The 55,690-nt window shown below is 72.8% G+C and carries 55 protein-coding genes and 4 pseudogenes (2 of these 59 cut by a window edge); 36 read left to right on the plus strand and 23 right to left on the minus strand.

What is annotated here, in order from left to right; genetic code table 11:
* Window positions 1-103, plus strand: the 3' end of a protein-coding gene (locus tag ACFY32_RS24715) for a DUF2786 domain-containing protein (protein WP_390675280.1). It extends 1,043 nt beyond the left edge of the window; only the last 103 of its 1,146 coding nucleotides appear in the window; its start codon lies off the left edge, out of view; it ends in the stop codon at window positions 101-103.
* A gap of 47 nt (window positions 104-150) precedes the next feature.
* On the opposite strand, the gene ACFY32_RS24720 is transcribed toward ACFY32_RS24715, so the two are convergent.
* Together ACFY32_RS24720 and ACFY32_RS24725 are read right to left on the minus strand one after the other, a co-directional pair.
* Window positions 151-654, minus strand: coding sequence for a DUF4232 domain-containing protein (locus ACFY32_RS24720; RefSeq protein WP_359200420.1), 504 nt, complete (start codon window positions 652-654; stop codon window positions 151-153).
* Window positions 655-852: 198 nt separating this feature from the next.
* A complete protein-coding gene (locus ACFY32_RS24725; RefSeq protein WP_390675281.1) occupies window positions 853-1,104 on the minus strand; it encodes a hypothetical protein in 252 nt (83 codons plus the stop codon).
* Between ACFY32_RS24725 and ACFY32_RS24730 the strand changes: the two genes are divergently transcribed.
* Entirely contained in the window at window positions 1,097-1,552 is a 456-nt protein-coding gene (locus tag ACFY32_RS24730) for a hypothetical protein (protein WP_390675282.1), read from the plus strand. The genes ACFY32_RS24725 and ACFY32_RS24730 overlap by 8 nt on opposite strands.
* A 34-nt stretch (window positions 1,553-1,586) precedes the next feature.
* Here the strand turns inward: ACFY32_RS24730 and ACFY32_RS24735 are convergent.
* Window positions 1,587-1,670 (minus strand): annotated as a pseudogene (locus ACFY32_RS24735) (30S ribosomal protein S14); the annotation flags it as partial.
* A gap of 254 nt (window positions 1,671-1,924) precedes the next feature.
* Between ACFY32_RS24735 and ACFY32_RS24740 the strand changes: the two are divergent.
* Window positions 1,925-2,194: a DUF397 domain-containing protein gene (locus ACFY32_RS24740; RefSeq protein ID WP_359200414.1), complete on the plus strand. Its 270-nt coding sequence runs from the start codon at window positions 1,925-1,927 to the stop codon at window positions 2,192-2,194.
* 97 nt (window positions 2,195-2,291) lie between these two features.
* Here ACFY32_RS24740 and ACFY32_RS24745 read toward each other — a convergent pair whose 3' ends face one another.
* Window positions 2,292-2,795, minus strand: coding sequence for an ATP-binding protein (locus tag ACFY32_RS24745; protein WP_359200412.1), 504 nt, complete (start codon window positions 2,793-2,795; stop codon window positions 2,292-2,294).
* Window positions 2,796-3,139: 344 nt separating this feature from the next.
* On the opposite strand from ACFY32_RS24745, the gene ACFY32_RS24750 reads away from it, so the two are divergent.
* From ACFY32_RS24750 to ACFY32_RS24785, 8 genes are all read left to right on the plus strand, one after another.
* Window positions 3,140-3,964, plus strand: coding sequence for a helix-turn-helix transcriptional regulator (locus ACFY32_RS24750; protein ID WP_359200487.1), 825 nt, complete (start codon window positions 3,140-3,142; stop codon window positions 3,962-3,964).
* A 90-nt stretch (window positions 3,965-4,054) separates the two neighbouring features.
* Window positions 4,055-5,515, plus strand: coding sequence for an aldehyde dehydrogenase family protein (locus ACFY32_RS24755; RefSeq protein ID WP_390675283.1), 1,461 nt, complete (start codon window positions 4,055-4,057; stop codon window positions 5,513-5,515).
* Window positions 5,516-5,621: 106 nt separating this feature from the next.
* Window positions 5,622-6,167 (plus strand): DinB family protein, encoded by a 546-nt coding sequence (locus ACFY32_RS24760; RefSeq protein ID WP_359200408.1) that lies wholly within the window; start codon window positions 5,622-5,624, stop codon window positions 6,165-6,167.
* Between the two features lie 31 nt (window positions 6,168-6,198).
* The gene (locus ACFY32_RS24765) at window positions 6,199-6,840 is read left to right on the plus strand and encodes a PadR family transcriptional regulator (protein WP_359200406.1); all 642 of its coding nucleotides are present in this window, start codon (window positions 6,199-6,201) and stop codon (window positions 6,838-6,840) included.
* Between the two features lie 73 nt (window positions 6,841-6,913).
* On the plus strand, window positions 6,914-7,915 hold the full coding sequence (locus ACFY32_RS24770; protein ID WP_390675284.1) for an ATP-binding cassette domain-containing protein: 1,002 nt from the start codon (window positions 6,914-6,916) through the stop codon (window positions 7,913-7,915).
* Window positions 7,912-8,676, plus strand: coding sequence for an ABC transporter permease (locus tag ACFY32_RS24775; RefSeq protein ID WP_390675285.1), 765 nt, complete (start codon window positions 7,912-7,914; stop codon window positions 8,674-8,676). The genes ACFY32_RS24770 and ACFY32_RS24775 overlap by 4 nt, the downstream gene beginning before the upstream one ends.
* 61 nt (window positions 8,677-8,737) lie before the next feature.
* On the plus strand, window positions 8,738-9,517 hold the full coding sequence (locus ACFY32_RS24780; protein ID WP_359200400.1) for a MerR family transcriptional regulator: 780 nt from the start codon (window positions 8,738-8,740) through the stop codon (window positions 9,515-9,517).
* 300 nt (window positions 9,518-9,817) lie between these two features.
* Window positions 9,818-10,696 carry a DedA family protein gene (locus ACFY32_RS24785; protein WP_390675286.1) on the plus strand — a complete coding sequence of 293 codons (879 nt, stop codon included), beginning with the start codon at window positions 9,818-9,820 and terminating at the stop codon, window positions 10,694-10,696.
* Between the two features lie 54 nt (window positions 10,697-10,750).
* On the opposite strand, the gene ACFY32_RS24790 is transcribed toward ACFY32_RS24785, so the two are convergent.
* Complete coding sequence (locus tag ACFY32_RS24790; protein ID WP_359200396.1) at window positions 10,751-12,448, minus strand: threonine/serine exporter family protein; 1,698 nt, start codon at window positions 12,446-12,448, stop codon at window positions 10,751-10,753.
* Between the two features lie 113 nt (window positions 12,449-12,561).
* A complete protein-coding gene (locus ACFY32_RS24795; protein ID WP_030734045.1) occupies window positions 12,562-13,053 on the minus strand; it encodes an inorganic diphosphatase in 492 nt (163 codons plus the stop codon).
* A gap of 79 nt (window positions 13,054-13,132) precedes the next feature.
* On the opposite strand from ACFY32_RS24795, the gene dacB reads away from it, so the two are divergent.
* From dacB to folE, 6 genes are all read left to right on the plus strand, one after another.
* Window positions 13,133-14,707 (plus strand): D-alanyl-D-alanine carboxypeptidase/D-alanyl-D-alanine-endopeptidase, encoded by a 1,575-nt coding sequence (dacB, locus tag ACFY32_RS24800; RefSeq protein WP_390675287.1) that lies wholly within the window; start codon window positions 13,133-13,135, stop codon window positions 14,705-14,707.
* Between the two features lie 65 nt (window positions 14,708-14,772).
* Entirely contained in the window at window positions 14,773-15,906 is a 1,134-nt protein-coding gene (locus ACFY32_RS24805; RefSeq protein WP_359200392.1) for a zinc-dependent metalloprotease, read from the plus strand.
* A gap of 451 nt (window positions 15,907-16,357) precedes the next feature.
* Window positions 16,358-17,425 (plus strand): tRNA lysidine(34) synthetase TilS, encoded by a 1,068-nt coding sequence (tilS, locus tag ACFY32_RS24810; RefSeq protein ID WP_390675318.1) that lies wholly within the window; start codon window positions 16,358-16,360, stop codon window positions 17,423-17,425.
* 78 nt (window positions 17,426-17,503) lie between these two features.
* Window positions 17,504-18,064: a hypoxanthine phosphoribosyltransferase gene (hpt, locus tag ACFY32_RS24815; RefSeq protein WP_190203269.1), complete on the plus strand. Its 561-nt coding sequence runs from the start codon at window positions 17,504-17,506 to the stop codon at window positions 18,062-18,064.
* Between the two features lie 187 nt (window positions 18,065-18,251).
* Window positions 18,252-20,291 carry an ATP-dependent zinc metalloprotease FtsH gene (gene ftsH / locus ACFY32_RS24820; RefSeq protein WP_359200484.1) on the plus strand — a complete coding sequence of 680 codons (2,040 nt, stop codon included), beginning with the start codon at window positions 18,252-18,254 and terminating at the stop codon, window positions 20,289-20,291.
* A 124-nt stretch (window positions 20,292-20,415) separates the two neighbouring features.
* Window positions 20,416-21,021 carry a GTP cyclohydrolase I FolE gene (folE, locus tag ACFY32_RS24825; protein WP_359200388.1) on the plus strand — a complete coding sequence of 202 codons (606 nt, stop codon included), beginning with the start codon at window positions 20,416-20,418 and terminating at the stop codon, window positions 21,019-21,021.
* Between the two features lie 36 nt (window positions 21,022-21,057).
* On the opposite strand, the gene ACFY32_RS24830 is transcribed toward folE, so the two are convergent.
* The 6 genes and pseudogenes from ACFY32_RS24830 to ACFY32_RS24855 form a co-directional block, all read right to left on the minus strand.
* Complete coding sequence (locus ACFY32_RS24830; RefSeq protein ID WP_359200386.1) at window positions 21,058-21,543, minus strand: DUF3180 domain-containing protein; 486 nt, start codon at window positions 21,541-21,543, stop codon at window positions 21,058-21,060.
* A gap of 83 nt (window positions 21,544-21,626) precedes the next feature.
* Window positions 21,627-22,238 (minus strand): 2-amino-4-hydroxy-6-hydroxymethyldihydropteridine diphosphokinase, encoded by a 612-nt coding sequence (gene folK, locus ACFY32_RS24835; protein ID WP_390675288.1) that lies wholly within the window; start codon window positions 22,236-22,238, stop codon window positions 21,627-21,629.
* Window positions 22,235-22,594, minus strand: a complete 360-nt coding sequence (gene folB, locus ACFY32_RS24840; RefSeq protein WP_359200382.1) for a dihydroneopterin aldolase — start codon at window positions 22,592-22,594, stop codon at window positions 22,235-22,237. Before folB ends, folK begins: the two co-directional genes overlap by 4 nt.
* Window positions 22,595-22,737: 143 nt before the next feature.
* Complete coding sequence (locus tag ACFY32_RS24845) at window positions 22,738-23,241, minus strand: nuclear transport factor 2 family protein (protein ID WP_359200380.1); 504 nt, start codon at window positions 23,239-23,241, stop codon at window positions 22,738-22,740.
* A gap of 208 nt (window positions 23,242-23,449) precedes the next feature.
* A pseudogene (gene folP, locus ACFY32_RS24850) lies at window positions 23,450-24,308 on the minus strand (dihydropteroate synthase); the annotation flags it as partial.
* A 41-nt stretch (window positions 24,309-24,349) separates the two neighbouring features.
* Window positions 24,350-25,351: pseudogene (locus ACFY32_RS24855) on the minus strand (phosphatidylglycerol lysyltransferase domain-containing protein); the annotation flags it as partial.
* Between the two features lie 434 nt (window positions 25,352-25,785).
* Here ACFY32_RS24855 and ACFY32_RS24860 point away from each other — a divergent pair.
* Complete coding sequence (locus ACFY32_RS24860) at window positions 25,786-27,348, plus strand: hypothetical protein (protein ID WP_390675289.1); 1,563 nt, start codon at window positions 25,786-25,788, stop codon at window positions 27,346-27,348.
* Between the two features lie 25 nt (window positions 27,349-27,373).
* Here ACFY32_RS24860 and ACFY32_RS24865 read toward each other — a convergent pair whose 3' ends face one another.
* Together ACFY32_RS24865 and ACFY32_RS24870 are read right to left on the minus strand one after the other, a co-directional pair.
* Entirely contained in the window at window positions 27,374-28,828 is a 1,455-nt protein-coding gene (locus ACFY32_RS24865; RefSeq protein ID WP_390675290.1) for a PH domain-containing protein, read from the minus strand.
* A gap of 2 nt (window positions 28,829-28,830) precedes the next feature.
* A complete protein-coding gene (locus tag ACFY32_RS24870) occupies window positions 28,831-29,343 on the minus strand; it encodes a PH domain-containing protein (protein WP_359200373.1) in 513 nt (170 codons plus the stop codon).
* A 31-nt stretch (window positions 29,344-29,374) separates the two neighbouring features.
* Here ACFY32_RS24870 and ACFY32_RS24875 point away from each other — a divergent pair, with 31 nt between their 5' ends.
* Entirely contained in the window at window positions 29,375-30,526 is a 1,152-nt protein-coding gene (locus tag ACFY32_RS24875) for an NADH-quinone oxidoreductase subunit D (protein WP_390675291.1), read from the plus strand.
* Here ACFY32_RS24875 and ACFY32_RS24880 read toward each other — a convergent pair.
* Entirely contained in the window at window positions 30,491-31,672 is a 1,182-nt protein-coding gene (locus ACFY32_RS24880; RefSeq protein ID WP_390675292.1) for an SAM-dependent methyltransferase, read from the minus strand. The two genes, ACFY32_RS24875 and ACFY32_RS24880, sit on opposite strands and share 36 nt — an antisense overlap.
* Window positions 31,673-31,800: 128 nt before the next feature.
* Between ACFY32_RS24880 and ACFY32_RS24885 the strand changes: the two genes are divergently transcribed.
* The 3 genes and pseudogenes from ACFY32_RS24885 to ACFY32_RS24895 form a co-directional block, all read left to right on the plus strand.
* Window positions 31,801-33,003 carry a sensor histidine kinase gene (locus ACFY32_RS24885; protein ID WP_390675293.1) on the plus strand — a complete coding sequence of 401 codons (1,203 nt, stop codon included), beginning with the start codon at window positions 31,801-31,803 and terminating at the stop codon, window positions 33,001-33,003.
* A 110-nt stretch (window positions 33,004-33,113) separates the two neighbouring features.
* Entirely contained in the window at window positions 33,114-33,788 is a 675-nt protein-coding gene (locus tag ACFY32_RS24890) for a response regulator transcription factor (protein WP_359200365.1), read from the plus strand.
* A gap of 21 nt (window positions 33,789-33,809) precedes the next feature.
* Window positions 33,810-34,073: pseudogene (locus tag ACFY32_RS24895) on the plus strand (ATP-binding protein); the annotation flags it as partial.
* 93 nt (window positions 34,074-34,166) lie between these two features.
* On the opposite strand, the gene ACFY32_RS24900 reads toward ACFY32_RS24895, so the two are convergent.
* The gene (locus tag ACFY32_RS24900) at window positions 34,167-35,273 is read right to left on the minus strand and encodes a DUF5937 family protein (protein ID WP_359200361.1); all 1,107 of its coding nucleotides are present in this window, start codon (window positions 35,271-35,273) and stop codon (window positions 34,167-34,169) included.
* 184 nt (window positions 35,274-35,457) lie between these two features.
* Between ACFY32_RS24900 and ACFY32_RS24905 the strand changes: the two genes are divergently transcribed.
* Window positions 35,458-35,685, plus strand: a complete 228-nt coding sequence (locus tag ACFY32_RS24905) for a hypothetical protein (RefSeq protein WP_359200359.1) — start codon at window positions 35,458-35,460, stop codon at window positions 35,683-35,685.
* A 207-nt stretch (window positions 35,686-35,892) separates the two neighbouring features.
* Here ACFY32_RS24905 and ACFY32_RS24910 read toward each other — a convergent pair whose 3' ends face one another.
* The gene (locus ACFY32_RS24910; RefSeq protein ID WP_390675294.1) at window positions 35,893-37,089 is read right to left on the minus strand and encodes a threonine aldolase family protein; all 1,197 of its coding nucleotides are present in this window, start codon (window positions 37,087-37,089) and stop codon (window positions 35,893-35,895) included.
* Between the two features lie 218 nt (window positions 37,090-37,307).
* Here ACFY32_RS24910 and ACFY32_RS24915 point away from each other — a divergent pair, with 218 nt between their 5' ends.
* The 10 genes from ACFY32_RS24915 (at window position 37,308) to ACFY32_RS24960 (ending at window position 45,476) form a co-directional block, all read left to right on the plus strand.
* Window positions 37,308-38,228, plus strand: coding sequence for a DUF2520 domain-containing protein (locus ACFY32_RS24915; RefSeq protein WP_359200355.1), 921 nt, complete (start codon window positions 37,308-37,310; stop codon window positions 38,226-38,228).
* Window positions 38,225-39,214 (plus strand): pantoate--beta-alanine ligase, encoded by a 990-nt coding sequence (panC, locus tag ACFY32_RS24920; RefSeq protein ID WP_390675295.1) that lies wholly within the window; start codon window positions 38,225-38,227, stop codon window positions 39,212-39,214. The genes ACFY32_RS24915 and panC overlap by 4 nt, the downstream gene beginning before the upstream one ends.
* Entirely contained in the window at window positions 39,211-40,938 is a 1,728-nt protein-coding gene (locus ACFY32_RS24925) for an L-aspartate oxidase (RefSeq protein WP_359200351.1), read from the plus strand. Before panC ends, ACFY32_RS24925 begins: the two co-directional genes overlap by 4 nt.
* Window positions 40,939-40,943: 5 nt before the next feature.
* Window positions 40,944-41,915: a carboxylating nicotinate-nucleotide diphosphorylase gene (nadC, locus tag ACFY32_RS24930; protein WP_390675296.1), complete on the plus strand. Its 972-nt coding sequence runs from the start codon at window positions 40,944-40,946 to the stop codon at window positions 41,913-41,915.
* Between the two features lie 11 nt (window positions 41,916-41,926).
* A complete protein-coding gene (locus ACFY32_RS24935) occupies window positions 41,927-42,724 on the plus strand; it encodes a type III pantothenate kinase (RefSeq protein ID WP_359200347.1) in 798 nt (265 codons plus the stop codon).
* A 193-nt stretch (window positions 42,725-42,917) separates the two neighbouring features.
* Window positions 42,918-43,652, plus strand: a complete 735-nt coding sequence (locus ACFY32_RS24940) for a hypothetical protein (protein ID WP_390675297.1) — start codon at window positions 42,918-42,920, stop codon at window positions 43,650-43,652.
* 26 nt (window positions 43,653-43,678) lie between these two features.
* Window positions 43,679-43,861 carry a hypothetical protein gene (locus ACFY32_RS24945; protein ID WP_359200343.1) on the plus strand — a complete coding sequence of 61 codons (183 nt, stop codon included), beginning with the start codon at window positions 43,679-43,681 and terminating at the stop codon, window positions 43,859-43,861.
* A 130-nt stretch (window positions 43,862-43,991) separates the two neighbouring features.
* Window positions 43,992-44,393 carry a BlaI/MecI/CopY family transcriptional regulator gene (locus ACFY32_RS24950; RefSeq protein ID WP_359200341.1) on the plus strand — a complete coding sequence of 134 codons (402 nt, stop codon included), beginning with the start codon at window positions 43,992-43,994 and terminating at the stop codon, window positions 44,391-44,393.
* Between the two features lie 9 nt (window positions 44,394-44,402).
* Window positions 44,403-44,936, plus strand: coding sequence for an amino-acid N-acetyltransferase (locus ACFY32_RS24955; RefSeq protein ID WP_359200339.1), 534 nt, complete (start codon window positions 44,403-44,405; stop codon window positions 44,934-44,936).
* A gap of 198 nt (window positions 44,937-45,134) precedes the next feature.
* The gene (locus ACFY32_RS24960) at window positions 45,135-45,476 is read left to right on the plus strand and encodes an Lsr2 family protein (RefSeq protein WP_359200337.1); all 342 of its coding nucleotides are present in this window, start codon (window positions 45,135-45,137) and stop codon (window positions 45,474-45,476) included.
* A gap of 32 nt (window positions 45,477-45,508) precedes the next feature.
* Here the strand turns inward: ACFY32_RS24960 and ACFY32_RS24965 are convergent, their stop codons facing one another.
* The gene (locus tag ACFY32_RS24965) at window positions 45,509-46,117 is read right to left on the minus strand and encodes an SCO3374 family protein (RefSeq protein ID WP_390675298.1); all 609 of its coding nucleotides are present in this window, start codon (window positions 46,115-46,117) and stop codon (window positions 45,509-45,511) included.
* A 430-nt stretch (window positions 46,118-46,547) separates the two neighbouring features.
* On the opposite strand from ACFY32_RS24965, the gene ACFY32_RS24970 reads away from it, so the two are divergent.
* Window positions 46,548-49,073, plus strand: coding sequence for an ATP-dependent Clp protease ATP-binding subunit (locus ACFY32_RS24970; protein ID WP_359200333.1), 2,526 nt, complete (start codon window positions 46,548-46,550; stop codon window positions 49,071-49,073).
* Window positions 49,074-49,142: 69 nt separating this feature from the next.
* Here the strand turns inward: ACFY32_RS24970 and ACFY32_RS24975 are convergent, their stop codons facing one another.
* Complete coding sequence (locus ACFY32_RS24975; protein ID WP_390675299.1) at window positions 49,143-49,766, minus strand: HAD family acid phosphatase; 624 nt, start codon at window positions 49,764-49,766, stop codon at window positions 49,143-49,145.
* Window positions 49,767-50,208: 442 nt separating this feature from the next.
* Here ACFY32_RS24975 and ACFY32_RS24980 point away from each other — a divergent pair, with 442 nt between their 5' ends.
* Window positions 50,209-50,868, plus strand: a complete 660-nt coding sequence (locus ACFY32_RS24980) for a M23 family metallopeptidase (protein ID WP_390675300.1) — start codon at window positions 50,209-50,211, stop codon at window positions 50,866-50,868.
* Window positions 50,869-50,890: 22 nt separating this feature from the next.
* Here the strand turns inward: ACFY32_RS24980 and ACFY32_RS24985 are convergent, their stop codons facing one another.
* A complete protein-coding gene (locus ACFY32_RS24985; protein ID WP_359200327.1) occupies window positions 50,891-51,478 on the minus strand; it encodes a TetR/AcrR family transcriptional regulator in 588 nt (195 codons plus the stop codon).
* Between the two features lie 144 nt (window positions 51,479-51,622).
* Here ACFY32_RS24985 and ACFY32_RS24990 point away from each other — a divergent pair, with 144 nt between their 5' ends.
* Window positions 51,623-53,197: an MDR family MFS transporter gene (locus ACFY32_RS24990; RefSeq protein ID WP_359200325.1), complete on the plus strand. Its 1,575-nt coding sequence runs from the start codon at window positions 51,623-51,625 to the stop codon at window positions 53,195-53,197.
* A gap of 75 nt (window positions 53,198-53,272) precedes the next feature.
* Here the strand turns inward: ACFY32_RS24990 and cseC are convergent, their stop codons facing one another.
* The 3 genes from cseC to ACFY32_RS25005 form a co-directional block, all read right to left on the minus strand.
* A complete protein-coding gene (gene cseC / locus ACFY32_RS24995; RefSeq protein WP_390675301.1) occupies window positions 53,273-54,634 on the minus strand; it encodes a two-component system sensor histidine kinase CseC in 1,362 nt (453 codons plus the stop codon).
* Between the two features lie 8 nt (window positions 54,635-54,642).
* Window positions 54,643-55,338 (minus strand): two-component system response regulator CseB, encoded by a 696-nt coding sequence (cseB, locus tag ACFY32_RS25000; RefSeq protein ID WP_390675302.1) that lies wholly within the window; start codon window positions 55,336-55,338, stop codon window positions 54,643-54,645.
* A 173-nt stretch (window positions 55,339-55,511) separates the two neighbouring features.
* Window positions 55,512-55,690, minus strand: the final stretch of a protein-coding gene (locus tag ACFY32_RS25005; protein WP_359200482.1) for a hypothetical protein. 403 nt of this gene lie beyond the right edge of the window; only the last 179 of its 582 coding nucleotides appear in the window; its start codon lies beyond the right edge, outside the window; the stop codon is at window positions 55,512-55,514.

The raw sequence follows: 55,690 nt of genomic DNA on the forward strand, positions 1-55,690 counted from the left end.
GACCACGACCCGGCTGCGCGGCACCACCGACGCGGCGGGCTGGACCGAGGGCTCCCGCGCGGCCGACCGGGCCCAGGTCACCCCACGACCCCCGCTGCCGTAGCCGGCCCCACTCGGCCCTCCGCGGCCCTCCGGTCCCAGTACGCCTTCCTAGTCGCCCGCCGGTCCGAACGCGCTCACCGTCGCCTTCCCCTCCACCGGCCCGTACGTCCACTCCAGGTCGTGCGTCCCGTCGGCGCCCGGCAGGGCGAAGCGGGCCTTCTGCACGGCCGAGGCCCCGGCGTCGCCCCGGACGTAGGTGATGGTGAAGGCGGCGGGCGTGTCCTGGTCCAGGCGGAGTTCCTGGGCGGCGGCGCCCTCGTCCGGGCCGAGCTTCTCGGTGCCGTCGTCGGTGACGAGCGTGACCTCCGGGAAGCCGTCCAGTACGCAGGCGGAGTCCCGGTTGGTGACGGTCACGGTGACCGTGCCGGTGTCGCCCGCGGCCGGCGCGGGGCTCGCCGCGACGTCCACGTCGGCTCCGGTGAGCCGGCAGGCGGCCGTACCGCCGCGGTCGTCGCCGCTGCCGCCGCCGTCACCGCCCTCGTCGGAGCAGGCGGTCAGCAGGAGTGCCGCGAGGGCGCAGGCGGCGAGGCCGAACGGCCGGGTGGTGCGCATGGTTTCTGGGCTTCCTTCGATGCTTATAGGAGGTGGGAGGTGGGAGGTGAGAGATGAGGGAGCGGGGGATTCGAGGTGTGGGGGAGTGGAGGCCGTGGAGCCGGGCCACCGGGGGCCGGGTTCAGCGGAGGCCGCGGAGGCGGGCCACCGTGCGGCGGGCTTCTGAACCCTCCGGCAGACCTGCCCCGGACGGAGGGCTCAGGAGCCCGGTCCGGCCGTCGGCAGACCGCTCGGCAGCTTGCCGCCCTCCGCGCGGGTGTACGTCTCCGTGCCGATGCCGCCTTCCCAGTCGACCACGAGGGTCGAGGAGCCGACCGACTCCACCGTGCCGGCGGTCCGGTCGTCGCTGCCGTCGGTGCAGGTGAGGCGGATGGCACGGGAGCCGGCCGCGGTGCCGCTGCACACGGTGCCGCCCATGTCGAAGAGGCCGGCCCGTTCGCCGGTGACCACCAGGGCGACCGCCTTGCCGTCGGTGGTGGCGAGCCAACTGCCCTCCAGCCCCGCGGCCGAGGCGGACGGCGAACCCGAACCCGACCCCCCTGCGCCACCGGCCCCGGCCCCGCCCGACCCGGACCCCTCCGAAGAGGACCCGGACGACGATCCGGACGCGCTCGGGGTCGCCGACGCCGTGTCCTCCGGCCCGTCGCCGCCGTCGCCGCACGCGGTGAGCGTCACCGCGCCCACCAGCATCGCGGCCACCGCCGCACCCCGCAGACGCCGGGTCGGGAGAACGGCCGGCACACCGCCGCCCCCCGACCGCCGATACCCGGCCCGCAGAGCAGACCCCGCCGCACTCGCCCTGCCTGTCACCGCCACCGAGGTCACCACCGCCACCAAGGTCATCACCGCCACCAAAAACATCACCGTCACCACCGTCACCCCGGACTCCAAGCGGTAGCGGGCGGCCGGGTCGGCCCCACGACAGCCGCAAGCTACCAGGACGCCTCGCGCGCCCCCGCCAGATGCCCGGCGTGCGCCTGTTCCCGCAGGCCGACGCGGGAGGGCCCGAAGGTCCGGCACGGCGGTGCAGTAACCGCCTTCCCCAGTTCGGCGCGGCGGCGTCGGTTGTTGCATGATCAACGTAATTACGGGCAGGCGCGGGAACGGGTATCGCTGACACGGCGTCCAAGAGGTCGAGTCTGTAACCACGGGGCCACCCCCCGTGCACGTGCATCTGCCCGCGCATCTGCACATGAACAGAGTTATGATCCGGTTCAGTTGACCATGCATCAACGGCCTCACCAGGCCGGTGCACACCGGGGAGCGACCTGTGAACCACGACGTGTACGACGTTGACGACGCGTCCGGCGTGTACAACGGCATCGCCGCCACCGAGCTGCACGACGTGGCGTGGCAGAAGAGCCGGCACAGCAACTCGCAGGGTTCCTGCGTGGAGTTCGCCCGGCTCCCCGGCGGGGACGTGGCCGTGCGCAACTCCCGCTTCCCGGACGGCCCCGCGCTCGTCTACACCCGAGCGGAGATCGAGGCCATGCTGCTGGGCGTGAAGGACGGCGAGTTCGACCATCTCGTCGTGGGCTGAACCCCGAAGCCGACCGGATCGCCGTAACGGCGGGTGAGCGCCGCGGGACGATGCGTGACGCGCGTAGACCGTCGGCGGCGGAGAAGACCGCCGGGTGTCACTCGGCGGACGGGTGCGGGAGCCGGAACAGCGCCCAGACCACCTTGCCGTGCAGCGTCCCGGCCAGCGGGTGCCAGCCCCAGCCGTCGCTGAAGGACTCCACCAGGAACAGGCCGCGGCCCGACTCCGCGGCGAAGTCGTCCGCCCCGCCCGCCACCGGGCCGTCGTGGCTGGGATCGCGCACCGCGCACACCAGCCGCTCGGTCCAGCGCATCAGGTGCAGCCGCACCGGCCCGTAGGGGTCCCCCGGCAGGGCGCCGCCGGCCGGCAACGCGTGCCGCAGGGCGTTGGTGACGAGTTCGGAGACCACCAGGCACACGTCGTCGAAGCGGTCGCCCACGTCCCAGGCGTCGAGGGTGCCGCGGGTGAACCGGCGTGCCTCGCGCACGGCTTCGTAGCGGGGTGGCAGGGCGCAGGAGGCGGCGTTGGACACGGCCGCGAGGTCGAGCGGCGGAAGGCCCTGCCGTATCGGCTCGAGCATGGTCGATCCATTCGTCCCCATGCGAGGCACTCCCGGAATTCGCGGTCGTAGCGATGCGGCGCGGTGGTGCGGCTCCATGGTTTCGGATGCATAGGGCAGATGCAAGAGCGGATGCACGTGCACGTGACCGAATTGGACCTGCCCGTACCGCTTGTTGGTCAAATTTTCCGCCATCTTCACCTCCTCCACGGCCCGTCCGCTTGCCTGTTCGTTGCCCGTTCCTGTGCGTATTCGATGGCTGAACTCCGTTTCCGTAACCGGACGAGTACAGCTAGGAGTGTTTTAGTGGCAGACTGCGGCCCTTAAGACGGTTGGGGAGGCTGGCGAAGGTGAGCGCGGGAGAGCCCGGATCGGTGGTGCGGCGCATGCTGCTCGGATCACAACTCAGGCGACTGCGTGAGGCACGGGGCATCACGCGTGAGGCGGCGGGATACTCGATCCGCGCCTCGGAGTCGAAGATCAGCCGGATGGAGCTGGGCCGGGTGAGCTTCAAGACGAGGGACGTCGAAGACCTCCTCACGCTGTACGGCATCACCGACGAGCACGAGCGCGACTCCCTGCTGTCACTGGCCAAGGAGGCCAACGTCGCGGGCTGGTGGCACAGTTATTCGGACGTGCTGCCGAGCTGGTTCCCCACCTATGTGGGCCTGGAGGGCGCGGCCTCGCTGATCCGCGTCTACGAGGTGCAGTTCGTGCACGGGCTGCTGCAGACGCCGGAGTACGCCCGCGCGGTGGTGCGCCGGGGGGCGCGCGAGGCGAGCGAGGCGGACGTCGAGCGCCGGGTGGCGCTGCGCCTGGAGCGGCAGAAGTACCTCGTGGCCGAGAACGCTCCCGAGTTCCACATCGTCCTGGACGAGGCGGCGCTGCGCCGGCCCTACGGCGACCGCGAGGTGATGCGCGGCCAGCTCCAGCATCTGATCGAGATGTCGGAACGGCCCAACGTGCGCCTCCAGGTGATGCCGTTCGGCTTCGGCGGGCACTCCGGGGAGTCCGGCGCCTTCACGATCCTCAGCTTCCCCGAGTCCGACCTGTCGGACGTGGTGTACCTGGAGCAGCTCACCAGCGCGCTGTACCTGGACAAGCAGGAGGACGTCGCCCAGTACGAGAAGGCGCTCAAGGAACTCCAGCAGGACAGTCCGGGCCCCGGCGAGAGCCGGGACGTCCTGCGCGGACTGCTCCAACTCATCTGAAACCAGGAATGCTCCAACTCCTCCTTAACCTCAGTACGATGACGCCCAATCAGACGGCTCGCCACGGCAGCTAGGGGATTGAGGAATCACATGTCGTCGTACTTCACCGACCTCGCCCAGCAGTACATCGACGGCGAGTGGCGCCCGGGTACCGGGTCCTGGGACATCATCGACTTCAACCCGTACGACGACGAGAAGCTGGCGTCGATCACCATAGCCACCGTCGACGAGGTGGACGCCGCCTACCGGGCCGCCGCGCGGGCGCAGCGGGAGTGGGGGGCGACCAACCCCTACGCCCGGCGCGCGGTGTTCGAGAAGGCGCTGCGGCTGATCGAGGAGCGCGAGGGCGAGATCACCGAGGCGATCATCGCGGAGCTGGGCGGCACCCGCACCAAGGCCGCCTTCGAGCTGCACCTCGCCAAGGAGTTCCTGCGCGAGGCGGTCCACCTCGCGCTGCGTCCCGAGGGCCGGATCATCCCGTCCCCGGTCGACGGCAAGGAGAACCGGGTCTACCGCGTCCCGGTCGGTGTGGTGGGCGTCATCAGCCCCTTCAACTTCCCCTTCCTGCTCTCCCTGAAGTCGGTCGCCCCGGCGCTCGCCCTCGGCAACGGCGTCGTCCTCAAGCCGCACCAGAACACCCCGATCGTCGGCGGCACCCTGGTCGCCAAGCTCTTCGAGGACGCCGGTCTGCCCGCCGGCCTGCTCAACGTGGTCGTCACCGACATCGCGGAGATCGGCGACGCCTTCCTGGAGCACCCGGTCCCGAAGGTCATCTCCTTCACCGGCTCCGACAAGGTCGGCCGGCACGTCGCCACCGTGTGCGCCGCGCAGTTCAAGCGCACGGTGCTCGAACTGGGCGGCAACAGCGCCCTGGTGGTCCTGGACGACGCCGACATCGACTACGCGGTCGACGCGGCCGTCTTCAGCCGGTACGTCCACCAGGGCCAGGTCTGCATGGCCGCCAACCGCGTCCTGGTCGACCGGACCATCGCGGACGAGTTCACCGAGAAGTTCGTCGCCAAGGTCAGGACCCTCAAGGCCGGCGACCCCCGGGACCCGGAGACCGTCATCGGCCCGGTGATCAACTCCCAGCAGGCCGAGTCCCTCACCGGCGTCGTGGAGCAGGCCCTCGCCGAGGGCGCCACGGCCCTGGTGCACGGCGGCCGCACCGACAACCTGGTCGAGCCGTCCGTCCTGACCGGTCTGCCCGAGGGCTCGGACCTGCTCCAGCAGGAGGTCTTCGGCCCGGTCGCCTTCCTCGTCCCGTTCGACGGCGAGGAGGAGGCCGTACGCCTGGTCAACGACACCCCGTACGGGCTGAGCGGCGCCGTGCACACCGGTGACGTCGAGCGGGGCGTGAACTTCGCCAAGCGGATCGACACCGGCATGTTCCACGTGAACGACGGCACCGTGCACGACGAGCCGATCGTGCCGTTCGGCGGCGAGAAGCACTCCGGCGTGGGCCGCCTCAACGGCGACACCATGCTCGACGCCTTCACCGCCCTGAAGTGGATCTCGGTGCAGCACGGCCGCAGCGGCTTCCCGTTCTAGCGGGCCCCCGGGGCCTTCGCGGACGGAAGCTGACCGCGAGGGCCCGTAGCGTCGTCGGTGTCAGAAGGGGCCGAGCGCCCCCGATCCCGACGAAAGGCGGCCGGTCATGGTCACCCACGTGCGAGCCGAGGCCCACGGCGACGAGCGGGGGGCGCTGCTGTCCTTCCTGGCCGAGCAGCGCGGCGGCATCCGCCGCTCGGTGCTCGGGCTGACCGAGGAGCAGGCGGCCGCGCGTCCCAGCGCCAGTGAGCTGTCCCTGGGCGGGCTGCTCAAGCATGTCGCCGAGGTCGAGCAGTCCTGGATCGCCCGCGCCGGGGGCGAGCCGCCGGCCGTCCGCCGGGACGAGTCGAACTGGCACGAGTGCTTCACCCTGACCGGGGAGGAGACGGTCGCCTCGCAGCTCGCGTACTGGACGGAGGTGGCCGCGCGGACGGAGGCGTTCGTGCGCGCGGTGCCCAGCCTGGACGACACCTTCCCGCTGCCGGACGACCCCTGGTTCCCGCCGGACGAGCGGGTCTCGGTGCGCTGGCTCTGTCTGCACCTGATCCGCGAGACGGCCCGCCACGCGGGCCACGCCGACATCCTGCGCGAGTCCCTCGACGGCGCCTCGGCCTGGGACCTGGTGGCCAGGGAGCAGGCGTCCGCCACCTGAGACGGGTCGGGCAGGCCCTAGTGTGGACCGCATGTCAGTGATCCGTCTCCTGGTGCTCGGCGCGGTCCGCCAGCACGGGCGGGCCCACGGCTACCAGGTGCGCAACGACCTGGAGTACTGGGGCGCGCACGAGTGGTCCAACGCCAAGCCCGGCTCGATCTACCACGCGCTCAAGCAGATGGCGAAGCAGCAACTGCTGCGCGCCCACGAGACCGCCCCGTCCACCGCGGGCGGCCCGCCGCGCACCGAGTACGAGATCACCGAGAAGGGCACCGAGGAGTACTTCGCCCTGCTGCGGGAGGCGCTGACCGCCTACGACCAGAAGCCCGACGTCCTCTCCGCCGCGCTGGGCTTCATGGTCGACCTGCCCCGTGCGGAGGTGCTCGCGCTGCTCCAGGAGCGGGTGCGGGCCATCCGGGCGTGGCGCCGGGCGGTCACCGAGCACTACACCCCGGCGGAGGGCCCCGGTCAGCTCGGGCACATCGGCGAGATCATGGAGTTCTGGGTCCACTCGGCCGACACCGGCGCCGACTGGACCCTGGCCCTGATCGAGCGGGTCCGGGGCGGCGCGTACACCTTCGCCGGCGAGGGCGAGCCGTTCGTCGGCGTACTGGCGGAGGGCGCGGAGAACCCGTACGCGACGGGCACGCGGCACGCCGAGGACCTGAGGTAATCAAGTTTGACCAATCTCTGGCGAGGGGATACCGTCGCTCCGTAGTCAAGTTTGACTAATAGAGGGGGTTCCCGTGGCCGACGCGGCGATCACGGTCGAAGGAGTGCACAAGCGGTACGGCGGGAAACGCGCGCTGGACGGACTGGACCTGACGGTCGCGCGGGGCACGGTGCACGGGGTGCTCGGCCCCAACGGCGCCGGCAAGACCACCCTGGTCCGCGTCCTGGCCACCCTGGTGCGGCCCGACGCGGGCCGGGTCGAGGTCGCCGGGCACGACGTGGTCACCGAGGCGTACGCCGTACGGCTGCGCATCGGGCTGCTCGGCCAGCACGCGGCCCTGGACGAGGAACTGGGCGGCCGGCAGAACCTGGAACTTTTCGGCAGGCTGCATCATCTGGGCGCCGCACGGGCACGTGCGCGGGCCGGCGAACTCCTGGAGCGCTTCGCCCTCACCGACACCGGACGCAAACCGGTCAGCGCCTACAGCGGCGGGATGCGCCGCCGCCTGGACCTGGCCGCCTCCCTGCTCACCGAACCGGAGGTGCTCTTCCTGGACGAACCCACCACCGGCCTCGACCCCCGGGGCCGCGCCGAGGTCTGGGAGTCGGTCCGCTCCCTGGTCGGCGGCGGTACGACGGTCCTGCTCACCACCCAGTACCTGGAGGAGGCCGACCAGCTCGCCGACCGGGTCTCGGTGGTCGACGCCGGCCGGGTGGTCGCCGACGGCACCCCCGACGAGCTGAAGGCGGCCACCGGCGGCGACCGCGTCGACGTGGTGCTGCGCGACGCCGGGCAGCTCGGTGCCGCCGCCGCCCTGCTCGCGCTGCCCGGCCTGCGCGCCGACGCCGACCGGCGGCTGCTCAGCGTCCCGGCCGCCGACCGGACGGGGACGCTCTCCCGGGTCGTACGCACCCTTGAGGAGGCCGGCATCGAGGCGGCGGACATCGCGCTGCGCCGCCCGACGCTGGACGAGGCGTTCCTGCACCTCACGGGCGACCACCGCGCCGGCGGCGGCCCCGCCGACAGCGCCCCCGCCGGCGACCGCCGCACCGACGACGCGAAGGAGGCCGTATGACCACCGCGTACGCCCTGACCGATTCCTGGACCATGACCCGCCGCGAGCTGGCCCGCTGGGCCCGGCGGCCGGTGGCGGTCGTGGTCAACCTGGTCTTCCCGGTCATGATGCTGCTGATGTTCGGCTACCTGATCGGCGGCGGCCGGGGCGTGGCCGGCGACTACCTCGACTACCTGGTCCCCGGGATGCTCGCCCTCACCATGGCCTTCGGCCTGGAGGGCACGATGGTCGCGGTCACCCAGGACCTGAACAAGGGCGTCGTCGACCGGTTCCGCGCGATGCCCATGGCCGACGGCGCGGTGCTGGTCGGCCGCTCGGCCGCCGACATGCTCCAGTCGGTGCTCGGCCTCGCGGTGATGATCGCGGCGGCGTGCGCGCTGGGCTGGCGGGCCGAACGCGGCCCCGGTCCCTTCCTGGCCGCCGTCGGACTGCTGCTGCTGTTCCGGTTCGCCATGCTGTGGATCGGCATCCACCTGGCCCTGGTCGCCGGGAAGCCCGAGCTGGTGCAGGCGGTGCAGATCCTGGTCTGGCCGGTCGGCTTCCTGTCCAACGCCTTCGCCGCGCCCGGCAGCATGCCCGACTGGCTGGGCACCGTGGTCCAGTGGAACCCGATGTCCCAGACCGCCACGGCCGTACGCGACCTGTTCGGCGGCCCCGGCGGGGAGCCCGGCCACGTCTGGGCGGCCGTCGCCTGGCCGCTGGCCCTGCTGGCGGTCTTCTTCCCGCTGGCGGTACGCCGCTTCGCCCGCCTCAGCCGATAAGGACTTGCACCTCACGTCGCGTGAGGCGGCAGCGTGGCGGGTGACAGGGAAAGGAGCGGAAGTGAGTTACTCCGTGGGACAGGTCGCCGGTTTCGCCGGGGTGACGGTGCGCACCCTGCACCACTACGACGCCATCGGCCTGCTCGTGCCGAGCGAGCGCAGCCGTGCCGGGCACCGGCGCTACGGCGACGCCGACCTCGACCGGCTCCAGCAGGTCCTGTTCTACCGGGAGCTGGGCTTCCCCCTCGACGAGGTCGCCGTCCTGCTCGACGACCCGGCCGCGGACCCGCACGCGCACCTGCGCCGCCGGCACGAGCTGCTGACCGCCCGGATCGAGAGGCTGCGGACGATGGCGGCGGCCGTGGAACACGCCATGGAGGCACGCAGGATGGGCATCGATCTCACCCCCGAGGAACGGTTCGAGGTCTTCGGGGACCAGGACCCCGAGCAGTACGCCGAGGAGGCCGAGGCGCGCTGGGGCGGCACCGAGGCGTACGCGGAGTCGCAGCGCCGGGCCGCCTCCTACACCAAGGAGGACTGGCGGCGCATGCAGGCCGAGGCGGCCGACTGGGGCGAGCGCTACGGCGCGCTGATGGCCGAGGGGGAGCCCGCGACCGGGGAGCGCGCCATGGCCCTGGCCGAGGAGCACCGCCGGCACATCGGCACCTGGTTCTACGCGTGCTCGTACGAGATGCACAAGAACCTCGCCGACATGTACGTCGCCGACGAGCGCTTCACGGCGTACTACGACGCCCTGCGCCCCGGCCTCGCGGAACACCTGCGCGAGGCGGTCCACGCCAACGCGGACCGCCGGCGGGACGGATCGGACACCGGAAGCTGACTGGTTTCCGGGCGCCGGCGGACGGCCTGCTTCACCGGCGTCATCCAGCCGTCCGCCGGCCGGATCACCCGCCGTCGTCGTGGGGCCGGGAGGTCCTGGGTGGCCCGCGGCGGGACGGACAGGGCCGATCTGCCCGTGTTCGGGGGCGTAGCGGCGGTCGGGCGCGGGTGCTCCAGGTTTCCCGTGGGCACCGCACGGTGCATCCTGGGTACCCCCATGGAACCAGGGCCCGTGCGGCTGCGTTGATACGTTTGGTCAGCCAGCCCCCGCCCACCCCCCCAGTGCAGGAGCCACAATCCCGTGACCACGCTTGCGCTCGGCCCCGAGTGGCTGAGCCCGGACTACCTGATCGAGACCTTCAGCCTCGCCGGCATCCTGCTGATCGTCTTCGCCGAGTCCGGACTCTTCGCGTTCCTGCCCGGCGACTCGCTGCTGTTCACCGCGGGCCTGTTCGTCGCCCAGGGCCAGTACATCAGCCAGCCGCTGTGGCTGGTGTGCGCCCTGATCGTGCTGGCCGCCGTCCTCGGCGACCAGGTGGGTTACATGATCGGCAAGTTCTTCGGCCCCAAGCTCTTCAGCCGGCCCAACTCCAGACTCTTCAAGCAGGAGAACCTGGAGAAGGCGCACGAGTTCATGGAGAAGTACGGCCCCAAGGCGATCGTGCTGGCCCGCTTCGTGCCGATCGTGCGCACCTTCGCCCCCATCGTGGCGGGCGCCGGCCGGATGAAGTACCGCACCTTCCTCACGTACAACGTGATCGGCGGTGTCGCCTGGGGCACCGGCGTGACGCTCGCGGGCTACTGGCTCGGCCAGATCGAGCTGATCCGGACCAACGTCGAGGCGATCCTCGTCCTGATCGTCCTGGTCTCGGTCGTGCCGATCGCCATCGAGTACCTCCGCGAGCGCGGCAAGAAGAAGCGGGCCGCCGCGGCCCAGCCCCCGGCGGACCAGCAGCAGCACCAGCAGCACCAGCAGCATCAGCAGCCGTACCCGATGATGGACCAGGCGACCACGCAACTGCGCCGCATCGACCCCTACGAGCAGCCCCCGCAGCAGCACTACGGCAACCACCAGCCGTACGCCCAGCAGTACCCGCAGCAGCCCTACCCCCAGTACCCCCAGGGCAACGACCAGCAGCCGTACGACAATCAGCAGCCGTACAACAACCAGGGCTACTGACCGGCGCGACGAGCCGCAGCGGACCAGCGTCCGCCCGCCGAGGCACCCCTCGGGTCAGAACCCCCGCGTCCGCTTGGCCGCCCGCCGCCCGGCCGCGCTCGCGGCCCCCGGCACCTTCAGGAACAGCCGCGAGATCTCCGACCCGAGGTTGACGCCGATGGCGATGGCCATGGCCAGCGCCACCGCCTTCGTCAGCGACACCAGCCCCCGGTCCACCTCGCTCTGCGCGATCGCCAGCAGCCCGAAGTACGTCGCCGACCCCGGCAGCAGCGGCCCGATCGCCGCCGTCGTGTAGGGCAGCGCGGAGGCGAACCGGTACCGGGACATGAGCTGGCCGAACAGCCCCACCAGCCCCGCCGCCGCGGCCGTGGACGCCACCGGCGAGATCTCGCCCGCGCGGTGCATCGCGCCGTACACGCACCACGCCACGCCCCCGTTGAGGGTCACCGCCAGCACGGTGGAGCGCTCCTGCTGGAGCAGGACCGCGAAGGCCAGCGACAGCAGCATCGAGGCGATGATCTGCACCACCGGCTGGTCGCCCGTGCCCAGCGCCGCGTCCGGATTGAGCTTGGCGCCGACCTGGACGCCGAAGTACAGCACCACCAGCACCCCGGCGACGATGCTGACGAAGAAGTACAGCACCTCCAGCAGCCGCGCCGAGGCGGTGATGTAGAAGCCGGTCAGGCCGTCCTGCACCCCCGCGACCAGCGCCCGCCCCGGCAGCAGCGCGAACAGCCCGCCGGTGATCACCGCCGACGCCTTCACCTCCACGTGCGTCAGTGTCAGCGCGATCCCGATCGCGGCCGGCGGCATCGCGGCCACCGCGAACTGGTAGAACTCCGGCAGCCCGCGCCCCGCGCACAGCCACGCCAGCCGGTCGCCCAGCATGGCGCCGATCAGCGCCGCGACGAACACGATCGCGTCACCGCCGACCAGCAGCGAGGCCGCGCCCGCCAGCAGACCGCTGGCCGAGGTCAGCACCCAGGTCGGGTACGGGTGCCGGTTCCGGCGGATCTCCGCCAGCCGCCCGTACGCCTCCTCCAGCGAGATGTGCGTGTCCGGGTCGCTGAGGTCGTCCACGAGCCGGAAGACCGCCGCGAGCCGGGTGTAGTCGGTGCCCCGGCGGCGTACCGTCCGCGACGCTGTCACCGGGTCCTCCACCAGCGACGGCTGGTGGGAGATGGACAGCAGCGTGAAGGTGACGTTCGGCTCGCAGCGGTCCAGGCCGTAGGAGCGGCACACCGCGAACATCGCGGCCTCCACGTCCTCCGCCCCCTCGCCGCCCGCGAGCAGCAGCTCGCCGATCCGCAGTGTGAGGTCCAGCACCCTCGGCACGGCGGGCCCGGTGTCGTCGTCGTGGCGCTGCGGGGTCTCCGGGGCGGGCCGCTCGGTCACCGGCATCCGCAGCATCGTGCGCATCCGGTCCTGCCAGGGCACGTCCTTGGTGAGGTTCACCAGGGGAGTGCCGGCGGGCGGCGTGAAGGCGTGCGGGGTGTAGGTGGCCGGCGTGCTGAACGCCGAGCCCTCGGCCTCCCCGCCCGGCTGGGGCACGTCCAGCCCTTCGGGGACGGCGAACTCCGACGTCGTCTCCGACTCGCTTCCACCCGTCCGGGGGACGGCCAGCCCCTGCGGCAGCGCGAACTCGGACGTCGTCGACGACTCGCCGTCGGCCGCTGCCGCGACCCCGCCGGGCTGCCGGAAGGCGCTTCTGGCCTCGTCCGACCGCTGCCTGCGGTCCTCCGCGTCCCTCACGTGCTCCTTGCTCCCTACGACCACAAGATCCAGTAACCCCCCAGTATGCGCACCCAAACGCGGACGGGCCGCACGCGTCGGCGTGCGGCCCGTCGGTGACAGGGGGTCAGGGCTCAGTGGCCGCCCTGCTCCTTGAAGCGCTTGTAGGAACGCTCGATCTCGGTCTCGGCGTCCGTACGGCCCACCCAGTTGGCGCCCTCGACCGACTTGCCGGGCTCCAGGTCCTTGTAGACCTCGAAGAAGTGCTGGATCTCCAGGCGGTCGAACTCCGACACGTGGTGGATGTCGCGCAGGTGCTCCACGCGCGGGTCGGTCGCCGGGACGCACAGCAGCTTGTCGTCGCCGCCGGCCTCGTCCGTCATCCGGAACATGCCGATCGCGCGGCAGCGGATCAGGCAGCCCGGGAACGTCGGCTCGTCCAGGATGACCAGCGCGTCCAGCGGGTCACCGTCCTCACCGAGGGTGTTCTCGACGAAGCCGTAGTCGGTCGGGTAGGCGGTCGAGGTGAACAGGCGGCGGTCCAGGCGGATTCGACCGGTCTCGTGGTCCACCTCGTACTTGTTCCGCGAACCCTTCGGGATCTCGATCGTGACGTCGAACTCCACCGGACGCTCCTCCATGATCAGCACATAGTTCTGGTGATTAAGTGTCCCTCACGCACGTGTGTGATCGCGAAAGGGGCTGGTGATCGTGCCGGAGCTGAGGCCGTGGCAAGCCGCGAGACCACGTCTCGCACGGGCCGCGGGCGCCGTACGTCCGCGTCTCGCACGCGCGGCGCGCGCCCTCGAACCGCGGGTCGCGCGGTTCGCACGGGCCACGGCACCACGGTTCACCGGGCCGAAGACCTGGCAGTACACCGCGGGCGCCGCCACCGCCGGACTGGCCCTCGCCGCCGGTGTGGTGACCGCCGCGGGCCCCTGGGACTCCACGGGTCAGCGTACGGCCGAGCGCGACCGCGCAGTCGCCCTGGACCACACGGGTGGCGCAGATCACGGCCGCGGCTCCGGTACGGCGGGGCAGCCCCGGCCCGCGCCCAGCGCCGGCGCCGTGCTGGCCGGCCTCGGCGGCACCTCCGGCGCCGCCCCCGCGGCCCCGCGCGGCGCAGCCCTGGCCGACGTACTGGGCCCGCTGCTCGAGGACCCCGCGCTCGGCTCCCGCCACGCCGCCTCCGTGGTCGACCTCGCCACCGGAAGACGCCTGTACGGCACCGCCGTCGAGGAGTCCCTCACGCCCGCCTCCACCACCAAGATCGCCACTGCGGTCGCCGCCCTCAGTGCCCTCGGCCCCGACCACCGCCTCACCACCCGGACCGCCTACGAGGCCGACACCGGCGAACTCGTCCTGGTCGGCGGCGGCGACCCCACCCTCACCGCCCGGAAGGACGCCAAGGGCCTCGCCTCCCTGCGCACCCTCGCGGACAAGACCGCCGCCGCCCTGCAGAAACGTGACGTCACGCGGGTGACGCTGTCGTACGACACCTCGCTGTTCGCCGGTTCCGAGATGCACCCGATCGGGGTCAACGACAACCTCGCCCGCGTCACCGCCCTGATGGCCGACGAGGGCCGCACCGACGGCTCCACCAGCGGCCCCGCCCCGCGCGTGAGCGACCCCGCGGCCGACGCCGCCCGCACCTTCGCCGGACTGCTGCGCTCGCACGGCGTCAAGGTGTCGCCGCCCGGCCCGTCCAAGGCGACCGGCCGCGCCGAACCCCTCGCCGCCGTCGCCTCGCCGCCGCTGTCCGCCCTGGTCGAGCGGATGCTCACCAACAGCGACAACGACCTCGGCGAGGCCCTGCTGCGGCACACCGCCGTCGCCGCCGGCCGGCGGGCCGACTTCGCGGGCGGCGCCGCGGCCGTCGCCGGCCGGCTCAAGCACCTCGGCCTGCCGGTGGCGGGCAGCGAGTTCCGCGACGGCAGCGGCCTGGACCGCGCCGACCGCCTCACCGCCGGCCTGCTCACCGAGCTGCTCGCCACCGCCGCCGACCCCGGCCGTCCCGGCCTGCGCGCCGCCCTCACCGGCCTCCCGATCGCCCACTTCACCGGCACCCTCGCCGACCGCTACCCCGGCGGCGCCGCCGGGGTCGTCCGTGCCAAGACCGGCACCCTGACCGGCGTGAACACCCTCGCCGGCACCGTGGTCACCCGGGACGGCCGAACCCTCGGCTTCGCCTTCTTCGCCTCGGACACCACCGACCCGGAGGCGGCCCAGACGGCCCTGGACCGCCTGGCGGGCGCCCTCGCCGACTGCGGCTGCCGCTGACCGCCCGCGTTTCCCGGACCCCGCACGGCCTGCCCCCGGCGGCGGGGCTCACGTACGGTTGACGCATGACGAGCATCGGTGGTGCCGCATCTTCCGGGATGGTCGACTGGAACCTCGCGGTGGCGACCGCGACCCGCCTGGTACGGCCGGGCCCAGAGGTCAGCCGCGACGAGGCCCGAGCCGTGGTGGCGGAACTCCGCCGGCACGCCAAGGTCTCGGAGGAACACGTCCGGGCCTTCACCCGGATGGTCTCCGAGGCGGGCGACGACACCCCCGTCCTCGTCGTGGACCGGCCCGGCTGGGTCCGGGCCAACGTGGCCGGCTTCCGTGAGCTGCTCAAACCCCTGCTCGACAAGATGCAGCAGCGCCGCGGCTCCTCCCCGGGCGGCGCGGTGCTCGGCGCCGTCGGCGGTAAGGTCACCGGCGTGGAGCTGGGGATGCTGCTGTCCTTCCTGTCCTCCCGGGTCCTCGGCCAGTACGAGACCTTCGCCCCCGCCACCCGGGAACTGCCCGCCGGGGCCGACGGCGGCGGCCGGCTGCTCCTGGTCGCCCCCAACATCGTCCACGTCGAACGCGAACTCGACGTCGCCCCGCACGACTTCCGGCTCTGGGTCTGCCTGCACGAGGAGACCCACCGCACCCAGTTCACGGCCGTGCCCTGGCTGCGCGACCACCTGCGGGGCGAGATCCAGTCCTTCCTGGAGGAGACCGACGTCGACCCGATGACCGTCCTCGAACGCGTCCGCGAGGCCGCCCAGACGCTGGCCGGCGGGCGCCCCGAGGGCGAGGAGGAGGACGGCGGCCGGTCCCTGGTCGAACTGGTGCAGACCCCCGCGCAGCGCGAGATCCTCGGCCGCCTCACCGCCGTGATGTCCCTGCTGGAGGGCCACGCCGACTTCGTGATGGACGGCGTCGGGCCGCAGGTCGTGCCGAGCGTCGGGGAGATCCGCGAGAAGTTCCAGCAGCGCCGCGCCAAGGGCGCCTCCCGCCTCGACCTGGCCCTGCGCAAGCTGCTCGGCCTGGACGCCAAGCTCCGCCAGTACCGGGACGGCGAGCGCTTCGTACGGGCGGTCGTCGACGAGGTCGGCATGGACGGCTTCAACCGGGTGTGGACCTCGCCCAACACCCTCCCCACCAAGTCGGAGATCGCCGAACCGGCGGACTGGGTCGCGCGGGTGCACCGCAAGACCGATCTGTGAGGCGAAACGGAAGGGGAGTGACAGAAAGCGGCCGACGGCAGGCGAACGCCCCTTCAATCACCCGTCCGAGGGACCGTGGGGCCCCCGGCAAGCGTGCGATGCTCGGGGCACGCCGCGTTTCTGTCACCATCTACACACTCTGCGTGACGGAAACGCGGTACACCCCCCGATAACTTCATGAAGGGCACCGGACATGGGTCCCCATCCTGCGGTCGCGGCGATACGTCTGGCGGTCCGCCGCGTCCTCCACGACATCCTGACCGAACACCACAGCGAACCCGGAGCCTCCCCCGGCCTCCCGTCCGGGACCGCGGCCGGCTTCCCGACCGGCGCCACCGGCGCGTTCCCCTCCGCGGCCTCCCCCGGCCGCACGTCCGGGCGCCCGGCCGCGGGCTCCCCCGAGATGCCGTCCGCGGGGCCGCGCGAGTTCCCGCTCGGCGCCCAGCGGGAGGTGCCGACCGCCGGCCTCGCGCGGACCGGCTCCGCCGAGTTCCCGTCCGCGGCCACGCACGAGTCCGGTCGTACGGCCGCCCGGGAGGCCGGGCGTACGGCGGGACGGGCGGGGGCACGGGACGCGGCGCCCGGGGCGACGATGGAGCGGCCCCCCGCGCCGCTCGTCCTCGTGGCGTGCTCCGGCGGCGCCGACTCCATGGCGCTCGCCTCCGCGCTCGCCTTCGAGGCCCCCCGGCTCGGCGTCCGGGCCGGCGGCATCACCGTCGACCACGGCCTCCAGCCCGGCTCCGACCTGCGGGCCGAGGAGGTCGTCCTGCGCCTGCGCGCCCTCGGCCTGGACCCGGTGGAGTCCGTCACCGTGTCCGTCGGCCGCGACGGCGGACCCGAGGCCGCCGCCCGCGACGCCCGCTACGCCGCCCTGGACGCCGCCGCCGAGCGGCACGGCGCCGCCGCCGTCCTGCTCGGCCACACCCGCGACGACCAGGCCGAGACCGTCCTGCTGGGCCTCGCCCGAGGCTCCGGCATCCGCTCCCTGTCCGGCATGGCCGCGGTCTCGGGGGCCGGCGGACGCTACCGGCGCCCCTTCCTCCAGTTGGACCGGCAGACCGCCCGCAAGGCCTGCATGGTCCAGTCCCTGCCGGTCTGGGACGACCCGCACAACGCCGACCCGGCCTACACCCGCTCCCGGCTGCGCCACGAGGGTCTGCCCGCCCTGGAGAAGGCCCTCGGCAAGGGCGTGGTGGAGGCCCTCGCCCGGACGGCCCAGCTCTCCCGGGACGACGCCGACGCCCTCGACTGCTGGGCCCGCGAGGCCGAGGCCGGGGTCCGCGACGGCGCCGGCCGCCTGGAGTGCGGCAAGCTCTACGCCCTGCCGCCCGCGGTACGCCGCCGGATTCTGCGCCGCGCCGCCATCGAGGCCGGTTGTCCGGCCGGTTCGCTGTTCGCCCGGCACATCGAGGAAGTCGACCGTCTGATCACGAGCTGGCGCGGCCAGGGAGCCATCAACCTCCCCGGCCGGGTCGTCGCCCGGCGGCAGGGTGGCAGACTGGTGATCCGGCAAGGCTGAATCCGGACCCCGGCGAGGGCCGCCCCAGGCGGAGCCGAGCGGGTGGCCCGGCCGGGGCCGGTGGGACGACCGAAAGTGATGCGGGTGGACGCGAAAGACATGGGCGCCGATCTCCAGCAGGTGCTCATCACCAAGGAAGAGATCGACGCGAAGCTGGCCGAACTGGCCGCGAAGATCGACGCGGAGTACGCGGGCAAGGACCTGCTCATCGTAGGGGTCCTCAAGGGCGCGGTGATGGTCATGGCCGACCTCGCGCGGGCGCTGTCCACCCCGGTCACCATGGACTGGATGGCGGTGTCCTCGTACGGCGCGGGCACCCAGTCCTCCGGTGTGGTGCGCATCCTCAAGGACCTCGACACCGACATCAAGGGCCGGCACGTCCTGATCGTCGAGGACATCATCGACTCCGGGCTGACCCTGTCCTGGCTGCTGTCCAACCTCGGCTCGCGCGAGCCCGCCTCCCTGAAGGTGTGCACGCTGCTGCGCAAGCCCGACGCCGCCAAGGTCGCCATCGACGTGGAGTGGGTCGGCTTCGACATCCCCAACGAGTTCGTCGTCGGCTACGGCCTGGACTACGCCGAGAAGTACCGGAACCTCCCGTTCGTCGGCACGCTCGCACCCCACGTCTACGGCGGCTAGCAAGGCCCTTCGGCGGCATCGCGCCGGGGCGCCGGGAACCCCGGCGGCCCTCGCGCCGTTGGAGCATGCAGAGGGGAACGCCAGCCCTCCCGTGCCGCTTCGCGGTGCCAGGCTGGGGTACCGTCAGAAGAACTGTCTTATCAAACTCACTATGGCAGGAGGGACGGGGCGGCACCGCTCCGTGTGGATGGACGTGAAGCGATACTTCCGTGGGCCGGTCATGTGGATCGTGCTGGCCGTCCTTGCCGTGGTCGTGTTGATGCAGGTCGTCGGCTCGTCCGGCGGCTACAAGACGGTTGACACGGGCCAGGTCGTCCAGGCGATCAACCAGAACAAGGTCGAGTCGGCCAAACTGACCACCGGTGACGAGCAGACCATCAAGGTCCAGCTCAAGGATGGCGAAAAGGTCGAGGGCAGCTCGAAGATCCAGGCGAGCTACATCGGCGATCAGGGCGTGGACATCGCCAACACGCTGCAGAACAAGTACCAGGACAAGCAGATCCCGGACGGCTACACGGTCTCGCCGTCGAAGCAGAACCCGTTCGTCGGGATTCTGATCTCCTTCATGCTGCCCCTGATCCTCATCGTGATCATCTTCCTGTTCCTGATGAATCAGATGCAGGGCGGCGGCTCCCGGGTCATGAACTTCGGCAAGTCCAAGGCCAAGCTCATCACCAAGGACACCCCCAAGACGACGTTCTCGGACGTCGCCGGGTCGGACGAGGCCGTCGAGGAGCTGCACGAGATCAAGGAGTTCCTCCAGGAGCCGGCGAAGTTCCAGGCCGTCGGCGCCAAGATCCCCAAGGGCGTGCTGCTCTACGGGCCCCCCGGCACCGGCAAGACGCTGCTCGCTCGGGCCGTGGCCGGCGAGGCGGGCGTCCCGTTCTACTCGATCTCGGGTTCCGACTTCGTCGAGATGTTCGTCGGTGTCGGTGCCTCCCGGGTCCGTGACCTCTTCGAGCAGGCCAAGGCGAACGCTCCGGCGATCGTCTTCGTCGACGAGATCGACGCGGTCGGCCGCCACCGCGGCGCCGGCCTCGGCGGCGGTCACGACGAGCGCGAGCAGACGCTGAACCAGCTCCTCGTCGAGATGGACGGCTTCGACGTCAAGGGCGGCGTGATCCTCATCGCCGCGACGAACCGGCCCGACATCCTGGACCCGGCGCTGCTGCGCCCCGGCCGCTTCGACCGGCAGATCGCGGTCGACCGCCCGGACATGCAGGGCCGTCTGGCGATCCTCAAGGTCCACCAGAAGGGCAAGCCGGTCGCCCCGGACGTCGACCTGGCGGCCGTCGCCCGGCGCACGCCCGGCATGACCGGTGCCGATCTGGCCAACGTGCTGAACGAGGCCGCCCTGCTGACGGCCCGCAGCGACCGCAAGCTGATCGACAACCACATGCTGGACGAGGCGATCGACCGCGTGGTGGCCGGACCGCAGAAGCGGACCCGGATCATGTCGGACAAGGAGAAGAAGATCACCGCGTACCACGAGGGCGGACACGCCCTGGTCGCGGCGGCCTCACCGAACTCCGACCCGGTCCACAAGATCACCATCCTGTCCCGCGGCCGTGCCCTGGGCTACACGATGGTGCTCCCGGACGAGGACAAGTACTCGACCACCCGCAACGAGATGCTCGACCAGCTCGCCTACATGCTGGGCGGCCGGGCGGCCGAGGAACTGGTCTTCCACGACCCGACCACCGGTGCCGCCAACGACATCGAGAAGGCCACCGGCCTGGCGCGGGCCATGGTCACGCAGTACGGCATGACCGAGCGGCTCGGTGCCATCAAGTTCGGCGGCGACAACACCGAACCGTTCCTCGGGCGGGAGATGGCCCACCAGCGCGACTACTCGGAAGAGGTCGCCGCGCTGGTCGACGAAGAGGTCAAGAAGCTCATCGAGACCGCGCACAACGAGGCGTGGGAGATCCTGGTCGAGAACCGCGACGTCCTCGACAACCTGGTCCTGGCCCTCCTGGAGAAGGAGACCCTGGGCAAGGAGGAGATCGCCGAGATCTTCGCGCCGATCGTCAAGCGCCCGCCGCGTCCCGCGTGGACGGGCTCGTCCCGGCGTACGCCGTCCACCCGTCCGCCGGTGCTCTCCCCCAAGGAGCTGGCCCTGACGAACGGGGCGAACGGCACGACGGCGTCGATCACCACCAAGAGCACCACGGTGGAGCCCGCCCCGGCCCCGGAGCGCGCTCCGGAGGACCGTCCGGAGAGCTGATCACGGCCTCCCCGGCGGCCTCCACCGGCCCGGAATGAATGCCGCAGCCCCCAGGTTCTAGCCTGGGGGCTGCGGCATTCGGCCATTTCCGGGCCATGCATGACAGACAGGAACGAGGCACCAGATGACCGACCCCGTGACGCTGGACGGCCAGGGCCGGATCGGCGAGTTCGACGAGAAACGGGCGGAGAACGCCGTACGCGAACTGCTGATCGCGGTCGGCGAGGACCCGGACCGCGAGGGTCTGAAGGAGACGCCGGCCCGGGTGGCGCGGGCGTACAGGGAGATCTTCGCCGGACTGTGGCAGGAGCCCGAGGACGTGCTGACGACGACGTTCGACCTCGGTCATGACGAGATGGTGCTCGTCAAGGACATCGAGGTGTACTCGACGTGCGAGCACCACCTGGTGCCGTTCCGCGGTGTCGCCCACGTCGGGTACATCCCGTCCACCAGCGGCAAGATCACCGGGCTGTCCAAGCTGGCCCGTCTCGTGGACGTCTACGCCCGGCGTCCGCAGGTGCAGGAACGGCTCACCACGCAGATAGCGGACTCCCTGATGGAGATCCTGGAGCCGCGCGGGGTGATCGTCGTGGTGGAGTGCGAGCACATGTGCATGTCGATGCGCGGTATCCGCAAGCCCGGCGCGAAGACGCTCACCTCGGCGGTGCGCGGCCAGTTGCGGGACGCGGCGACGCGTGCGGAGGCGATGAGCCTCATCATGGCCCGCTGACGCCCGCCGGAGCGGGCGCCGGCGCGGGTCACGGGGTCACGCCGCCGGTGCCGCGCCCGGGTGGTCGTCGTCGTCCTCGGGGAGCCGGCAGACCCGCTCCAGGAACATGGCGGCCGCTATGACGGCGATGCCGGCCACGACCGAGCAGCCGGCGTAGATCGCCTGGTCGCGGCGGGCGGGGATCTCCAGGGACTCCAGCAGGAAGACCGCCGTGCCGCCGTACATCCCGGCGACCAGGGCGGCGACCAGGGCGCTGGCCTGTCCGAAGACGACGGCGCGGGCCGCCATCAGCGGGTCGACGCCCTTGGCGCCGGGGACCCGGTCGCGCTGGGCGCGCAGCCGGGCGCGCAGGGAGAGGGCGATGGCCAGCAGGATCGCGGCGATCGCCGCGAGGACGAGGGGGGCGGCGAGGGGGACGCTGGGGAGCGTCCCGACCGAGTTCCACAGGCGGGCGCCCGCCCAGCACAGGACCCCGGCGACGGCGAACACGCCGGCCAGCGTCCTGATGCGCAGCTCTTTCACGGTGTCCCTTCGGTTCCCCGCACATGGTCGTGCCGACGCAGGTGGTCGTGCCGGCGCCGAGTGGTCGTGCTTGACCTTAACGACTACTCGGGCAGCCGGAGTTCCAGGTCGGCGCGGGAGGCGACGCCGTCCCGGGTCACCGTGCCCAGGAGGTCGGCGACCGGGCCGCGGCCGGGGAGCCGGGCCCCGGGGTCCAGATCGTGCCAGGGGGCGAGGACGAAGGCGCGCTCGTGGGCCCGGGGGTGGGGCAGGGTGAGCCGCGGGTCGTCGGAGACCACGTCGGCGTAGGAGACGATGTCGACGTCCAGGGTGCGCGGGCCCCAGCGCTCGTCGCGGACCCGGTGGAACGCCTCCTCGACGGCGTGCGCCCGCTCCAGCAGGGAGGACGGGGGCAGGGTGGTCTTCAGGACCACGACCGCGTTGAGATACGACGGCTGGGTGCCGGGCTCGACGCCCCACGGCTCGGTCTCGTAGACCGGGGAGACCCCTTTGACGCGCACGCCCGGGGTGTCCTCCAGCGCGTCGATGGCGCCCTGGAGGGTCTCCAGCCGGTTGCCGAGGTTGGCGCCGAGGGAGATGACCGCGCGCCGGGGGTTGGACAGCGTCGTGTCGGCCGCGTCGACCCGCTCGACGACCGAGGCGGGCACCGGCTGGACGATCGGGTCGCTGGGGCCCTGGGCGAACGGGGCGCTCATACTCGGCTCCGGGTGATGGTGACGGTCACGTCGTCGAAGGGGACCGTGATCGGCGCGTCCGGCTTGTGCACGCAGACCTCGACCTCCTGGACGCCCTCGTGCTTCAGGCAGACCTGGGCGATGCGCTCGGCGAGCGTCTCGACGAGGTTGACGGGCTCGCCCTCGACGACGGCCACGACCTCCTCCGCCACGATGCCGTAGTGCACGGTCTTCGTCAGGTCGTCGTCGGCCGCGGCCGGACGGGTGTCCAGGCCAAGGACGATGTCCACGAGGAAGGTCTGGCCGTCCTCGCGCTCCTTGGGGAACACGCCGTGGTACCCACGGCCCTTCAGGCCGCGCAGCGCGACACGATCCACCCGAATCACTCCTGCAGTCGTCGGTCTCGGCCGGTCGGTGCCGTGTGCGGGCGGCTCACCGGCCACGGTCGAATCTACCCGCGGGCACCGACAGCGCCGGGCCTCGGGGCCGCGGGAGGGGCGTCTTCCAGCCGCGTACCCACTCAGGAGGGCGATTCCTCGCCCTCCTCCTCGTCGGTCTCGGCGAGGACCGGGGAGGCGTGGTGCGACCAGAGCTTCCAGCCGTCGGCGGTGCGCCGGAACACGTTGGTGGCGACCACGAGCTGGCCGACGAGCGGGCCCAGCTCGCCGCCGTCGCCGGGGGCGGGGCCGCCGCTGAGGATGTTCTCCGTGCAGGTCACCACGGCGGTGTCGCCGGTGACCGAGACATGCGTGTCGGTGAGGAAGAACTGGATGTAGTCGGTGTTCGCCATGATCAGCGCGTACGACCTCAGGACCTCGCCGCGGCCGGTCAGCACCGGCCAGCCGGGGTGCACGCAGGAGATCACGCCGGTGTCCGCCGGGTCGTGGTACGTCTCGTCGACGCCCAGGTCGGACGGGGTGAGCCAGAGCGAGGTGAGCCGTTCGAAGTCGCCGGACTCCTGGGCCTCGTAGTAGGCCGAGTTGGCGGCCTCGACCTCTTCCACGTCGATGTGGGGGGCGCTCACCGGGCTCCTTCAGCGCCCTCGGCGCCGGAGTGCGATCCGGCTTGCGGAGGTGCTTCGGGCTCCGGGGGCGCGCCGGTTCCCGCGCGTGGTGTTTCGTGGGCGCGCGTGGTGTCCGTGGTGCGCGTGGTGTTGGTGGCGGCCGTGGTGTCCGTGGCGCGCGTGGTGTCGGTGGTGTCCGTGGTGTTGGCGGCGGCCGTGGTGTCCGTGGTGTGTGCTCCCTCGATGGCGCGGGCGACCCGTACCGCGTCCGCCGTGGCGCGCACCTCGTGCACGCGCACCGCCCAGGCCCCGGCGTGGGCGGCGAGCGCGGAGACCGCGGCGGTGGCGGCGTCGCGCTCCCGCGCGGGCGGCGGGGAACCCCCGGGACCGGCGAGGACCCGGCCGAGGAAACGCTTGCGGGAGGCGGCGACCAGCAGCGGGTGGCCGAGGCCCAGCAGTCGGTCGAGGCGGGCCAGCAGGACGAGGTCGTGCTCGGCGTCCTTGGAGAAGCCGAGGCCGGGGTCGACGATCACGCGGTCGGGGGCGATGCCGCCCGCCAGGACGCGCTCCACGCGTGCGTGCAGTTCGCCGGTGACCTCGGCGACGACGTCGTCGTACGTCCCGCGCACGTTGCCGGCCTCCAGCAGGCCGCGCCAGTGCATGACGACGAAGGGGGCGCCGGCGTCCGCGACGACCGGGATCATGCGGGGGTCGGCGAGGCCGCCGGAGACGTCGTTGACCAGGGCCGCGCCCGCCGCGAGGGACTGCTCGGCGACGCTGGCGCGCATGGTGTCGACGGAGACGGTGACGCCCTCGGAGGCCAGTCCGCGCACCACCGGCACGACGCGCCGCAGTTCCTCGTCCTCGTCGACCCGGGTGGCGCCGGGGCGGGTGGACTCACCGCCGACGTCGACCAGGTCGGCGCCCTCGGCGACCAGGTCGAGGCCGTGCTTGATGGCGGCCGTCGTGTCGAACCAGCGACCGCCGTCGGAGAACGAGTCGGGGGTGACGTTGACGACCCCCATGACCGCGCAGCGGTCCCATGCGGTCAGTCCCGCCACGCGGCGGCGGCCGGTTCGCTTGCTCATGCCCTCAGCGTAGGCCCAGGGGGCGCGGGGCAACTCGTGAGGAGGCCGGTCTCCCGGGCCCACACCGCGCCGCCGCTGTCGGAGCAGCCCGTGACCGCCGGGACCCAGGCGTGGGCGCGGGCCTCGTCCATGAACCGTTCGATGGCGCCGGGCCACGCCTCGGCGTCCCCGACGGGGTCCCCGGCGGCCAGCATCACGCCGGAGACGACGCGGTACGTCACCGCCGCCCGGCCGCTGGGGGAGAAGACCACGCGTCCGTCGCGGCCGAGCGGCCGGGCCGGGCAGCCGTGCTCGGCGAGCAGGGCGCGCAGCCGGGCCGCGTCCGCCCGGCTCGGACGGACGGCGGGGTACCGGGGGCGCAACACCAGATGGAGGGTGGTGAGGGCGGTGAGCAGGCCCAGGGTGCCGAGGCAGCGGGCGACCGTGGCGGAGGCGGCGCCCCGGTAGGCGACCGGGCCCTCGACGCCGAACAGGCCGTACAGGGCGTGGGTGAGACGGTCGGCCAGGCTCGGGTCGCCGACGACGCGGTGCGGGTGGGCGCTGACGATCAGCAGGCCGAGGAGGACGGAACCGGCGCCCATGAGCACCAGGTGGGCCAGTGCCCGCCACCGGCTGCGCGGTCCGGGCGGGGCGGTGAACCGGTCGCGGTGGCGCAGCAGGGCGCACAGCAGCGTCAGCGAGATCAGCGCGCCCACGGGGGAGCCCTGGTAGCCGTATGCCGCCGCCGCCCCGACCGGCAGGACCAGTACGGCGGCCCGCCACGCCCGCCGTCGGCCGCGCCGCAGACCGTGCGTCAACTGGAGTGCCACCACTCCGGCGCCGAGCGCCACGGCCGCCGCCGACGGGCCGAGCGCCTCGGGGAGTACGGGGGCCAGGGCGGGCGTACGGCCGGGGCGGAAGGGCGGGAAGACGCCCGCGGCGATGTCCAGGAGGCCGGCCAGGGCGCAGGCTCTGCCGATCCCTCGGTGGAAGGCGCCGCCGAACCCGCGGTGGACGGGGCCCAAAAGCGCGCCCGTCGTTTCCTCATCCGTCCTGACAGACATCGCACCCTGTTGTTCTGCGAGGGACCGTGGGTCCGGTGCCGAGCCGGGCATCCGGCGACATTGCGCCCTCTAGGACGGCGCCTCGGGGGGCGAGGTTCACTCCCGCCGCACGAGCCGTCGTTCGGGGCCGGGGAAAGAGCGGGAGCCTCCTTTGCCGCCGAGACCGGGGGAACTCTTTCCGGGCGTCCGGGATTGCGGAATCGCCGGGAGGCGGGACGAGACGTGTTGGAGACTGACTGGGCGTCAGGGCGGCCCGATCGGCGGCTAAACCGGCGGTCAGGGCGCCGACGCCGGGGGGCTGCCGGACGATCACCAAAAACGATCTTGACCAAATGGCTCGGTCTTTTCTGATGCCTGGTGAACACTTCCGTTACGGCGGTGTTTTTACGGGACCGGGGCGCCAAGAAACGCCTACGCGCGGTAAGTTTCTGGCCATGCCACGTGGACGTCACCGCCATTCCCCGCCTCTGCACAGGCTGCTTCCCCCGTCGGCGATCGCAGGCGTCTCCGTCGTCTGCGCCCTCGGCCCCTGGGTGTTCACCGAGACGCCGGTGCTCCGCGCGCTGGCCGCGGCCGCGGCGGCGACCGCGATCCTCGGCGCGGTCGTCATGCGGCACTGGGACACCCAGGCGGGCAAGCGCGTCGCCGACCTCACGCGGGCGCGTGCGAGCGACGAGTGGCGCTACGAGGAGCGGGTCGCCGAACTGGAGTCCGACCTGGAGGAGTCGCGCGAACTGCGCGGCAAGCTGGAGCAGCGGCTGCGCGCCAAGCGCGCGGAACTGGCGAAGCTCCGCAACGAGCACGCCTCCCTGCTGCGCCGGTACGCCACGGCGGAGACCGAGCGCGCCAGCGCCCTGGAGGGCCGCCGCCTGCTGGAGATCGAGGCCGTGGCCCCCACGCCCGCTCTGCCCGCCGCGCGACCGGCCCCGGCGGCGCAGACCCCGGGCCGGACCCCGGAAGCGGGCGACGAGGCGGCGGACGAGGCCGCGGCGGCCCGGCGAGAGGCACCCGCCGTCTTCTCCCCGCAGGGCTCGCGGCTGTTCCTGCGGGCCGGCTCGGCACTGGCCCGGCTCGGCGGGGGCGGCGAGTCGGCCGGGGACGCGGGCAGCGAGGCGCGGGCCGCCGGTGGGGTCGCGGGCGACGGCGGCGTACGGGCCGGGGACGGTGCCGGCGTACGGGCAGGGGACGGGGTCGCGGGCGATGGCGGCGTAGAGGGCGCCGGCGGGGCCGGGGGTGACGGCGGTGTACCGGCCGCCGGTGGGGCCGGGGGTGACGGCGGCGTACGGGGCGCCGGTGGGGCCGGGGGTGACGGCGGTGTACCGGCCGCCGGTGGGGCCGGGGGTGACGCCGGCGGACGGGCCGCAGACCGGGCCGACGACGACACCGACGTACAGTCCGCCGACCGCGTCGAAGGTGACGGCGACGGCGGGGACGACGGCGACGGTGGCGGCGGCGGTGGCCGTGAGGCCGACCCGGCGGCCGAGCCCGCCGCCGAGGACGAACCCCGGGGGCAGGCCGCGCCGGAGGACGCGGGAGCCCACGACGGGCCCGGGACGGCCGACTCCCACGAGCGCACCGCCGCCCCCGAGACGAACCGGTCGGCCCAGTCGGCCCAGTCGGCGCAGCCCGCGCAGCCCGCCCCGGGGACCCCCGGACACTTCACCGTGCCGACCGCCGTGGCCGTCGTCCCGGCCGCGCCGCCCGCGCGGCGACCGGTGGCCGAGGGCGGCTTCGACTTCTTCGGCAACCAGACCTCCGGCCCGTCCGGCCACGCGGAAGACACCGGCGCCCTGGAGGCCGTGCAGCACGAGGACCTCGCCGACGTGGTCGGCCAGGAGGCCCTCGCCCTGCACAAGGCCGAGGCGCGGGCCGAGGCCGAGGCGGGGTGCGAGGCGGCCGGCGCGGACGCCCGGGAGACCGGCCAGGTGATCGACCTGACCGAGCACGACGAGACCGAGCAGATCGACCTGGAGGGGCTGCGCAGCGCGGTCTCCTGAGGAACCGCCGTCCGGTCCGGGCGGCTCAGTTCCCGGCCATCCAGCGGTCCGGCCGGGCGTCGCGCCGTCCGGTGCGGGAGCGTTCCGCCTGGGCCCGCAGCAGCTCCGCCGCCTCCCCGGCGTCGCGCAGCTTCGCGGTGACCGTCTTGCCGGCGCCGGTGTCCACGCGGACGTCGGCCACCCGCGCCAGGCGCTGCCACGGGCCCTGGGTGAGCCGGACGCTCTGCACCTTGGCGTGCGGCACCAGCACCAGGGAGCGCCGCAGCAGCCCGTACCGCGCGGCGAACACCGCGTCGGTGACGGCGAGCCCGTAACCGCGCCACCACAGCGGCGCGCACCGCCAGGACCGGCGCGGCGGACGGGACAGTGCCGAGCGCGGCGGCACGGTCGCGCCGGGCAGCACGCGTGCGACGAGGGCCTCGGCGATCTCGCGCGGGGCGACGGGCAGCAGCGCGGAGTTCGACGATCCGGCCACGTCCAGCTCGACCCGCACCCAGTCGCGCCGCCGCCACAGCAGCGGCTGGACGATCCGGACGGTCTGCACCCGGCCCGGCGGCACCGTCTCGTGGGTGCGGTCCAGCAGCCCCCGGTCGACGCGCAGCCCGTCCGGCGACTCGGCCACCGTCCAGTCGTACTCCGTCACGAACCGCCCCACCGTGCGCGCCCCCGCCGCGCCGGCCAGCGGTACGGCGGTCGCGAGGACCGTCCACAGGCTGTGGGTGGCCAGCCACAGCAGCACCGGTACGACGACGGCGGCGGCCAGCGTCCCCCAGGTCGCGCCGGTCAGCAGCAGCGCGACGGCGATGACGCCGGGCGGCACGTTCAGCAACCGGGTCGACGGCGCCTCGCCGACCTCGTGGGCGGTCTCGGGCGCGAAACCGGCCGCCCGCGCGAGCAGCTCGGCGCGCAGCGCGCGGGCCTCGTCCGCGCCCAGGAACGCCAGCTCGTCCTTCTTGCCGGTGCCTATGACGTCGAGCCGGAGTTTGGCGACGCCCGCGACCCGGGCCAGCAGCGGCTGGGTGACGTCGATGGCCTGGACCCGTTCCAGCCGGATGTGCGCGGTCCGCCGGAACAGCAGTCCGGTACGGATGCGCAGTTCCGTGTCGGTCACCGCGAAGTGGGTGAACCACCAGGTCAGGAAGCCGTACAGGGCGGCGGCCGGGATGAGGACGGCGATGCCGACCAGCAGGGTCGTGGTGGTCAGCCGGGTGAGCTGGCGCTGCGCCTGGTCGGGATCGTGCACCGCCCAGCCGACCAGCACCGCGACAGGCGCCCAGGCCCGCCTGAGGGGCGTGACGGGGTGCAGTCGGCGCTCGGTCACGGGGCGTGCGGTGCGTGGGGTGGGTGGGGTGGGTGTGGTGCTCGCGGTGTCCGCGGTGCTCGTGGTGCTCGCGGTGCTCGCGGTTTTCGGGGTGTCCGCGGGGCCCGGAGCGGCGCGTGTGGCGTCCGGGTCGTCGGGGGCGTCCTTGGGGCCGGTCATGGTCACAGGCCCGCCGACCTGGCCTCGCCCAGCTCGGTGAGCCGGTCGCGCAGCCGTTCCGCCTCGGCCGGGTCGAGGCCCGGGATCGTCGCGTCGGTCGCCGCGGCGGCCGTGTGCAACTGCACGCTGGCCAGCCCGAAGTGCCGCTCGACCGGCCCGGACGTCACCTCGACCAGTTGCATCCGCCCGTACGGCACGACCGTCTCCTCACGCCACAGCACGCCCCGGCTGATCAGCAGGTCGTCGGCGCGCTCGGCGTACCGCCAGGAACGCCAGTTGCGCCCCAGCAGCACCCAGCCCCAGGCCAGCGCCGCCAGCGGCAGCAGTGCGAACACCGCCCACGCCGGACCCGCGAACACGCCCGGCAGGACGCCCGCGGCGAGGGCCAGCAGCCCCAGCCACACCACCAGCAGCAGTCGCCGCATCCGCAGCAGCCCCGGCGGCAGCCCGGTCCACGCCGGCCCGTCCCCCGTACCCGTACCCGTACCCGTACTGTGCGGGCTCCCCGTCTCCATGGGGCCAGCGTACGTAGGGGAGACTGGGTCCATGACTCCTACGACGGAGACCATGGTCGGTATCGGCGGCGCCGCGGAGAGCACCGACATGGTGCTGAACATCGGGCCGCAGCACCCCTCCACGCACGGCGTGCTGCGGTTGCGGCTGCTGCTGGACGGTGAGCGCATCACCCGCGCGGAGCCCGTGATCGGCTATATGCACCGCGGCGCGGAGAAGCTGTTCGAGGCGCGCGACTACCGGCAGATCATCGTGCTCGCCAACCGCCACGACTGGCTGTCGGCGTTCTCCAACGAGCTGGGCGTCGTCCTGGCCGTCGAGCGGATGCTCGGCATGGAGGTGCCCGAGCGGGCGGTGTGGACGCGCACGCTGCTCGCCGAGCTGAACCGGGTGCTCAACCACCTGATGTTCCTCGGCTCCTATCCGCTGGAGCTGGGCGGCATCACCCCGGTCTTCTACGCGTTCCGCGAGCGCGAGGTCCTCCAGAACGTCATGGAGGAGGTCTCCGGCGGGCGGATGCACTACATGTTCAACCGCGTGGGCGGCCTCAAGGAGGACCTGCCGGCGGGCTGGACGGCACGCACGCGTGCCGCCGTCTCCGCCGTACGGTCCCGGATGGACGTCTTCGACGACCTGGTGCTCGGCAACGAGATCTTCCGGGGCCGCACCCGGGGCGTGGGCGTCCTCAGCCCCGAGGCCGTGCACGCGTACGGCGTCAGCGGCCCGATCGCGCGTGCCTCGGGCGTCGACCTCGACCTGCGCCGCGACGAGCCGTACCTGGCGTACGGCGACCTCCAGGACGTCCTCGATGTCGTCACCCGCGACGAGGGCGACTGCCTGGCCCGGTTCGAGTGCCTGCTGGCCCAGACGCACAACGCGCTCGACCTCGCCGACGCGTGCCTGGACCGGATCGCCGGGCTGCCGCCCGGACCGATCAACCAGCGGCTGCCCAAGGTGCTCAAGGCGCCCGAGGGGCACACCTACGCGTGGACCGAGAACCCGCTCGGCATCAACGGCTACTACCTGGTCAGCAAGGGCGAGAAGACGCCGTACCGGCTGAAGCTGCGGTCGGCCTCGTTCAACAACATCCAGGCGCTCACCGAACTGCTGCCCGGGACGCTGGTGGCGGACATGGTGGCGATCCTCGGGTCAATGTTCTTCGTGGTCGGGGACATCGACAAATAGCCCGGTGACGCCGACCGGCTGCACCAGCCACCGGAAGTCGCCGAGCCCGCCGGGCGCGGTCAGCTCGGCGGCCTCACCGGCCCGCGCGAGGGCACGCACGTAGGCGGCCGGGTCCGTGGAGGCGAGGGCGAGAGGGGGACGCGCGCCGGTGACGCCCAGGGCGCGGAGCGCGTCGCGCTGGGGGAGCGTACGGGGGGCCGGGAGGGCGCCGGCCGGGGCGCGCACGCCCGCTCCCGCGCCGGTCCCCGATCCCGCGCTGGTTCCCGTGTTCGCGCCGCCCCCGTCGGCCACGGTTTCCGTACCCCCGTCCCCCGCCCCCGAGCCGCTCACCGCCACCGCCACCGCCCCCGCCGCCGCGCACGCGTCCAGCGCCACATGGGCCGTGATGTCGCGGGTGCCGTCCGGGACGGGCGGGGTCTCCCGGCCGTCCCGGAAGCCCGTCAGGGTGCCGAACGGCGGGCGCGCGGCGCGGGTGTGGGCATAATCGACGGCGACGGCGAGGCCGCGGTCCAGCGCCGACACGGCGGACGCCCACGCCAGGTCGCGGGGGAGCCCGATCTCGGCCCGCAGGCCCTCCTCGGGCGGCAGCGGCCACCAGCGGGCCAGCCACTCGGCCGCCGCCCCGCCCACCGGCTCCCCGAGCCGCTCGGTCCCGTCGTCCCGGACCAGCACCCGCCGGGGCACGCCCGTGGCGTCCACCTCGGCGACCTCCACGGGGACGTTGTCCAGCCACTCGTTGGCGAACAGCAGGCCCGTGATGCCGCGCGGCGGTTCGCGGCGCCACACCACGCGGGGATCGAGGCCCTCGGGACGGTCGGCCAGCTCGACGGCGTACCCGCGCACGCGTGCGCGCACACCGGCGGGCAGCGCGGCGAGCACCCCGGTGACCAGTTCGCCGCGACCGGCCGCCATGTCCACGAAGTCCAGCCCCGCGGGCCGGCCCAGCGCCTCGTCGACCCGGCACAGCAGCCTCGCCACGGCCCCGGCGAACAGCGGCGACGCGTGCACGGACGTACGGAAGTGCGCGGCGGGACCGGCGGGCCCCCGGTAGAAGCCACCCGGCCCGTACAGCGCGTCCCGCGCCGCCTCGCCCCAGCCCCGCCAGCCTCGCGAGTCGTCTTCAGCCCCTGTCGTCCCAGCCGTCACCGGCTCAGGCTAGGCCAGCGAGGGCGCACGGGTGCGCGAGACCTCCACCTTGCGGAGTACGCGCGCCCGTTCGGGATCGGCCCTCCGGTTGACCCCTGCACCTATCGCGCTTCCCTACGCTGGGTTACGTGCAGCGCCTCTACGACTTCATCCGCAGGCACCCGACCGGGGTCGACAGCTTCTGGGCCCTCGTCCTGCTCGGGCTCACCCTGGTGTCCGCGGGCGCGAGTCAGGCGAACACCGGTACGGACTCCCCCCTCCTGATCGTCCCCGTCGCCGTCCTGCTGTGCCTGGTGATCGCGCTGCGCCGGCGGGTGCCGGAGAGGATGCTCGTCCTGGCGGGGGTCATCGGCGTGGCGCAGTTGGCGCTGGACGTGTCCACCATGCCCGCCGACTTCGCCATGCTGGTGATCGTCTACACGGTGGCCGCGACCGGCGCCCGGTGGGCGTCCCGGCTGGCGCTCACCACGGGGCTGTGCGCGGCGCCGCTGGCGCAGTCGCGCTGGCCCAGCAGCGAGACGGGCGTCGCGGGCAACGTGGCGCTGACCGTGTTCCAGGCGGTGCCGTTCGCGCTGGCCTGGGTGCTCGGCGACTCCATCCGCACCCGCCGCGCGTACTTCGCGCAACTGGAGGAGCGCGCCGCCCGGCTGGAGAAGGAGCGCGAGGCGCAGGCCAAGGTCGCGGTCGCCGCCGAACGCGCCCGTATCGCACGCGAGCTGCACGACGTGGTCGCGCACAACGTCTCGGTGATGGTGGTGCAGGCCGACGGCGCGGCCTACGTCCTCGACGCCGCGCCCGACCAGGCGAAGAAGGCCCTGGAGACCATCTCCTCCACCGGCCGCCAGGCCCTCGCCGAGATGCGCCGCCTGCTCGGCGTGCTGCGCACCGGCGAGCACCAGGAGGCCGGCGAGTACGTGCCGCAGCCCGACGTCCAGCAGATAGAGGACCTGGTCGAGCAGTGCCGGGGCTCCGGGCTGCCGGTGGACTTCAAGGTCGAGGGCACGCCCCGCCCGCTGCCCAGCGGCGTCGAGCTGACCGCGTACCGCATCGTGCAGGAGGCGCTGACCAACACCCGCAAGCACGCCGGGCCCGACGCGGGCGCCAGTGTCCGCCTGGTCTACTTCGACGACGGGCTCGGCCTGCTGGTCGAGGACGACGGCAAGGGCGCCCCGCACGAGCTGTACGAGGAGGGCGGCTTCGACGGCCGCGGCCACGGACTGATCGGCATGCGGGAACGGGTCGGCATGGTGGGCGGCACGCTGGACGCCGGCCCGCGCCCCGGCGGAGGATTCCGCATCAGTGCCCTGCTGCCCCTCAAACCCGCGCACTGACGCATCCGTACACACGCGTGCGTCGCGTTGACACCTGTAACAAGCTCACCCGGTGGCAGGCGGGCCCGCCTGCCACCGGACCCCGGCAAGAGAACACGGAAGAGGCCCCGATGACGATCCGCGTGATGCTCGTCGACGACCAGGTGCTGCTGCGCACCGGGTTCCGGATGGTGCTCGCGGCCCAGGCGGACATGGAGGTCGTCGCGGAGGCGGGCGACGGCGTCGAGGCCCTGGAGGTGCTGCGTTCGACCGCCGTGGACGTCGTGCTGATGGACGTCCGGATGCCCAAGCTGGACGGCGTGGAGGCCACCCGCCGGATCTGCCAGGACCCGGACGCCCCCAAGGTGCTCATCCTGACCACCTTCGACCTCGACGAGTACGCGTTCTCCGCGCTGAAGGCCGGTGCCTCCGGCTTCATGCTCAAGGACGTGCCGCCCGGCGAACTGCTCACCGCCATCCGTTCGGTGCACAGCGGTGACGCGGTGGTCGCCCCCTCGACCACCCGGCGCCTGCTGGACCGCTTCGCGCCGATGCTGCCCAGCAGCACCCAGCAGCCGCAGCACAAGGAACTCGCCCGGCTCACCGAACGCGAGCGCGAGGTGATGGTGCTGGTCGCGCAGGGACTGTCCAACGGGGAGATCGCGGCCCGGCTGGTGCTGTCGGAGGCGACCGTGAAGACGCACGTGGGCCGCATCCTGACCAAACTGGGCCTCCGGGACCGGGTGCAGGTGGTCGTCCTGGCCTACGAGACCGGGCTGGTACGGGCCGGCGGCGGACCCGGCTGACCGGTCCCGGTCCCGGTCCTCGGACACCTCCTGTCGTACGCCGCCGGGAAGCGTCCCGGGCCGCGCCGGGAGAGCTGGGCGGAGCGGCGGCTCGACCACTGCCTGGAACGGCTGAGCGAGCCCGAGTTCGCCGAGCACCTGTGGACGGACCACATGAACGTCCCGCGGACCGCCGACCGCATCGCCGCCCTCGCCGGGCTGACGCTGCGGCCCAACGACGAGGGCGCCCTGCGCACCCGGGTGCGACAGGCCGGGGTCGGGATGCGGCACATCCGGTTCGACTGACGTCTCGCGCGGGTGCGGCACGGCCGGTGCGTCCGGGGCCCCGCGCGGATGCGGCACCCCCCGTCCGCCCGACGCCCGCGCGGGGCGTCGCCGCTACCGGAGGATGGCCTCCAGGAAGTCGCTGCCCAGCCTGGCCACCACGGTCACGTCGAGCTGGTGCAGGACGTACCGCCCGCGACGGCGGGTGATCAGCAGGCCGGCCTTCTTCAGCACGGCCAGGTGCCGGGATATCTCCGGAGGCGTCACGCCGTGCGCCTGCGCCAGCTCACTGGTGGTGTACGCGCTGCGCCCCAGGTAGCGGCAGATCCGCATCCGCACCGGGTGGGACAGCGCGGTCATCCGCAGGGCTAGCTGCTCGACCGACGGCGGGTCGGCCGGGTCGTGCGAGGCCACCGGGTAGTGCAGCACCGGCTGCCAGCCGTACCGGTGCAGGACGGACAGGTGGGGCCAGCCGAAACTGGTCGGCAGGAGCAGCAGACCGCCGTCTCCCGTCGTCGTACGGCCGTCGGCGAGCTTGTCGACGGTGATCCGCGCGGCCCCCTCGTCCAGCGCGACCGCCGGGGAGACCGCGGCCAGCGCCTCCGCCAGGCCCTTGCGGCGCAGCAGCTCCGTCTTGTGCCGGGCGTCCGCGGCGAGCTGGTGCCGCAGCCGGGACCAGGCGTCCGCGAAGAACGCCTCGTCGCAGTCGGCCAGGAACTGGCGCAGCCAGGCGCGGATGCGCGGCGGGTCGGACAGCAGCTTCTCGGCGAACCGCAGTTGGCGCGGGCCCCGCGCGGCGGCCAGGTCCAGGGCGCGGCGGCGCGCCCCGGCGTCGGCCAGCGCCGACGCCCCGGGCGTGCTGTACGCCAGGGCGCAGGTGAACTCCAGGGCCGCGTCCACGAACTGCTCGTCCGACAGCTTGTCCAGCAGGTCCAGGTCCTCGGCGAGGGTGGTGCCGGGCAGCGTGGTGCGGCCGGGGACGCCGGCGAACGGCATGAACAGGTCCGAGAACGTGGTCCGCCACAGGAAGTCGGCCTCGCTCATCCGGTCGGCCAGATGCGAGTCGAGGCGGGCGGTGACGCCGGTGACCCAGCCCTGGAGACCGGGGTGGTGACCCGGTTCGGACAGCGCGTGCAGCGCCATGCACAGCTCGGCCAGGGGCGAGGGCACGACGGTGACCCGCTCCGGCCGCAGCCCCGTGATGTCGATGCGCACGCTCATGCCCTCATGGTGCACCCCGGCACCGACAACGCCGTCCCGATTGACGCCCGCCGTCAATCGGCGGCCCCGGGTTGACGCCCGGCGTCAATCGGCGCGACACGGCCGCCGGGGCGGGGCAGGCTGGAACCACCGGGGCCCGTCACCGGCCGCCACCCAGGCTTTCCGTCCCGAGAGGCCGATCCCCATGAGCGTCACCCAGCAGTACCTCATCGACACCTACCGCGCCCATCAGCTCGGCGCGCCACCGCCGCCCCCGCCCGGCACCCACGACCTGAGCGTGCTGCGCGCCGCACGCGACGAACGGCGCTTCCGCGCGGTCATCGCCGGACGCCCGGCGCACGGACGCCTGCGGTACGCCGTGCGGCACGCCCTGGGCCGCCTGTCACCGGCCCGGCCGCGCTCCATGGGCTGACCCCCACCCACGGGCCACCCACGGGCCGCCCCCGAGCCGACCCGGGGCCCGCCGCCCCAGGGCCGCCGAGCCGCCCCCGAGCCACCCCAGGGCCGCCCCCGGCCGGCCTGTGGCCGGTCCCGAGGGCCGGTGGGCGCCGTCCGGCCGGGGTCACCCACCGGCCGTCTCCTTCAGGCGGGCCGTGAGGGTGGGCGCCGTCCGGCCGGGTCACCCGCCGGCCGTCTCCTTCAGGCGGGCCGTGAAGTCCGCGGTCGCCGCGCGTACGTCGTCCGCCGTCCACTCCAGGCCCGCCGCCGTCACGCTGACCTCCGTCATGGCGAGCCCGGGACCCGGGGCGTGCCACGCGCGGGAGAACAGCAGCGTGTCCGACTCCTCGCCCTGCCGGACCGCCGCCTCGGCGACGGCATCGGCGTCGTACGGCAGCCAGACCTGGAACTCATGGGTGTGCGGCACCTCGGGGTGCACCCGCGCCCACGGCAGCCCGGCCGCCGTGAGGCCCTCGCGCAGCGCGGCGGCCACCACGCGGGCGTGGGCGACGTACCGGGGCAGCCGGGGCAGCTCCCGTTCGAGGCCGGCCAGCGCCGCCAGGGCCGTCGGGAACTGCTGGAAGACCATGCCGCCGTAACGGTGCCGCCAGGTCTTCACCTCGTCCACCAGCGTCCGCGGCCCGGCCAGCGCGGCGCCGCCGAAGCCGTCGAGCGACTTGTAGAACGACACGTAGACGCTGTCCGCCAGGCCCGCGATCTCCGCGAGGGACCGGCCGAAGTGCGTGGTCGCCTCCCACAGGCGGGCCCCGTCGAAGTGGACCACCGCGTCCCGCTCCCGCGCGGCGGCGACGACCTCGGTCAGCTCCTCCCAGGTCGGCAGCAGATACCCGGCGTCGCGCAGCGGCAGCTCCAGCATCAGCGTGCCGAACGGCTCCGCGAAGTCCCGTACCTCGTCGGCGGTGGGCTGCCGGGGCGCGCTGGTCAGCTCCACCGGCCGCAAACCGCTGACCTGGCTGAACGCGTCCCGTTCGTGCACCTGGGGATGGCTGAGCGCGTGCAGGGCGACCACCGGGCCGCCGGTACGGCCCGCCCAGACGCGCAGGGCCACCTGCTGGGCCATCGTGCCGGTCGGGAAGAACGCGGCGGCCTCCGTGCCGAGCAGAGCGGCGGTCCGCTCCTCCAGTTCCTCGACGACGCCGTTGCCGTACATGTCGGCCGGCGCGTCCAGGTCGTACAGCTCCCCGGCGCCGTCCAGCACGGCCAGGCGCTCGCGCAGGGTGCCGGCGAAGCCCGGACGGGCCAGTACGCGCCGGGCACCGCGCTGGGCGGCCACGCGCCGCTCCCGCAGCTCCCGCCGCCCCTCGGCCCGGGTGGCCTCCGCCGTCCGCCGGCCGTCCTGCTGCTCACTATCGCTCATGCCCGGATCATGCCGTGCGGCGACCGACCCGGGCACCCCGGTCCCACCGGGCACCCCCGCCCCACTGATGTACGCGCGTGTGCCGGATGTGCTCCGGGGCCCCGCGCCGGAGAAACCCACAGCCTGTGGACAACAGAACACCCCCCAACAGATCGCGTTAACATGACGAGAAATCGTCCGGTACCCAGAGCGGACTGGAACGGGAAGGTCGCCCTCGCGTGAACACAACCCCACAGCCCGATCCCAGGGACCGCCCCGCGCGGCTCACCGTCGGCGTCGTAGGCGCCGGCCGCGTGGGCCCCGCGCTGGCCGCGTCCCTCCAGTTGGCCGGGCACCGCCCGGTGGCCGCCTCGGCCGTCTCCGAGGCATCGCGGCGGCGGGCCGCCGCACTCCTGCCCGACGTCCCGCTGATGCCGCCCGCCGAGGTCCTCCGGCACGCCGAACTGGTGCTGCTGACGGTCCCCGACGACGCCCTGCCCGGCCTGGTCGCCGGGCTCGCCGAGACGGGCGCGGTCCGCCCGGGGCAGTTGCTCGTCCACACCTCCGGGCGGTACGGCGCGAAGGTCCTCGACCCCGCCCTGCGGGCCGGCGCCCTGCCGCTCGCCCTGCACCCGGCGATGACCTTCACCGGCACCCCCGTCGACGTCCAGCGGCTGGCCGGCTGCTCCTTCGGCGTCACCGCCCCCGAGGAACTGCGCCTCGCCGCCGAGGCCCTCGTCATCGAGATGGGCGGCGAACCCGAGTGGATCGACGAGGAGAAGCGCCCGCTGTACCACGCGGCCCTCGCCCTCGGCGCCAACCACCTGGTCACCCTGGTCGCCCAGTCCCTGGACCTGCTGCGCACCGCCGGGGTCGGTGCCCCCGACCGGATGCTCGGCCCGCTGCTCGGCGCCGCCCTCGACAACGCCCTGCGCTCCGGCGACGCCGCCCTCACCGGCCCCGTCGCCCGCGGCGACGCCGGCACGGTCGCCGCGCACGTCCGGCAACTGCGCGCGCACGCCCCGGGGGCCGTCGCCGGTTACCTGGCGATGGCCCGCGCGACCGCCGACCGCGCGCTCGCGCACGGACTGCTCAAGCCGGAACTCGCCGAAGACCTGCTCGGCGTCCTCGCCGACGGGACCGAAGGGACCGCCCGATGACCATCGCCCTGCTGAGCACCGCCGGCGAACTGCACGCACGCGTGCGGCACGGCCGCCGGGCCGTCGTGATGACCATGGGCGCCCTGCACGAGGGCCACGCCACCCTGATCCGCGCCGCCCGCTCGCTGGCCGGCCCGGACGGCGAGGTCGTCGTCACCGTCTTCGTCAACCCGCTGCAGTTCGGCGCCGGCGAGGACCTCGACCGCTACCCCCGCACCCTGGACGCCGACGTCAAGATCGCCGAGCAGTCGGGCGCGGACGTCGTCTTCGCCCCGTCCGTCGACGAGGTCTATCCCGGCGGCGAACCCCAGGTCCGCGTCACCGCGGGCCCCATGGGCGGACGCCTGGAGGGCGCCTCCCGCCCCGGCCACTTCGACGGCATGCTCACGGTCGTCGCCAAGCTGCTCCACCTCACCCGCCCCGACGTGGCGCTGTACGGGCAGAAGGACGCCCAGCAGCTCGCGCTGATCCGCCGCATGGTGCGCGACCTGAACTTCGGCGTGGAGATCGTCGGCGTGCCCACCGTCCGCGAGGAGGACGGCCTCGCCCTCTCCAGCCGCAACCGCTACCTGACGCCCGGGGAACGCCGTACGGCCCTCGCGCTGTCCCAGGCGCTGTTCGCCGGCCGCGACCGGCACGCCGCCCAGGAGGCGCTGCGCGCACGGGCGCGTGAGACGCCCGCCGCTCCCGCGCGTGCCGAGGCGCTCAGCGCCCTCGGCGAGTCCCGCGCGGCGGCCGACGCGCACGCCGTCGCCAAGGCGGCCGTCAGCCCGGCCGCCGTCCGCGCCGCCGCCCGCGCGGTCCTGGACGACGCCGCCCGCCTCCAGCCGCCGCTGCGGCTCGACTACCTGGCCCTGGTCGACCCTGCCGACTTCACCGAGATCGACGACGACTTCACCGGCGAGGCGGTCCTCGCCGTCGCCGCGCGGGTCGGCACCACCCGGCTGATCGACAACCTCCCCCTCACCTTCGGAGCCGCCTCGTGACCGGCACAGGCATACGACTGCACGCCCCCGCGCCCGGCTGGGCCCTCGACGCGGACGTGGTCGTCGTCGGCTCCGGCGTCGCCGGCCTCACCGCCGCCCTGCGCTGCGAGGCGGCCGGACTGAGCACCGTCGTCGTCACCAAGGCCCGCCTGGACGACGGCTCCACCCGCTGGGCGCAGGGCGGCATCGCCGCCGCCCTCGGCGAGGGCGACACCCCCGGCCAGCACCTGGACGACACCCTGGTGGCCGGCGTCGGCCTGTGCGACGAGGAGGCGGTCCGCCTCCTGGTCACCGAGGGCCCCGGCGCCGTACGCCGGCTGATCGACACCGGCGCCCACTTCGACACCGACGACCAGGGCGGCATCCAGCTCACCCGCGAGGGCGGCCACCACCGCCGCCGCATCGCGCACGCCGGGGGCGACGCCACGGGCGCCGAGGTCTCCCGCGCGCTCGTCGAGGCGGTACGCGGGCGTGGCCTGCGCACCGTGGAGAACGCGCTCGTCCTGGACCTGCTCACGGACGCCGAGGGCCGCACCGCGGGCGTCACCCTGCACGTCATGGGCGAGGGCCAGCACGACGGCGTGGGAGCCGTCCACGCCCCCGCCGTCGTCCTCGCCACCGGCGGCATGGGCCAGGTCTTCGCGGCGACGACGAACCCGTCCGTGTCCACCGGCGACGGCGTGGCCCTCGCGCTGCGCGCGGGCGCCGAGGTCAGCGACCTGGAGTTCGTCCAGTTCCACCCCACCGTGCTCTTCCTCGGCCCGGACGCGGAAGGGCAGCAGCCGCTGGTCTCGGAGGCGGTACGCGGAGAGGGCGCCCACCTGGTGGACGCCGACGGCGTGCGCTTCATGCGGGGGCAGCACGAACTCGCCGAACTCGCCCCCCGCGACATCGTCGCCAAGGGCATCATGCGCCGCATGCGGGAGCAGGGCGCCGACCACATGTACCTGGACGCCCGGCACTTCGGCGCCGACATGTGGGAGCACCGCTTCCCGACCATCCTCGCCGCCTGCCGCGCCCACGGCATCGACCCGGTCACCGAGCCCGTCCCGGTCGCCCCGGCCGCCCACTACGCCTCCGGCGGCGTCCGCACCGACACCCGGGGCCGGACCACGGTGCCCGGCCTCTACGCGTGCGGGGAGGTCGCCTGCACCGGCGTGCACGGCGCCAACCGGCTGGCCTCCAACTCCCTCCTGGAGGGCCTCGTCTACGCCGAGCGGATCGCCGCCGACATCGCGGCCCGCCGGGCCGACGGCACCCTCCACGCGCCGCGCGTGCCGCACACGCCCCCGCACCCGGCGACCGCCGAGCACCCCCTGCTGCCCCCCGAGGACCGGCTCGCCATCCAGCGGATCATGTCCGAGGGCGCCGGCGTCCTGCGCTCCGCCGACTCCCTCGCCCGAGCCGCCGACCGGCTGCACCGCCTGCACACCGAGGCCCGGGAGGCCCTCCGGGAGCACGGCAAGACCGCCGAGCCCGGGGTGGACACCTGGGAGGCCACCAACCTGCTGACCGTGGCCCGCGTCCTGGTCGCCGCCGCCGCGCTGCGCGAGGAGACCCGCGGCTGCCACTGGCGCGAGGACCGCCCCGACCGGGACGACGTCAACTGGCGCCGTCACATCGTCGTACGCGTTGCACCCGACCGGGCACTCGCCGTGCGCACCACCGAGACCGCAGACTTTCCCCCGACCGCACAGCCGACGCAGAACCCCCAGGAGCAGTGACCGACGTGACCAGCCACGACCTTCCCCTCGCCTCCGACGGAGGCTGCGGCGACAACTGCGCCTGCGGGGCCGACGAGGACTACCTGGAGTGCGGCCTCGACCCCGCGCTCGCCCAGCTCCTGACCGACGCCGGCCTCGACCCCGTCGAGGTCGAGGACATCGCCAACGTCGCCGTCCAGGAGGACCTCGCCCACGGCGTGGACGTGACGACGGTCGCGACGATCCCCGAGGACGCGGTCGCCACCGCCGACTTCACCGCCCGCGAGGCCGGCGTGGTGGCGGGCCTCCGGGTCGCCGAGGCGGTCCTCTCCGTGGTCTGCACGGACGAGTTCGAGGTCGAGCGGCACGTGGCGGACGGCGACCGGATCGAACCCGGCCAGAAGCTCCTCTCCGTCACCACCCGCACCCGCGACCTGCTCACCGCCGAACGCAGCGCCCTGAACCTCCTGTGCCGCCTCTCCGGCATCGCGACCGCCACGCGCGCCTGGGCCGACGCCCTGGACGGCACCAGGACGAGGGTCCGCGACACCCGCAAGACGACCCCCGGACTCCGCGGCCTGGAGAAGTTCGCCGTGCGCTGCGGCGGCGGCGTCAACCACCGCATGTCCCTCTCCGACGCGGCCCTGGTCAAGGACAACCACGTGGTCGCCGCGGGCGGCGTCGCCGCGGCCTTCCAGGCGGTCCGCGACCGCTTCCCCGACGTCCCCGTCGAGGTCGAGGTCGACACCCTGCACCAGCTCCGCGAGGTCCTCGACGCCGGCGCCGACCTGATCCTGCTGGACAACTTCACGCCGGGCGAGTGCGCGGAGGCGGTCGCCCTGGTGGACGGCCGCGCCGCCCTGGAGGCGTCCGGCCGGCTCACCCTGGACAACGCCAAGGCGTACGCCGACACGGGCGTGGACTACCTCGCCGTGGGAGCCCTCACCCACAGCTCCCCGATCCTCGACATCGGCCTGGACCTGCGAGCGGCGGAGTAGGTGGAACACCCATGCTGCTGACGATCGACGTAGGCAACACCCACACCGTCCTCGGTCTGTTCGACGGCGAGGAGATCGTCGAACACTGGCGCATCTCCACGGACGCGCGCCGCACGGCCGACGAGCTGGCGGTCCTCCTCCAGGGCCTGATGGGCATGCACCCGCTGCTCGGCGACGAACTCGGCGACGGCATCAACGGCATCGCCATCTGCGCGACCGTCCCCTCGGTCCTGCACGAACTGCGCGAGGTCACCCGCCGCTACTACGGCGACGTCCCCGCCGTCCTCGTCGAACCGGGCGTCAAGACGGGCGTCCCGATCCTCACCGACAACCCCAAGGAGGTCGGCGCGGACCGCATCATCAACGCGGTCGCCGCGGTCGACCTCTACGGTGGCCCCGCGATCGTCGTCGACTTCGGCACGGCGACGACGTTCGACGCGGTGTCCGGGCGCGGGGAGTACGTCGGCGGGGTCATCGCGCCCGGCATCGAGATCTCCGTGGAGGCGCTCGGCGTCAAGGGCGCCCAGCTCCGCAAGATCGAGGTGGCCCGGCCGCGCAGCGTCATCGGCAAGAACACGGTCGAGGCGATGCAGGCGGGCATCGTGTACGGCTTCGCCGGCCAGGTCGACGGTGTCGTCAACCGCATGGCCCGCGAGCTGGCGGACGACCCCCGGGACGTCACGGTCATCGCGACGGGCGGCCTGGCCCCGATGGTCCTCGGCGAATCCTCGGTCATCGACGAACACGAACCCTGGCTGACTCTGATCGGCCTCCGCCTCGTCTACGAACGCAACGTCTCACGCCTCTGAACTCCCCTGGCCGGACGGCCCCGCGACGGCGGGAAGGGACCCGTACACCCGTCCCTCCCGCCCACGGCCCCCGGCCCGCACACCCCCACGCCCCACCCCGCAGGCGCCCAGCGCACCACCCACCGGAGTGCACCCCCCACGCCACGCCCGCGAACCACACCCGGTTTGTCTGATTAGCGCGTATCGTCGCCCTATGCCCACGCCATACGGACCCCGCGGTGGCCTGGCGTTCGGTGCGGAGGAGCTGCGTGTGCTCCGCCGCGCCCTCGCCCTCGCCCTGAACCCCAGCCCCGTCCCGGCCGAGGAGGACGTCCAGGACTGCCTCCGCCTGGCCGAGTCGCTCGACGAGGCGGCGCGGGAGAGCGCCCGACTGCGTGCCTTCCTGGCGGCCGACCTGGCCCGGTACCGCGCCGCCCTCCCCGGCACCGCCGCCGGCTACCTGACCCTCCTGGACGAGGCCCTGTGCGCCGGTCACCGCCCGCACCGCGACGACCTCGCCGCCCTCCGGGCCCTGAGCGGCAACCCCACCGCCGCCGCCCTCCTGTCCCGCTGCCGCGCCCACACGCTCCCGCAGACCCGCACCGCCGTCGAGGCCCCCGCCCCGGCCCCCCGGCCCGCCCCGACCGTCCCCGCCGCCCGCACCCGCCTCCTCCAGGCCCTCCCCGGCGGCCGCACCGCCGACCGGCACGCAACCGCGGCCGCGGCCGCGGCCGCAGCCGTAACCACGACCATGACGACGCCCGCGCCCATGACCGCGTCCACGACCCCCCAGAAGCCCACCCCCCAGCCGGACGAACCACCCGCCCGCGAACCAGCCCCCCGCCAGCCCGCCCCGAAACGCCCCGTCCCCACCCCCGGCGAGGTCTTCCCCCGCCGCAAGCCCGCCGCGCCGCCCGCCACCCCGGGGCAGCACCTCGCCGCGGGCTGAACGGACCCGGTGGCTACTCTGGAGCCATGGACTACGTCTCCGCGCTGCTGCCCCCGGTCGTCATGGCCGTGCTGTTCATCGCCGTGATCAGGGTGATCGTGAAGACCCAGGGCGGCGCCAACAAGGCCAAGGAGGACGCGGTCGTGGACGCCGCCCTCGCTCGGGCCGAGCGCACCCGCCAGGCCGGCACCCCCGGCGCCGACGCCTGAGCCGGCCCGGGGCGGGCCGCCCGGCACCCCGCCCCTTTTCGCCCCGCCTCGCACCATTCGCCCGCGAATCCGCACGTCCGGCACGCCATTACCCGGATCTCCCAGTATTGTGCTGAGGGTGCCTCGCCCATTGGGAGAACTCGAAGACGCGGTCATGACGAGGGTGTGGAAGTGGAACCGCCCGGTCACCGTTCGAGAAGTCCTGGAAGATCTCCAGCAGGAACGGTCGATCGCGTACACCACCGTGATGACCGTCCTGGACAATCTCCATCAGAAGGGCTGGGTCCGCCGCGAGGCGGAAGGCCGGGCCTATCGATATGAGGCGGTCTCCACCCGCGCCGCCTACGCCGCCGCGCTGATGAACGACGCGTGGTCGCAGAGTGACAACCCGGCCGCCGCCCTGGTCGCCTTCTTCGGCATGATGAGCGAGGAACAGCGGCTCGCCCTCCGAGATGCCGTCCGCATCGTCCAGGGCCCGGAAACCCCCGAGCCGCAGAACCCCGACTCCGCGCCGGACACCGACGGGCGATAGCGTCCGCTCATGTCAGCAGTGCGCCCCGAAGTCACCGCAAAAGCCATCACCGTCCGCCGTGCCCGCACCAGGGATGTCCCGGCCGTCCGCCGACTCCTGGACGCCTACGTACGGCACGGCATCCTGCTCGACAAAGCGATGGTGACGCTTTACGAGGACATCCAGGAGTTCTGGGTCGCGGAACGGGACGACAACGCCGAGGTCGTCGGCTGCGGCGCCCTGCACGTCATGTGGGAAGACCTCGCGGAAGTGCGCACTCTCGCGGTGAAGCCCGGCCTGAAGGGCGCCGGCGTCGGCCACCAGTTGCTGGACAAGTTGCTGGAGACCGCCCGCTGGCTCGGCGTTCGCCGGGTTTTCTGCCTGACCTTCGAAGTGGACTTCTTCGCCAAGCACGGCTTCGTGGAGATCGGTGAGACACCGGTCGACACCGATGTCTACGCGGAGCTGCTCCGTTCCTATGACGAGGGCGTCGCGGAGTTCCTGGGTCTCGAACGAGTGAAACCGAACACCTTGGGCAACAGCCGGATGCTTCTGCATCTGTGATCGCTGCGGGTGCCCTATGTCCGAAACGCGCATCTTTCCGGGCCGGGCCGGGGCTACCGCTTCCCTCCAAGGGTTTGTGTTTTCCCGGCAAAAGCGGTTTGCTTTCCGACGTACTGCAGTACTGCATATAACAGGGGACGGCGATACGGCGGACGCCGGCGGACCCCGATCCCTCAGTTATCGATGAAAGGAAATCCGGTGGCACAGAAGGTTCAGGTCCTTCTTGTCGATGACCTCGACGGCGGCGAGGCGGACGAGACCGTGACGTTCGCGTTGGACGGGAAGACGTACGAGATCGATCTCACCACCGCCAATGCGGACAAGCTCCGTGGCCTTCTCGAGCCTTACGTGAAGGGCGGCCGGCGTACCGGAGGCCGTGCTTCTGGCGGCCGCGGCAAGGTGCGCGCTTCTTCCGGTGGCGGCGGCAGCCAGGACACCGCGGCCATCCGCGCCTGGGCGAAGGAGAACGGTTACGAGGTCAACGACCGCGGCCGGGTTCCCGCGTCCATTCGCGAGGCGTACGAGAAGGCCAACGGCTGAGCGTCGGGCCGGTTTTCCCAGACCGCCGCGGTCTACGGGCGCCCAGGAGAGAGAGCCGGACGCCCGCACGCCCGCCGCAGTCGGACGCGGTGGCACTCCGTCGCCACCGTGCCGACCAGCCGCACGAGACCGGGGGCGGCCCCCTCGTCCCCCACGGCCGACAGCGTCGGCAGCGAGGCCCCGGCCCCGCGCCCCGGCTCGGGGGGCCGCAGCCACACGGCGGCCCCCTGCCGGCCGTCAGGCACCGGCGGGGCCCCGGGCCCGGCGGGCGGCGGGGCGTCGATCAGACCCCCCGCGCCCACCGCCCGCAGGCCGAGTTCCAGCGAGCCCCACTCCAGCCACTCCAGCAGCCCCGGCAGTTCCTGAGCGCCGCCCGCGGCCACCAGCAGCAGCATCCGGTCGCCCCGCAGCGCCACCGGGAAGCCCGCCGGAAGCCGCCCGAGGGCCGCGTGCCCGGCCTCCGCCGGCACGTCCAGCGCGTCGAAGCCGACGCCCGCGCGAAGCCGTACCGGCCGTCCCGGCGCGGTCTCCCAGCCGATCGCGTCCTCGTACCACCGCCGCGCCCGCTCCCAGCAGTCGTCCGCGCCGGGCGGGCGGCGCGGGGCGGGCGGCGGGGGCGGAGCGACGGGGGCGCGAACCATGCCAAGCGCAACCGTCCCCGGACCCATAGAGTCACGTTGGGTATTTCCGCGCGAGCGGAGCGTGCTGCCCCAGGGGGCGCGCAGGGGCGGGAAGAGGGGCAAGGTTGTTCGCCCGTAGCGGAGGGAACGGGGGTGCGCGGCATGGACCGTCCGTCCCGGCGGGTAAGACATCCCTAGTGGGAGGGGGCGACACGCAGAAAAGGCCGTCTCACGTTCGCCATCGGCGTACTGGCGACTGGGGTAAGTGCCTGGCCTGCGGGAACATCGTCTCGCACCATCGGGTTGGAGCAGATGTCGGCGTTGCGGGTCAGGAGGCCATCGACGGTGTCGGCAGTTGGAATGAGCGGTCCCCGCTTGCGGGACTAAGCTGCGGAAGGACAGGGAGGGGAAGTTCCCCTACTTGCCTGACCGCTCTGAGGAGCGATTAACGATGTTCGAGAGGTTCACCGACCGCGCGCGGCGGGTTGTCGTCCTGGCTCAGGAAGAAGCCCGGATGCTCAACCACAACTACATCGGCACCGAGCACATCCTCCTGGGCCTGATCCACGAGGGTGAGGGTGTCGCCGCCAAGGCCCTTGAGAGCCTCGGGATCTCGCTCGAGGCGGTCCGCCAGCAGGTGGAGGAGATCATCGGGCAGGGCCAGCAGGCTCCGTCGGGTCACATCCCCTTCACCCCCCGTGCCAAGAAGGTGCTGGAGCTCTCGCTCCGCGAGGCACTCCAGTTGGGCCACAACTACATCGGCACGGAGCACATCCTGCTCGGCCTGATCCGTGAGGGCGAGGGCGTCGCCGCCCAGGTCCTGGTCAAGCTGGGCGCAGATCTGAACCGGGTGCGGCAGCAGGTCATCCAGTTGCTCTCCGGTTACCAGGGCAAGGAGACCGCCACCGCCGGCGGGCCTGCCGAGGGCACGCCCTCGACGTCCCTGGTCCTCGACCAGTTCGGCCGGAACCTCACCCAGGCCGCCCGTGAGTCCAAGCTCGACCCGGTCATCGGGCGCGAGAAGGAGATCGAGCGGGTCATGCAGGTGCTGTCCCGCCGTACCAAGAACAACCCGGTCCTGATCGGTGAGCCCGGCGTCGGCAAGACCGCCGTCGTCGAGGGCCTCGCCCAGGCCATCGTCAAGGGCGAGGTGCCCGAGACCCTCAAGGACAAGCACCTCTACACCCTGGACCTCGGCGCCCTGGTCGCCGGCTCCCGCTACCGCGGTGACTTCGAGGAGCGCCTGAAGAAGGTGCTCAAGGAGATCCGCACCCGCGGCGACATCATCCTGTTCATCGACGAGCTGCACACGCTGGTCGGTGCGGGTGCCGCCGAGGGCGCCATCGACGCCGCTTCGATCCTGAAGCCGATGCTGGCCCGCGGCGAGCTGCAGACCATCGGCGCCACCACGCTGGACGAGTACCGCAAGCACCTGGAGAAGGACGCGGCCCTGGAGCGCCGCTTCCAGCCCATCCAGGTCGCGGAGCCGTCCCTGCCGCACACCATCGAGATCCTCAAGGGTCTGCGCGACCGGTACGAGGCGCACCACCGCGTCTCCATCACCGACGAGGCGCTGGTGCAGGCCGCCACCCTGGCCGACCGGTACATCTCGGACCGCTTCCTGCCGGACAAGGCGATCGACCTGATCGACGAGGCCGGTTCCCGGATGCGCATCCGCCGGATGACCGCGCCGCCGGACCTGCGCGAGTTCGACGAGAAGATCGCCGGTGTCCGCCGGGACAAGGAGTCCGCGATCGACTCGCAGGACTTCGAGAAGGCCGCCTCGCTGCGGGACAAGGAGAAGCAGCTCCTGGCCGCCAAGGCCAAGCGGGAGAAGGAGTGGAAGGCCGGCGACATGGACGTCGTCGCCGAGGTCGACGGCGAGCTGATCGCCGAGGTCCTCGCCACCGCCACCGGCATCCCGGTCTTCAAGCTGACCGAGGAGGAGTCCAGCCGCCTGCTCCGCATGGAGGACGAGCTCCACAAGCGGGTCATCGGCCAGAACGACGCCGTCAAGGCGCTGTCGAAGGCGATCCGCCGTACCCGCGCCGGTCTGAAGGACCCGAAGCGCCCCGGTGGCTCGTTCATCTTCGCCGGCCCGTCCGGTGTCGGTAAGACCGAGCTGTCCAAGGCGCTCGCGGAGTTCCTCTTCGGCGACGAGGACGCGCTGATCTCCCTCGACATGTCGGAGTTCAGCGAGAAGCACACGGTCTCGCGGCTGTTCGGCTCGCCCCCCGGCTACGTCGGGTACGAGGAGGGCGGCCAGCTCACCGAGAAGGTGCGCCGCAAGCCGTTCTCCGTCGTCCTCTTCGACGAGGTGGAGAAGGCCCACCCGGACATCTTCAACTCGCTGCTGCAGATCCTGGAGGACGGTCGCCTGACCGACTCCCAGGGCCGGGTCGTGGACTTCAAGAACACGGTCATCATCATGACGACCAACCTCGGCACCCGGGACATCTCCAAGGGCTTCAACCTCGGCTTCGCCGCCGCGGGTGACACGAAGACCAACTACGAGCGCATGAAGAACAAGGTCTCGGACGAGCTGAAGCAGCACTTCCGGCCCGAGTTCCTCAACCGCGTCGACGACGTGGTCGTCTTCCCGCAGTTGTCGCAGGAGGACATCCTGCGGATCGTCGACCTGATGATCGACAAGGTCGACGAGCGCCTGAAGGACCGGGACATGGGCCTCGAGCTGTCCCAGTCCGCCAAGGAGCTGCTGTCCACGAAGGGTTACGACCCCGTGCTGGGCGCCCGGCCGCTGCGCCGGACCATCCAGCGGGAGATCGAGGACTCGCTGTCGGAGAAGATCCTCTTCGGCGAGCTGCGTCCCGGTCACATCGTGGTCGTGGACACCGAGGGCGAGGGCGATGCCAAGACCTTCACCTTCCGGGGTGAGGAGAAGGCGGCCCTGCCCGACGTCCCGCCGATCGAGCAGGCGGCCGGCGGTGCCGGACCGAACCTGAGCAAGGAGGCGTAAGCCTCGACACGAAGGGGCCGGTGCTCAGTGGAGCACCGGCCCCTTACGTCTGCCCGGGACACGGCCGGGTCAGGACAACCGGCCGCCGTAGTCCGGCAGTTTGAACGTCTTCTCGGCGTGGCCGCCCGACAGGTCGGTGGCGCTGTTGCCGATGTTGGCGATGATCGTGTAGCCGCGCGACTCGATGGCGGCGCGCTGGGCGGTCTTGTAGTCGGCGACGTTCTCGAACAGGTCGAGGAAGCCGCGGACGTGGAGGCCGGCCACCTCGTAGCCGACCCGGTCGAGGTTGTACTCGGTCACCGAGGAGATGATCCCCGGGCGGGCCGTCACGAAGAACACCGGGACGCCGTGGTCCTGCGCGTACCGGGCGGCCTCCAGCACCGGCCGGTTGGCGGGCTGCGGGAAGCTGAAGCCGAAGTCGGTCTCCAGGGCGGTGTTGTCGACGTCGAGGACGATGGCCTGCTTCTCCCCGGGCGCGGTGTGCGCGATGCGCTCCTCGAGATAGGGCAGCGCCTGGTCCATCACGGCCCGGCAGTCCCGCTGCCAGGTGTCGTGGTCGACGTCCGAGGCGGCCACGGCGGCGGTCGTGGGGGCCGTCTCCGTCGCCGCCTCGGCCGGTGCGGCGAGGGCGACGAGAGCCGCCGCGGAGACCGCGCTCACGGAGATCCGGCGCAGCCAGGGGCGTCTGTTCATGGGGGGTGTCCTCTCCCGTCCGGGCGCTGCTGATTGACGAGGACATGCTCGTGGGCGCGGGTGGCGGGGGAGGAACGCGGGGGTTACCGCCCGGTAGTGAGCGCGTAGCCCCCGTCACATTCGGGCGGGTCCCGACGGGGGGTGCCGGTGACATGCCGCACAGGGAAATCGGGGGGTACTAGCCGGAATAGTCGCCGGGACGGCAAGTGCGAAACCGGGCTCGCCGAGCACGCCGCAGGGGATTGACCCGGACTTCTGACCTGCTTTGTCCTGAATGCCAGATCTGGTGAGGGATGAGTGGTTTCGCGGTCAACTACTACATATCGTCGTAGGTCACACCTTTGTGCAAGTACGTCCCGCCGGGTTACCAAGGTGGAGCCCGCCCGGCGAGTGTCTGTGCGTCGGAGGGGCTTTCCTTTGCACCCGTCCCCATGAGGTTCGAATGTCTTCGCGTGTCACGCCCCGTTTCTCCCGTCCGACCACTCTGCGCACCCGCGCCGCGGTCCTGGCCGCCGGTATGAGCGCCTCGGTCGCACTGGGAGCCGGGGTCGCGGCCGCCGCCGACACCACGGCGGCCTCCAGCGCCACCGGCGTCGCGAGCGCCGTGGAGGCGCAGGCCGCGGCCCAGGCGAAGGCGGCCAAGGCCGGAAAGGCCGTCCAGGCCGCCGCCGAGAAGAAGGCCGTCTCCTGGATCGACCCGGTCAAGAGCTACAAGCTCAGCGCCACCTTCAACCAGGCCGGCGGCATGTGGTCGCACAAGCACAGCGGCCAGGACTTCGCCGTCCCGATCGGCACCAACGTGATGGCCGCCCACGGCGGCACCGTCGTCAAGGCCGGCGGCAACGGCGCCGGCGACGGCCCCGCCTACGGCAACGCCGTCGTCATCAAGCACGGCAACGGCACGTACTCCCAGTACGCGCACCTGTCGCGGATCGACGTCAAGGTGGGCCAGGTCGTCAAGACCGGCCAGCACATCGCCGCCTCCGGCAACACCGGCAACTCCAGCGGCCCGCACCTGCACTTCGAGATCCGTACGACCCCGAACTACGGCTCGGCCGTCGACCCGGTCGCCTTCCTGCGCTCGCAGGGTGTGACCGTCTGACGCGACCGCGTCGACAAGAGCCTCAGGCGCCCTGATGCGCCTGGGTGACCAGATCGATCGCGACCTCGAGGACAGCCTTGCGCTTGGCCTCGGGGTCGCCTTCGAGGTCCTGGAGCACGAACATCCCGGCGTGCAGCGTGAACATCGCGCTGACGCAGCGCACCTGGTCGGTCAGATCGGCCTCGGGGTCGACGAGGATGTCCCGCAGGCCCAGCATCCGGGTCTTGAACATCTCGCCGATGCGCAGCTCCCGTACCGTCGCCTGGTTCTCCTGCATGAAGCGGAACAGCGGGGCCGCCGCGGCCAGCACCTCGCTGTAGCGGCGGACGATCTCCTGCTTGGTCTCCAGGGTGTGCGGCTGCCCGGCGCCCCAGTCGATCAGGTCGCTGATCGGCTGCGAGAGATCCTCGAAGATGCTGACCAGGATCTCTTCCTTGGTCTTGAAGTGGTAGTAGAGGGCCGCCTTGGTGACGTCCAGGCGCTCGGCGATCTCCCGCAGGGAGGTCTTCTCGTACCCCTGCTCGGCGAAGAGTTCGAGAGCCACGTCCTGGATGCGCTGGCGGGTGTCCCCGCGGCGCCGCTGTTTGGTGCCGTCCATCGTGCCGCCCATTTTCCTACGCCACCTCCCGCTGTGCGCACTCGCCCGTCGCTTTCCGAAAAACTTACTTGACGCCCGGCTAGTTACGCGTCTACCTTCCCGAGTGTAGTCACTAGCCGGGCGGCAAGTAAGTAGCAACTGGGGGAAGTGGGAGTCATGGCCCAGACCGAGACGACGGACGGGAAACAACCCAGGAGCGTGCGGGTGGTCCTGCTCGCGCTCATGATCGCGATGATGCTCGCGATGCTGGACAACATGATCATCGGCACCGCGATGCCGACGATCGTCGGCGAGCTGGGGGGCCTGGAACACCTGTCCTGGGTGGTCACCGCGTACACGCTCGCGACCGCGGCGGCCACGCCGCTGTGGGGCAAGCTCGGGGACATGTACGGCCGCAAGGGCACGTTCATGACCTCGATCGTGCTCTTCCTGATCGGTTCGGCGCTCAGCGGCATGGCCCAGGACATGGGCCAGCTCATCGGCTTCCGCGCCGTGCAGGGCCTGGGCGCCGGCGGTCTGATGGTCGGCGTGATGGCCATCATCGGCGACCTCATACCGCCCCGTGAGCGGGGCAAGTACCAGGGCATGATGGCCGCCGTCATGGCGCTGGCGATGATCGGCGGACCGCTGGTCGGCGGCACCATCACCGACCACTGGGGCTGGCGCTGGTCCTTCTACATCAACCTGCCGCTCGGCGTGGTCGCGCTGGCGCTGATCAGCGTCGTGCTGCACCTGCCGAAGAAGCGGGCCGAGGCGAGCATCGACTATCTCGGCGCCGCCCTGCTGACCATCGGCATCACCGCGATCGTCCTGGTCACCACCTGGGGCGGCACGGAGTACGCCTGGACCTCCGCGCGGATCATGGAACTGATCGGCATCGGGGTCGCCGCGCTGGTCGGCTTCGTGTTCTGGCAGACCCGGGCCGCCGAGCCGGTCGTGCCGCTGCACATCTTCCGCAGCCGCAACTTCACGCTGATGTCGCTGATCGGCTTCATCGTCGGCTTCGTGATGTTCGGCGCGACCCTCTTTCTGCCGCTGTACCAGCAGTCGGTGCAGGGCGCGTCCGCGACCAACTCCGGGCTGCTGCTGCTGCCGATGCTGGGCGCCATGCTGGTCACGTCGATGGTCGCGGGCCGGGTGACGACCAACACCGGCCGGTACAAGATCTTCCCGATCCTCGGCGGCGTGCTGATGACGGCCGGGCTGTACCTGCTGTCGCTGATGGACACGGAGACCTCGCGGTTCACCTCCGGGGTCTACATGGCCGTCGTCGGTCTCGGCATGGGCTGTCTGATGCAGATCACCATGCTGGTCGCGCAGAACAGCGTCGAGATGAAGGACATGGGCGTGGCCTCCTCGTCCACCACCCTCTTCCGTACCCTCGGCTCCTCCTTCGGCGTGGCGATCATGGGCGCGCTGTTCAACCACCGCGTCCAGGACGTGATGGCCGAGCGGGCCGGCGCGCTGGGCTCCAAGGTGACCGAGCAGTCCGCGCAGCTCGACGCGGCGAGCCTGGCCAAGCTGCCGGCGGCGGCGCGGGAGGCGTACCAGCATGCGGTCTCCTCCGGCACCCACGGGGCGTTCCTGCTCGGCTCGGCGGTGGCGGTGCTGGCGCTGGTGGCGGCGGTGTTCGTCAAGGAGGTGCCGCTCAAGGGGGCGGGCCCGAAGACGGACGACGGCGGCGGCGGCCCGGTCCCGCAGGACAAGGTGAGCGTGGGGGAGACGGTCTGACGGCTCCCGGCTGAAAGGCCCCGAAGGCCCCGGAGGCGCCCGCCTCCGGGGCCTTCGCCGTACGCCGTGCTGTGGTCAGCCCCTGCCCGGCCGGTCCGGCAGTATCGGGTAGCTGCCCGTGTTGGTCGGGGCGTGTTCCGGCAGCCAGAGCACGGCGACCGCGCCCTCCGCCGGTATGTGCGCCGGCGCGCCCACCGGCCGTACGTTGCGGAAGGTCAGCCGCGCGCCCAGTACCCGGGCCTGTCCCGCCGCGATGGTCAGCCCCAGCCCGTGGCCGCGCCCGGCGCGGTCCGCGCTGCCGGTGCGGAAGCGGCTCGGGCCCTCGGCGAGCAGGGCCTCGGGGAAGCCGGGCCCGTGGTCGCGGACCCGGATGACCCGGCCCTCGACGGTCACCTCGACCGGGGGGCGGCCGTGCCGGGCGGCGTTGGTGAGCAGGTTCAGCAGCACGCGCTCCAGGCGGCGCGGGTCGGTGGTGACCTCCGACTCGTGCACCACCCGGACCACCACGTCCGGGTCCTTGGCCAGCGCCCGCCGGGTGACGAACTCGCCCAGCAGGATGTCCTGAAGCTCCGCCCGCTCCGAGGCGCTGTCCAGCCGGGCCACCTCCAGCACGTCCTCGACCAGGGTGCGCATCGCCTTGGCCCGGTCCAGGACCAGCTCGGTCGGCCGGCCCGGGGGCAGCAGCTCGGCGGCGGTCAGCAACCCGGTCACCGGGGTGCGCAGCTCGTGCGCGATGTCGGCGGTGACCCGGCGCTCGGCCTCCAGGCGCTGCTGGAGGGCGTCCGCCATCGCGTCCACGGCCCGTGCGAGGTCGTCGGTCTCGTCCCGGACCACCCCGCCGATGGCGTCCCGTACCCGCACCTCGGTCTCGCCCTTGGCGACCCGGTTCGCGGCGGCGGCGGCCTTGCGCAGCCGGCGGGACATCTGCCCGCCGATCAGCACCCCGATCGCGCTGCCGCCGAGCACCACCGCGATGGAGCCGATCACCAGGGCCTGGTCGAGGTCCTTGAGGATGACCGAGCTGCGGTCGGTGAACCCGCTGTGCAGGGACATCACATGCCCGTCCTTCAGCGGCACCGCGGCCCATATGTCGGTGGCCCCGCCCGCCCGGTCCGAGACGTACGTCGCCCGCCGCCCGGCCTCGGTCTTCGCGCGCAGCTCCCGGGGCAGGGCCGGGTCGTCGATGCGGGCGCCCGGGAAGTTCACCCGGCCCGACAGCTCGTAGTTGCGCTGGGCGATCACCAGGCGGTCGTCGGCGAGATCGCGGGCGTTGTCCAGCATCGACACCCGCGCCGCGTTGTGCACCACCAGGCTCAGCGCCACCGCGACCAGCGCGCCGACCAGGGCGATGGCCGCGCTCAGCTTCCACCGCAGGCCCGTACGCAGGCCCGCGCGCCGCACCAGCGCGGTGACCGGACGGCGGAAATACCCCCGCATGTCCGTGCTCAGGCCTTCAGCTTGTAGCCGAAGCCGCGGACCGTCTCGATCCGGTCCTGGCCGATCTTCGTCCGCAGCCGCTGCACATGGACGTCGACGACCCGGGTGTCCCCGCCCCAGCCGTAGTCCCACACCCGCTCCAGCAGCTTGTCCCGGGAGAGCACGGTGCCCGGCGCCGAGGAGAACTCCAGCAGCAGCCGCATCTCGGTCGGGGTGAGCGCCACCGGCCGCCCGGCCCGGCGCACCTCCATGCCCTCGGTGTCGACCTCCAGCTCGCCGAAGGTCAGCAACCCGCCGCCGTCGGCCGCCTCGCCCCGGTCGCCGCCGCCGGCGTGGCCGAACCGGCGCAGCACCGCGCGGATACGGGCGACCAGCACCGCCCCGTCGAAGGGCTTGGTCACATAGTCGTCGGCGCCCGCCTCCAGGCCGAGGACCACGTCGATGGAGTCGGCGCGCGCCGACAGCATGATCACCGGCACGGTCGACTCGTCCCGGATACGGCGGCACAGGCTGACGCCGTCCAGGCCCGGGACCATGACGTCCAGCAGCGCGATGTCGGGCCGTCTGGCCCGGAACGACTCCAGGCCCGACAGCCCGTCGGGCATCGCGGTGACCGCGAAGCCGTCCCGCTCCAGGGCGAGCTGGGTGGCCTCGCGGATGACGTCGTCGTCCTCGACGAACAGGACGTGGGTCTGGTCTGCCATCCGGTGCTCTCAGTCCTCGTGTCGTGCGTGTCGTGCGGTGCCGCCGGTCATCCGTCCACCCCTGTCGTTCGTACGCAGGGGTCCGACGGCCATCCGTCCGCCCGTGTCATCGTGCACAGGGGCCGGCCGTTCGTCCGTCCACCCCTGACATCGTGCGCGGGGGCCCGAACGGTTCACGGGGCCTCGGTCGGGGCGCTCCCCGCGGCGTTGCTGTAGTCGGTGTGCGTGCGGAACCGCTCGGTGAAGCGGCCCGCGGACCAGCGGTACGTGATCACGTTCTCGCTGGACGGGTTCGACACCGGGTCGCCCTTCGCGTACACCTGCTTGCTCACCACCAGGTCGCCACGGTCGA

The organism is Streptomyces sp. NPDC000134 (assembly GCF_042899225.1).
Lineage (GTDB): Bacteria > Actinomycetota > Actinomycetes > Streptomycetales > Streptomycetaceae > Streptomyces.

Bases quoted from the DNA above. Each gene is read 5' to 3' on its own strand.
- ACFY32_RS24720 (WP_359200420.1), bottom strand. From the start codon at position 654: ATGCGCACCACCCGGCCGTTCGGCCTCGCCGCCTGCGCCCTCGCGGCA.
- ACFY32_RS24745 (WP_359200412.1), bottom strand. From the start codon at position 2,795: ATGGGGACGAATGGATCGACCATGCTCGAGCCGATACGGCAGGGCCTT.
- ACFY32_RS24750 (WP_359200487.1), top strand. From the start codon at position 3,140: ATGCTGCTCGGATCACAACTCAGGCGACTGCGTGAGGCACGGGGCATC.
- ACFY32_RS24755 (WP_390675283.1), top strand. From the start codon at position 4,055: ATGTCGTCGTACTTCACCGACCTCGCCCAGCAGTACATCGACGGCGAG.
- ACFY32_RS24760 (WP_359200408.1), top strand. From the start codon at position 5,622: ATGGTCACCCACGTGCGAGCCGAGGCCCACGGCGACGAGCGGGGGGCG.
- ACFY32_RS24765 (WP_359200406.1), top strand. From the start codon at position 6,199: ATGTCAGTGATCCGTCTCCTGGTGCTCGGCGCGGTCCGCCAGCACGGG.
- ACFY32_RS24775 (WP_390675285.1), top strand. From the start codon at position 7,912: ATGACCACCGCGTACGCCCTGACCGATTCCTGGACCATGACCCGCCGC.
- ACFY32_RS24805 (WP_359200392.1), top strand. From the start codon at position 14,773: ATGACGAGCATCGGTGGTGCCGCATCTTCCGGGATGGTCGACTGGAAC.
- hpt (WP_190203269.1), top strand. From the start codon at position 17,504: ATGCGGGTGGACGCGAAAGACATGGGCGCCGATCTCCAGCAGGTGCTC.
- ftsH (WP_359200484.1), top strand. From the start codon at position 18,252: ATGGACGTGAAGCGATACTTCCGTGGGCCGGTCATGTGGATCGTGCTG.
- folE (WP_359200388.1), top strand. From the start codon at position 20,416: ATGACCGACCCCGTGACGCTGGACGGCCAGGGCCGGATCGGCGAGTTC.
- folK (WP_390675288.1), bottom strand. From the start codon at position 22,238: ATGAGCGCCCCGTTCGCCCAGGGCCCCAGCGACCCGATCGTCCAGCCG.
- ACFY32_RS24860 (WP_390675289.1), top strand. From the start codon at position 25,786: ATGCCACGTGGACGTCACCGCCATTCCCCGCCTCTGCACAGGCTGCTT.
- ACFY32_RS24865 (WP_390675290.1), bottom strand. From the start codon at position 28,828: ATGACCGGCCCCAAGGACGCCCCCGACGACCCGGACGCCACACGCGCC.
- ACFY32_RS24870 (WP_359200373.1), bottom strand. From the start codon at position 29,343: ATGGAGACGGGGAGCCCGCACAGTACGGGTACGGGTACGGGTACGGGG.
- ACFY32_RS24875 (WP_390675291.1), top strand. From the start codon at position 29,375: ATGACTCCTACGACGGAGACCATGGTCGGTATCGGCGGCGCCGCGGAG.
- ACFY32_RS24890 (WP_359200365.1), top strand. From the start codon at position 33,114: ATGACGATCCGCGTGATGCTCGTCGACGACCAGGTGCTGCTGCGCACC.
- ACFY32_RS24900 (WP_359200361.1), bottom strand. From the start codon at position 35,273: ATGAGCGTGCGCATCGACATCACGGGGCTGCGGCCGGAGCGGGTCACC.
- ACFY32_RS24905 (WP_359200359.1), top strand. From the start codon at position 35,458: ATGAGCGTCACCCAGCAGTACCTCATCGACACCTACCGCGCCCATCAG.
- ACFY32_RS24910 (WP_390675294.1), bottom strand. From the start codon at position 37,089: ATGAGCGATAGTGAGCAGCAGGACGGCCGGCGGACGGCGGAGGCCACC.
- panC (WP_390675295.1), top strand. From the start codon at position 38,225: ATGACCATCGCCCTGCTGAGCACCGCCGGCGAACTGCACGCACGCGTG.
- ACFY32_RS24935 (WP_359200347.1), top strand. From the start codon at position 41,927: ATGCTGCTGACGATCGACGTAGGCAACACCCACACCGTCCTCGGTCTG.
- ACFY32_RS24940 (WP_390675297.1), top strand. From the start codon at position 42,918: ATGCCCACGCCATACGGACCCCGCGGTGGCCTGGCGTTCGGTGCGGAG.
- ACFY32_RS24945 (WP_359200343.1), top strand. From the start codon at position 43,679: ATGGACTACGTCTCCGCGCTGCTGCCCCCGGTCGTCATGGCCGTGCTG.
- ACFY32_RS24955 (WP_359200339.1), top strand. From the start codon at position 44,403: ATGTCAGCAGTGCGCCCCGAAGTCACCGCAAAAGCCATCACCGTCCGC.
- ACFY32_RS24965 (WP_390675298.1), bottom strand. From the start codon at position 46,117: ATGGTTCGCGCCCCCGTCGCTCCGCCCCCGCCGCCCGCCCCGCGCCGC.
- ACFY32_RS24970 (WP_359200333.1), top strand. From the start codon at position 46,548: ATGTTCGAGAGGTTCACCGACCGCGCGCGGCGGGTTGTCGTCCTGGCT.
- ACFY32_RS24975 (WP_390675299.1), bottom strand. From the start codon at position 49,766: ATGAACAGACGCCCCTGGCTGCGCCGGATCTCCGTGAGCGCGGTCTCC.
- ACFY32_RS24980 (WP_390675300.1), top strand. From the start codon at position 50,209: ATGTCTTCGCGTGTCACGCCCCGTTTCTCCCGTCCGACCACTCTGCGC.
- ACFY32_RS24985 (WP_359200327.1), bottom strand. From the start codon at position 51,478: ATGGGCGGCACGATGGACGGCACCAAACAGCGGCGCCGCGGGGACACC.
- ACFY32_RS24990 (WP_359200325.1), top strand. From the start codon at position 51,623: ATGGCCCAGACCGAGACGACGGACGGGAAACAACCCAGGAGCGTGCGG.
- cseC (WP_390675301.1), bottom strand. From the start codon at position 54,634: ATGCGGGGGTATTTCCGCCGTCCGGTCACCGCGCTGGTGCGGCGCGCG.
- cseB (WP_390675302.1), bottom strand. From the start codon at position 55,338: ATGGCAGACCAGACCCACGTCCTGTTCGTCGAGGACGACGACGTCATC.